The organism is Psychrobacter piechaudii (genome assembly GCF_900162825.1).
Lineage (GTDB): Bacteria > Pseudomonadota > Gammaproteobacteria > Pseudomonadales > Moraxellaceae > Psychrobacter > Psychrobacter piechaudii.
On the sequence record NZ_FUGE01000072.1, the window covers coordinates 1 to 41,521 of the forward strand.

At 43.0% G+C, this 41,521-nt stretch carries 25 protein-coding genes and 1 pseudogene; 14 read left to right on the forward strand and 12 right to left on the reverse strand.

Going from position 1 to position 41,521, the window contains the following annotated elements:
* From A1019T_RS02660 to exaC, 3 genes and pseudogenes are all read right to left on the reverse strand, one after another.
* Positions 1-629, reverse strand: a pseudogene (locus A1019T_RS02660) (transposase); the annotation flags it as partial.
* A gap of 211 nt (positions 630-840) precedes the next feature.
* The gene (locus A1019T_RS02665; RefSeq protein WP_077450302.1) at positions 841-1,167 is read right to left on the reverse strand and encodes a DUF779 domain-containing protein; all 327 of its coding nucleotides are present in this window, start codon (positions 1,165-1,167) and stop codon (positions 841-843) included.
* Positions 1,168-1,269: 102 nt separating this feature from the next.
* Entirely contained in the window at positions 1,270-2,796 is a 1,527-nt protein-coding gene (gene exaC / locus A1019T_RS02670; RefSeq protein WP_077450303.1) for an acetaldehyde dehydrogenase ExaC, read from the reverse strand.
* A gap of 493 nt (positions 2,797-3,289) precedes the next feature.
* Here exaC and A1019T_RS02675 point away from each other — a divergent pair, with 493 nt between their 5' ends.
* The 12 genes from A1019T_RS02675 (at position 3,290) to A1019T_RS02730 (ending at position 20,536) form a co-directional block, all read left to right on the forward strand.
* Positions 3,290-4,543, forward strand: a complete 1,254-nt coding sequence (locus tag A1019T_RS02675; RefSeq protein WP_095532551.1) for an NRAMP family divalent metal transporter — start codon at positions 3,290-3,292, stop codon at positions 4,541-4,543.
* A 170-nt stretch (positions 4,544-4,713) separates the two neighbouring features.
* Positions 4,714-5,973 carry an NRAMP family divalent metal transporter gene (locus A1019T_RS02680; RefSeq protein ID WP_095532552.1) on the forward strand — a complete coding sequence of 420 codons (1,260 nt, stop codon included), beginning with the start codon at positions 4,714-4,716 and terminating at the stop codon, positions 5,971-5,973.
* 207 nt (positions 5,974-6,180) lie between these two features.
* A complete protein-coding gene (locus A1019T_RS02685) occupies positions 6,181-6,933 on the forward strand; it encodes a hypothetical protein (protein ID WP_244156511.1) in 753 nt (250 codons plus the stop codon).
* Positions 6,934-6,952: 19 nt separating this feature from the next.
* Positions 6,953-7,909, forward strand: coding sequence for a LysR family transcriptional regulator (locus A1019T_RS02690; protein WP_077450306.1), 957 nt, complete (start codon positions 6,953-6,955; stop codon positions 7,907-7,909).
* A gap of 286 nt (positions 7,910-8,195) precedes the next feature.
* On the forward strand, positions 8,196-9,089 hold the full coding sequence (gene prpB, locus A1019T_RS02695) for a methylisocitrate lyase (protein ID WP_077450307.1): 894 nt from the start codon (positions 8,196-8,198) through the stop codon (positions 9,087-9,089).
* Between the two features lie 117 nt (positions 9,090-9,206).
* Positions 9,207-10,337, forward strand: a complete 1,131-nt coding sequence (gene prpC / locus A1019T_RS02700; RefSeq protein ID WP_077450308.1) for a bifunctional 2-methylcitrate synthase/citrate synthase — start codon at positions 9,207-9,209, stop codon at positions 10,335-10,337.
* A 185-nt stretch (positions 10,338-10,522) separates the two neighbouring features.
* Positions 10,523-13,162, forward strand: a complete 2,640-nt coding sequence (acnD, locus tag A1019T_RS02705; RefSeq protein ID WP_077450325.1) for a Fe/S-dependent 2-methylisocitrate dehydratase AcnD — start codon at positions 10,523-10,525, stop codon at positions 13,160-13,162.
* A 150-nt stretch (positions 13,163-13,312) separates the two neighbouring features.
* A complete protein-coding gene (gene prpF, locus A1019T_RS02710) occupies positions 13,313-14,545 on the forward strand; it encodes a 2-methylaconitate cis-trans isomerase PrpF (RefSeq protein ID WP_077450309.1) in 1,233 nt (410 codons plus the stop codon).
* A gap of 181 nt (positions 14,546-14,726) precedes the next feature.
* Positions 14,727-16,592: an ABC transporter ATP-binding protein gene (locus A1019T_RS02715; RefSeq protein ID WP_077450310.1), complete on the forward strand. Its 1,866-nt coding sequence runs from the start codon at positions 14,727-14,729 to the stop codon at positions 16,590-16,592.
* 60 nt (positions 16,593-16,652) lie between these two features.
* Complete coding sequence (locus A1019T_RS02720) at positions 16,653-17,237, forward strand: GNAT family N-acetyltransferase (protein ID WP_077450311.1); 585 nt, start codon at positions 16,653-16,655, stop codon at positions 17,235-17,237.
* Positions 17,238-17,484: 247 nt separating this feature from the next.
* Positions 17,485-18,825 carry a DUF2868 domain-containing protein gene (locus A1019T_RS02725; RefSeq protein ID WP_077450312.1) on the forward strand — a complete coding sequence of 447 codons (1,341 nt, stop codon included), beginning with the start codon at positions 17,485-17,487 and terminating at the stop codon, positions 18,823-18,825.
* 265 nt (positions 18,826-19,090) lie between these two features.
* Positions 19,091-20,536, forward strand: a complete 1,446-nt coding sequence (locus A1019T_RS02730; protein WP_167366833.1) for a DUF3482 domain-containing protein — start codon at positions 19,091-19,093, stop codon at positions 20,534-20,536.
* Here A1019T_RS02730 and A1019T_RS02735 read toward each other — a convergent pair.
* The 5 genes from A1019T_RS02735 to A1019T_RS02755 form a co-directional block, all read right to left on the reverse strand.
* Entirely contained in the window at positions 20,533-21,543 is a 1,011-nt protein-coding gene (locus A1019T_RS02735) for an ArsA family ATPase (RefSeq protein WP_208608013.1), read from the reverse strand. The genes A1019T_RS02730 and A1019T_RS02735 overlap by 4 nt on opposite strands.
* 50 nt (positions 21,544-21,593) lie before the next feature.
* Positions 21,594-21,860 carry a cory-CC-star protein gene (locus tag A1019T_RS02740; RefSeq protein ID WP_077450315.1) on the reverse strand — a complete coding sequence of 89 codons (267 nt, stop codon included), beginning with the start codon at positions 21,858-21,860 and terminating at the stop codon, positions 21,594-21,596.
* A 167-nt stretch (positions 21,861-22,027) separates the two neighbouring features.
* Positions 22,028-23,695 (reverse strand): carbon starvation CstA family protein, encoded by a 1,668-nt coding sequence (locus A1019T_RS02745; protein ID WP_077450316.1) that lies wholly within the window; start codon positions 23,693-23,695, stop codon positions 22,028-22,030.
* Positions 23,696-23,951: 256 nt separating this feature from the next.
* Complete coding sequence (locus tag A1019T_RS02750) at positions 23,952-25,817, reverse strand: efflux RND transporter periplasmic adaptor subunit (protein ID WP_077450317.1); 1,866 nt, start codon at positions 25,815-25,817, stop codon at positions 23,952-23,954.
* A 52-nt stretch (positions 25,818-25,869) separates the two neighbouring features.
* Positions 25,870-27,636 carry a TLD domain-containing protein gene (locus A1019T_RS02755; protein ID WP_077450318.1) on the reverse strand — a complete coding sequence of 589 codons (1,767 nt, stop codon included), beginning with the start codon at positions 27,634-27,636 and terminating at the stop codon, positions 25,870-25,872.
* Positions 27,637-27,931: 295 nt separating this feature from the next.
* Here A1019T_RS02755 and A1019T_RS02760 point away from each other — a divergent pair, with 295 nt between their 5' ends.
* Together A1019T_RS02760 and A1019T_RS02765 are read left to right on the forward strand one after the other, a co-directional pair.
* A complete protein-coding gene (locus A1019T_RS02760) occupies positions 27,932-28,594 on the forward strand; it encodes a hypothetical protein (RefSeq protein ID WP_077450319.1) in 663 nt (220 codons plus the stop codon).
* 244 nt (positions 28,595-28,838) lie between these two features.
* Positions 28,839-29,405, forward strand: coding sequence for a hypoxanthine-guanine phosphoribosyltransferase (locus tag A1019T_RS02765; protein ID WP_077450320.1), 567 nt, complete (start codon positions 28,839-28,841; stop codon positions 29,403-29,405).
* Positions 29,406-29,528: 123 nt separating this feature from the next.
* Here the strand turns inward: A1019T_RS02765 and recD are convergent, their stop codons facing one another.
* From recD to A1019T_RS02785, 4 genes are all read right to left on the reverse strand, one after another.
* Positions 29,529-31,874, reverse strand: coding sequence for an exodeoxyribonuclease V subunit alpha (gene recD, locus A1019T_RS02770; protein ID WP_077450321.1), 2,346 nt, complete (start codon positions 31,872-31,874; stop codon positions 29,529-29,531).
* An 84-nt stretch (positions 31,875-31,958) separates the two neighbouring features.
* Entirely contained in the window at positions 31,959-36,458 is a 4,500-nt protein-coding gene (locus A1019T_RS02775; protein ID WP_077450322.1) for a UvrD-helicase domain-containing protein, read from the reverse strand.
* Between the two features lie 99 nt (positions 36,459-36,557).
* A complete protein-coding gene (locus A1019T_RS02780) occupies positions 36,558-41,021 on the reverse strand; it encodes an exodeoxyribonuclease V subunit gamma (RefSeq protein ID WP_077450323.1) in 4,464 nt (1,487 codons plus the stop codon).
* 349 nt (positions 41,022-41,370) lie between these two features.
* Positions 41,371-41,521: zinc ribbon domain-containing protein (locus tag A1019T_RS02785; protein ID WP_143514069.1), on the reverse strand; the 151-nt coding region annotated here is incomplete at its 5' end.

A 41,521-nucleotide genomic window follows, 5' to 3' on the forward strand; every position in this document is an offset into this window, starting at 1 on the left:
TTACCCTCATAACTTAAGTAGGAGCCTGCTTTGACTCGAGTAATAAACTTGTAATCATGCTCATCCCATTGACGCATGTGATAGGCTGAGTCAGCTTCTCTATCGATAATATGAATTAAAGGTTTATCAAATCCTTGCTGCTCTAAATATTCAATGCGTGTGGTTAATTCATTGAGATGGGTTTGTTTAGCAGGAGTGTCCTGATAACTACTATGAACGCCATTGGCGGTTACAAGGTTCTGAGCAGGCGTTGCTATAGGACTGCCATTAATATCACTAACTAAAACGCTTGATTGCAATTCATAACCAACATCTAAGTTATGTGTCATCGCATAGGTGTCTTGTTTGTTGTGATGGGTAAGTGACAGACGCGACCAGTCGTGCATTACTAGCCCATAGCGTTTGCAGTCCTCTCGACATCCTTGTAAGCTGTTTTCAAGTAACGGCTTACTAAGCTCTTGATAGCTGATGTTGTCATTATTCACAAATCGCCATAACGCTTGGGTCTGAGCAAAACTGCTTTTAGTATCCATAGTTGCTTTCATACCAGCATGTAGATAACCGTTTGGGTGAGTGTGATTGTGTACGAGTTGTTGATATCGTTTGATGAGCCTCGTATCTAGCTCCATTTTTCTATGCCTTGTCTATGCCATACTGCGCTATTTTATCAAATTTATGCTCACTGATAAATTGTGTAGATACCTATGCCCTGAAGTGGGTGGTTTTACGGCGACTGGTGATAAAAACGATGCGTTCATTATCATTTTAATCTGATTTTATATCGGCTTAAAACAATACTAAATAACGACAAGCAGCGGTCAATAACGGCAACTAAAACACTTATCGTTCACAAATCTCAGAGCGCACAATGAAGCGCTTGCCCTCTGGTATCTCTAGAGAGAAGCTAGCACCGCGGCCATTAACCACATCGATAGTCAGGTCAGTGTGCTGCCATAATTCATGTTGCGCTTTGCCTATATAAAAAGGACAGCCGCCGATTTCACCGACTAAGACATCCTGCCCGCCCACCTTAAATTCTCCTAGCGGATAGCACATGGGCGAGCTGCCATCACAGCATCCTCCGGATTGATGAAACATTAATTCACCATGCTTAGATTTTAAAAGCTCTATCAGCTCTAGCGCTGCTTGGGTTGCGTTTACTTTCATTGTTTTATTCCTTATTAATAAAAAAGGCAACTCACCTTACGATGAATTGCCCTTAATTATGTATGGTTCAGTTTAATACTAGATTAGCATGAGGCCATTAATTTAGAAAAAGCCCATTGCTTTGGTGCTATACGACACCAGCATGTTTTTGGTTTGCTGATAATGATCTAGCATCATTAAATGGTTTTCACGGCCAATACCGGATTGCTTATAGCCACCAAATGCTGAGTGAGCTGGATACACGTGATAGCAGTTGGTCCATACGCGGCCGGCTTGGATACCACGGCCAAAGCGGTAGGCTTTATGAACGTTACGTGTCCAAATACCAGCACCTAGGCCATAAAGTGTATCGTTAGCGATTTGCATCGCTTCTTCGTCATCTTTGAAGGTTGTTACTGACAATACCGGTCCAAAAATCTCTTCTTGGAAAATACGCATGTCGTTAGTGCCCTCAAAAATGGTCGGCTTCACGTAATAACCACCTTTGGTCTCATCATCACGCTGATCTTGCTCACCACCAACCAGTACTTTAGCGCCTTCTTTTTTACCAATATCTAAGTAAGATAGGATTTTCTCTAGCTGATCTGAGCTGGCTTGTGCCCCAACCATGGTTTCTGTATCTAGTGGATTACCAAGTTTAATGGCATTGACACGCTCAATACAGCGCTTGATAAATTCATCATAGATGCTTTCATGCACTAAAGCACGTGATGGACAAGTACATACCTCACCTTGGTTTAGTGCAAACATCACAAGGCCTTCAACTGCCTTATCTAAGAAATCATCATCTTCATCCATCACATCGGCAAAGAAGATATTCGGGCTCTTACCGCCAAGCTCTAGAGTGACTGGGATAATATTTTCACTGGCGTATTGCATAATCAGACGACCGGTTGTGGTTTCACCTGTGAACGCAACTTTGCTGATACGTGGGTTTGATGCTAGTGGCTTGCCGGCCTCAACACCAAAACCATTAACAATATTTAGCACGCCTTTTGGTAGAAGATCAGCAATACCAATAGTCTCTAGCATATATAGGATAGACGCTGGCGTCTGCTCAGCTGGCTTTAATACGATACAGTTACCGGCAGCTAAGGCAGGCGCGATTTTCCAAATCGCCATTAATAATGGGAAGTTCCATGGAATAATCTGGCCCACTACTCCTAAAGGCTCATGGAAGTGATAAGCAACGGTATCTTCATCGATTTGGCTAATCCCGCCTTCTTGTGCACGAATCGCACCAGCAAAATAACGCAGATGATCAACCGCTAAAGGAATGTCTGCCGCTAAGGTTTCTCGAACGGGCTTACCGTTTTCATAACACTCGGCCACAGCGATTTGCTCAAGATGTTCTTCCATCTTGTCTGCCATTTTAAGCAAAATATTTGAACGTTCTGTGACACTGGTCTTACCCCAAGCATCTTTAGCAGCGTGGGCAGCATCTAGTGCTTTTTCGATATCAGCCGCTTTTGAACGAGCGACTTGGCAAATGACCTTGCCATCTACTGGACTGGTATTTTCGAAATACTCACCATCAATGGGAGCAACCCATTCTCCGCCAATAAAGTTGTCATATTTTTCGCGGAATTTTACCAAGCTGTTCTCGGTATTCGGGGTTTGGTATAGCATGTAACGCTCCTTGTTCTCATTATTTATTATGCTTTAGTTTTTAAAGCCCTTACTAAGGCGCAATTTCCGTTGCGCACTCGCTCCATCGTACTGACTAATCAAGCCAAGTAAAAGTTCCGAATTGTATGCAGTGCTAGTCATATTGATAATTATTGGTTATGGTATTATTTTATAGCAGATGACTGGGTTATATAAGCCTATTGATGCTCATATGCACAGGCAATTTTAAAAGGAAGTTAAGCTTTTCATTTAAATGGATTTTATTTGACTGTACGGTGTCTTAAGACAGCCTTTAGCTTGGCTATTCAAGTGTGTGATTTTTGCTGAACACCCATAACTAAAAGGCAGTCGACACATAGCAAATTGTGATTGGTCTGAATAATATACGTGATAGTATATTCAGCTTTTATGAACTGACAGCACAGCTATCTTTTAATTTTATTGTATATCTGGTCAGCCAAACTCCCATTACAACTACTCATTAGAGGTCTTTATGAGCACAGCATCTCCAAATCACGGGAAGCTAAACTGGCGTATTTTTGGGCCAGGTATCCTATTAGCAACGGGCGCAGTTGGCGGTTCTCACCTTATCTCATCCACCCAAGCGGGTGCGATATATGGTTGGCAGCTGGCCGTTATGATTGTTCTTGCCAACTTCTTTAAATATCCCTTCTTTAGATTTAGTACCGATTATGTGTATGACACGGGCGAATCTCTTATTGCCGGTTATGCTAGAAAATCGCGTGTGTATCTTTGGCTATATACAATCTTGTTATTAGCATCTGCACTAATCAGCGTTGGTGCCGTTGCCCTATTAGCTACAGTCATCTTAGGCTTTATGCTTCCAGAAAGTTTAAGCCTATCTATGACGACGTTGTCGTTTATTGTTATGAGTGTCTCTTGGTTGTTCTTGGTAATGGGGCATTACAAGGTGCTGGACCGTTTTAACAAATGGATCATGGCCGCACTTATTATCAGCACCATTTTGGCAGTATTTATTGCAGCAGGTAACCCCACTGAAATAGCGACAGACTTTGTGGCAATATCACCTTGGAATATGGCCTCACTGGGTTTCATTGTCGCACTAATGGGCTGGATGCCAGCACCGCTTGAGTTCGCGGCTATGACGTCTATGTGGACCAAAGAGAAAGTGAAGACGGACCACACCACGCACAGACAAGGTTTGATCGACTTTAATGCCGGTTATATCTCAAGTGCTATTTTGGCTATTCTATTTTTAGCCCTTGGTGTATTTGTTCAGTATGGCTCAGGTACTGAAATTCAGACCCAAGGTGGTGCATACATTACTCAGCTGATGAACATGTATACCGCAACCATTGGCGATTGGTCTAAGTACTTGGTCTCTTTTGTGGCATTTATGGTGATGTTTGGCACTATCATTGCTTGTGCTGATGGTTATGGTCGTTCGATTGCTGAAGGCATGCGTCTGATTAATAACAACCCTAATGAAGCCTCTCAAAAATCTATCTTTTGGTGGACTACTTTTTCAGCATTGGGCGGGTTTATTCTAATCACCTTCTTCAAAGGTCAGCTGGGCATGATGCTGCAATTTGCCATGATCTCGGCATTTGTCTTAGCCCCAGTATACGGCTGGTTAAACTACTCACTGGTTAAGAGTCACAAAAAGCTCTCTACAGCGATGACGGTTTACAGTATTTCAGGCCTAATATTCCTAGGGGCTGTTGCGCTATTGTTTATGGCACAGCTATTGGGTCTGCTAAGTTAATTTAATTGCAGATATAGCAAATTAATGGCTATTCTATTAACCGAAAATACTGACTTAAATTTTCACTTTATTGCCTTTAGTGATTCATAATAAAAAACTGATGAAAGTTTGAAACGCTAAAGGCTTAAAGACTTATTTGGATTAAAAATATATGTTAAGGACGCATGTTTATGAATAACAGTGGAGTAGCTGAAAAAGCACCCAGTGGTGTTAACTGGAAAGCCTTTGGCCCAGGTATTTTATTAGCGACAGCTGCTATCGGTGGCTCGCATTTGATCTCATCGACTCAGGCTGGGGCAATGTACGGCTGGCAGTTAGCGATTATGATTATTTTGGCTAACTTTTTTAAGTATCCCTTCTTTAAGTTTGGCACTGATTATGTCTATGAAACAGGCGAATCTTTAGTTGCTGGATATGCAAAAAAATCAAAAGTTTATTTGTGGGCCTTTTTTATATTGTCCTTTGCCGCCTCAGTTATTAGTACCGGCGCAGTGGCGTTGTTAGCTGCCGTTATTCTAGGGTTCATGTTACCTGAAAGCCTTGGATTATCCACCACGACCTTATCGTTAATTGTTATGGTTGTCTCTTGGTTATTCCTTATCCTAGGGCATTATAAAATGCTGGATAGGGTTACCAAATGGATCATGGTGGCATTGACTTTGGCAACCTTAGCGGCCGTTATTATTGCTTCTGGCAAGCCTACTGCCATCTCTCCAGACTTTGTTGCCACCTCACCTTGGAATATGGCGACCTTAGGCTTTATCGTGGCATTAATGGGCTGGATGCCAGCACCACTTGAGTTCTCTGCCATTAACTCAATGTGGATTTCTGCGAAGGTTAAAAACGACCAGACCACGCACCGTCAAGGCTTAATTGACTTTAATGTCGGCTTTATTGCCACCTCTGTTTTGGCGTTGTTGTTCTTAGCTTTAGGAGTGTATGTTCAGTATGGCTCTGGTGTAGAAATTCAAACCCAAGGTGGCGCTTATGTCGATCAGCTGATTAACATGTACACAGCCACCATTGGTGAATGGGCAAGATTATTGGTCGCCTTTATTGCCTTCATGGTGATGTTTGGAACCACCATTACCTGTGCTGATGGCTATGGCCGCGTGAACGCTGAAAGCTGGCGTTTGGTAAAAGGCGATCTAGAGGTTTCACAAAAGCAAATTCTAGCTTGGACCACATACTGTGTTTGGGGCGGGTTTATTATTATTACCTTCTTCACAGGTCAGCTGGGTGCTATGCTTAAATTCGCTATGATCACAGCTTTCGTATCTGCTCCTATCTTTGGTTGGTTGAACTACTCTCTTGCCAAAAACCATCAGCAGTTATCTTCAGGCATGAAGCTGTATAGTATTGCCGGTCTAATCTTCTTAGGTGGCATTGCGCTATTATTTATGGCTCAGCTATTAGGAATGATTGATTAATCTGGGGTTAAGGATTATCTTTCATAACCCACTAAACATAAGATGAATTATCTAGAGCTGCTTTGAATTCAAAGCAGCTCTATTTTTTTAACTCACAGAACAAGCGTTATAAAATTGCTGTTGTATCAGTCACTGGTTACGTTATATAGTCTTAATAACCCTTTTTCATTTCGCTCTAGGGAATAATAAAGCAATTTGGAGGCTTACATGAAAGGTTTCGGGTCGTTAAAAACTACAAACATTACCTCATCAGCCAACAGCCACAGAACTTGTCGTCGCTATGGCGTAATGCTAGCGCTCGTGCTAAGTTCGGCTCCCTTAGCGATGACAGGATGTAAGCCTCAGCCACAAAACCCTATGCTACAAACCATTCCTACGGATGCTGAAAAATGGCAGGATAAGTTAGGCGATACCTTAGAGCAGTTATCAGAAGAAGACAGACAGCTGTTAAGCCGTTATATGATACGTATACGTTTGAGTGAGGCCTATGAAAAAGGGGCTATGCCGCGAATAACCATCGGTAAGGCGTTAGATCAACAACGCCGATATGAGGCACTACACCCCAATAATCCAACGGGTCGTAAAAGCCCAGTCACTCAAAATGCACAGCAAAATGAATTCACCTTGACCTTACTACCGGCTCATACTAGCGCTACCGATAGCTTAAACAACGTCGAGCTGTCTTTTGTGTTGGCTAACAGAGGGGATGTGGCCATTAATAGCTTTAAGGCAACGCTACTTTTACGCTATCCGGCTTTCAAAAAACCGAAACCTGTGGTGATTCCGCTGACCAAATTTGAGCCTCCGATTGCGCCCAGAAATGCCAATAAAATAATTACAGATGTGAGTATCTCAGACACCAATGTCATGAAAGCCATCCAAAACCCTCAAAATGTTGAGATTGTGGTGACCAATGGGCAGATGAGGTTAGCTGATGGTCGTGTCATTGAATTTGAGTAAAAGTCCTAACGAGGAATAAATGCAATTAAAAAGACTGACTGCTTTTCATACGGTAGCCGAACTAAAAAGCTTCAGTGAGGCGGCCTTGGTCACCCAATTATCACAGCCTACTTTAAGCCGATTAATTAAGCAGTTAGAAGATGATATTGGGGTCGAGCTTATTGACCGTTACCATCGCCCTTTGCAATTAACCGCAGCTGGGCTGTTTTTTTATGACAAGGTAGACTCAATTTTAAAAGAGCTTGAAAGCAGTATCAGCTTAACTCAAAAAATTGCCCACCCACCCGATACTTTGAATATCGGCTTTGTGCCTTCTGTCTTGTACGGACTATTGCCTACCATTATTTCCCGTACCAAACAGCGCCTTCCTAATTTAGCGGTGCATTTAAAAGACATTAGCTCTTTTAAACAAGTGGGTGCGTTAAAGGCAGGCGAGATTGATGTGGGTTTCGGTCGTTTTTCTCATGATGACGCCAGTATCAAGCAGCTGTTATTGCGCCATGAGCGTTATGTGGCTGCACTGCCGAAAGCTCATCCCTTAACTGAGCAGCAAGAGATTCATCTATCCCAGCTGCAAGATAGCCGGATTATTTTGTATCATCAAACTCACTTACCCGCAGCTCATTTATCCGCCTCACAGCACTCAGACTATGACAGCCCTGCTCTAATTGGTGAGCCATTATTACATCTATTTGCCAAGCAGTCGGCTTTGCCGCATCAAACCACCTCGGTAAGTGATATTCAAATCGCCTTGGGTCTTGTGGCGGCTGGCGAGGGCATAACTTTGGTGCCTGATAGCTTGAAGTCTGTACGCACTGAACAAATCAGTTATCGCAAGCTGGTTCACGAAGATGCGACCTCCCCTATTTATTTGTGTGCCTTACAAAACCCGACCCACCCTGCATTCGATACTTTACTCGAAGTGATTTACGGGATTTATGAAGAACGGGGAATCACCTATCGCCGTGCGCAATAAGGTTTTATTGCACTATTTCACAGATATAATTGTAACAAAATGTGTATTTTAATCTTTGTTTATTCTTCTCAATTTACAGTTTATAAATACCTTAGCTAGCAAGCCATGATCTTTTAAATAGAATCATTCATAAATTGAATACTATAATTAAATATAAATAATCATTTTAATCTAACTTATCTGTTAATCTACTAGCCCCTCTTCCTTATTGGCTAAATAAACGGTACTCTATCGTCAAAGACAAGCCTTATTGTACTCCTCCCCTTCTTATATCTAAGGAAAGATTATGACAACTACTTCTGCCGGTAAACGCTTCCGCGATGCCATCTCTGAACAAAAAGAAAACAACCAACCTCTACAAATCGTCGGGACTATCAACGCCTATACGGCCATGATGGCAACCCAAGTTGGTCATAAAGCCATCTACTTATCAGGCGGCGGTGTGGCGAACGCATCATACGGCCTACCAGACTTAGGCATGACCAGCCTTGATAACGTATTAGAAGATGCCAGCCGCATTACCAATGCGGTAGATACGCCATTGTTGGTCGATATCGATACAGGTTGGGGCGGCGCATTCAACATCTCACAGACCATCAAAAAGATGGAAAAAGCAGGCGTTGCTGCGGTTCATATCGAAGACCAAGTGGCACAAAAGCGTTGTGGTCACCGCCCAAACAAAGAAATCGTTTCAACTTCTGAAATGGTTGACCGCCTAAAAGCGGCTCTAGATGCCAAAGTCGATCCAGACTTTGTGGTTATGGCACGTACCGATGCCCTATCCGTTGAAGGCTTAGAAGCGGCTGTTGAACGTGCTGTGGCTTTCCAAGAAGCGGGTGCGGATATGATTTTCGCTGAAGCACTAACCGATATCGAAATGTATCGTAAATTCACTGATGTGTTAGATATCCCAGTATTAGCGAATATGACTGAATTTGGTCAGACTGACCTATACACCACAGAGCAGTTATTCAACGTTGGTGTGGACGTGGTGTTATACCCACTATCTGCCTTCCGTGCGATGAACAAAGCTGCGTTAAACGTCTATCAGCACCTATTAGATGACGGCACTCAAGAAGCTGTGGTTGATACCATGCAAACCCGTATGGAACTATACGACTTCTTAAACTATCACGATTTTGAGAAGAAGTTAGATCAGTTATTTGCTCAAAAGAAATAGTTCAAAATAAATAGTAATGAAGACTCTACTTGCGTTTCATTGGCTAAAAGCTAATTTTAACAATGAAGCGCAAATTCAATCATTTAATATACCATCACCTAAAAAAGGACTTTTATTATGGCAGCAGGTAAACAATTATCAGGCGCAGGCTTACGTGGTCAAGTAGCAGGTAAAACCGCATTATCAACGGTAGGTAAATCAGGCTCAGGTCTAACTTATCGCGGTTATGATGTAAAAGACTTAGCCGAAAACTGCATCTTTGAAGAAGTCGCCTATTTATTGTTATACGGTGAGCTACCAACCCAAGCCCAGCTTGACGAATACAAAGCAACGCTAAAGCAGCTTCGTGATTTACCACAACCTCTAAAAGACGTCCTAGAGCGTATTCCACAAGATGCGCACCCAATGGACGTGCTACGTACTGGTTGTTCAATGCTAGGTAACTTAGAGCCAGAAGACAGCTTTGAGCAGCAGTTAGATAAGACCAACCGCATGCTATCTGCTTTCCCAGCCATTATTAACTACTGGTACCGCTATAGCCATGAAGGCGTGAAAATTGACTGTGTTACCGATTCAGACACCATCGGTGGTCACTTCTTACACCTGCTAAAAGGTGAGAAGCCAAGCGAGCTACACGAACGTGTGATGAACGTCTCTTTAATCTTATATGCTGAGCATGAGTTTAACGCTTCTACGTTTACTGCCCGTGTTTGTGCGTCTACCCTATCAGACCTATTCTCTTGTATCACTGGTGCTATTGGCTCATTACGTGGCCCACTACATGGCGGTGCTAACGAGGCAGCAATGGAACTAATTGAGAAGTTCCAAACCCCTGACGAGGCAGAAGCTGGCTTAATGGGTATGCTTGAGCGTAAAGAGAAAATCATGGGCTTTGGCCATGCTATCTATAACGAATCAGATCCGCGTAACGTGATTATCAAGCAGTGGGCTGAAAAATTAGCGGCTGATGTTGGTGATGAGGTGTTATACCCAGTATCTGTACGCTGTGAGGAAGTAATGTGGCGTGAGAAAAAACTGTTCTGTAATGCTGACTTCTTCCACGCATCGACTTATAACTTTATGGGCATTCCAACCAAATTATTTACGCCAATCTTCGTATGCTCGCGTCTAACGGGCTGGGCCGCTCACGTATTTGAGCAACGCGCAGATAACCGTATCATTCGCCCAAGTGCTGAGTATATCGGTGAAGAGCCAAGATCAGTACCCGCAATCAGCGAGCGCGGTTAATTTACGTGATTGGTTTAAGCGTGATTAATTTAAAAAATATTTAAGCTTATACAAGGGCGTGTCCAGCAAAAAATAAATGCTAGACACCCCTTTGTTCAATTTAATCATTTAATTATCAAGGATGGCCCGTTATGCCAAATGTTGATAGCAACAAGCAGCCCTTAACACAGGCAAATCCACAAACCATGAATGAGCAGTACAAAAAGCCATTACCTGGTACGGATCTATTTTATTTTGACGTTGAACAAGCGGTTAATGAGATCGAACCAGGTGCTTATGCCAAGCTGCCTTTTAGCTCAAAAGTACTGTGTGAAAACTTAGTGCGTCGCTGCCCTCCAGAAGATTTAACCGAAGCGTTATCGCAGCATATTTACCGCAAGCAAGAGGTTGATTTTCCGTGGTACCCTGCCCGTGTTGTATGCCACGACATCTTGGGTCAAACTGCTTTTGTTGACTTAGCTGGCTTACGTGATGCGATTGCTGCTGAAGGTGGTGACCCTTCAAAAGTAAACCCTATTGTTCCAACACAGCTTATTGTCGACCACTCATTGGCGGTTGAACATGCTGGTTTTGAAAAAAACGCTTTTGAAAAAAACCGCGAAATTGAAGAGCGCCGTAACGCTGACCGTTTCCATTTTATCAACTGGTGTCAGTATGCCTTTGATAACGTCAACGTAGTACCGCCTGGTAACGGTATTATGCACCAAATTAACTTGGAGAAAATGTCTCCTGTGGTGCAGGTAGTTGCCGATCAAAATGGCGATCCTGTCACTTTCCCAGACACTTTAGTGGGTACAGACAGTCACACGCCGATGGTAGATGCTATCGGGGTTATTTCGATTGGTGTGGGCGGTCTAGAAGCTGAAAGTGTGATGCTAGGCAACCCGTCTTACATGCGCCTACCAGATATTATTGGGGTTGAGCTTACTGGTGAATTACAAGAAGGGATTACCGGAACTGACTTAGTGCTAGCAATGACTGAATTCCTACGTGAAGAAGGTGTGGTGTCCTCTTATCTTGAATTCTTCGGAGATGGGGCTCGCAACTTAACTGTGGGTGATAGAGCTTCTATCTCAAACATGACTCCAGAATACGGCGCGACTGCTGCTATGTTCTCTATCGATGAGCAAACCATCGATTATCTGCGTCTAACAGGTCGTAGTGAACAGCAGATCAAAACTGTTGAAGCCTACGCCAAACAAACCGGTCTTTGGGCCGATGGCATGGTCGATGCTGAATATGACCGCGTCTTAAAATTTGACCTATCTAAAGTGGTGCGCAATATCGCTGGTCCATCACGTCCACACGCTCGTGTGTCGACTACTGATTTGGTTGAAGCAGGTATTGCTCACGCTAACAATCAGCCATTATCAGAACAAGATGACAGCCAAATGCCTGATGGCGCGGTTATTATTGCCGCCATTACCAGTTGTACCAACACTTCAAACCCACGTAACATGGTCGCTGCTGGTATCGTAGCCCGTAATGCGGTTGAAAAAGGCTTAGTGCGTAAACCTTGGGTGAAATCTTCATTGGCGCCAGGGTCAAAAACCGTTAAATTATACCTTGAAGAAGCGGGTCTGTTGCCAGAGCTACAAAAACTGGGCTTTGACGTGGTAGCCTTCGCTTGTACGACTTGTAACGGTATGAGTGGCGCCTTAGATCCCAAGATTCAACAAGAGATTATTGATCGCGACTTGTTTAGTACGGCCGTTCTATCGGGTAACCGTAACTTTGATGGTCGTATCCACCCTTATGCGAAGCAAGCTTTCTTAGCCTCTCCCCCATTGGTTGTGGCCTACGCCATTGCCGGTAACATCCGCTTTGATATCGAAAACGATTCTCTGGGTAAAGATAAAGACGGCAATGATGTCTACCTAAAAGATATTTGGTTTGATGATGCCGAAGTGGACGCTATTGTGAAGTCTGCGGTGAAGCCTGAGCAGTTCAATCAGGTGTATATCCCTATGTTTGATGAAGCCAAAGCTGATGCGTCTCGCAATGATTCACTGGTTGTTAATCCTCAGTATGACTGGCGCGAAATGAGTACTTATATCCGCCGTCCTCCTTACTGGGAAGGTACTATGGCAGAAGCTAACAAGCTAAAAGGCATGCGTCCATTAGCAGTACTGGGTGACAACATCACCACCGACCATTTATCTCCCTCTAACGCAATTATGGCCGACAGTGCGGCTGGCGAGTACCTAGATAAAATGGGTCTGCCAGAAGAAGACTACAACTCTTATGCCACTCACCGCGGCGATCACCTAACTGCTCAACGAGCTACTTTTGCTAACCCAAAACTGCTTAACGAGATGGTACGTGATGAAAACGGTGAGGTTGTTCAAGGCTCATTAGCCCGTGTTGAACCTGAAGGCGACGTGATGCGCATGTGGGAAGCGATTGAAACCTATATGAACCGCAAACAGCCGCTGATCATCATCGCTGGTGATGGCTATGGTCAAGGCTCTAGCCGTGACTGGGCAGCAAAAGGAGTTCGTTTGGCGGGAGTAGAAGTGGTCGTTGCCGAAGACTTTGAGCGCATTCACCGTCAAAACCTAGTCGGTATGGGTGCCTTGCCTTTACAGTTTGAGCCAGGTACTACCCGCAAAACTTTGAATATCGATGGTACAGAAATTTTTGATATCGAAGGTGAAGTGTCTGCTGGTGGCACAATGACTTTAGTTATTCATCGCAAAGATGGCAGCGTAGATAGAACGCCTGTTAAGTGCCGCTTAGATACTGCTGATGAAGTTAAGATGTATAACTCTGGTGGTATGTTGCAGCGCTTTGCTAAAGAGTTCTTAGAAGGCAATGTGGCTTAGGTTTTGTAATAAACCATTGATAGATCGCGTTTAAATAAAGCGCACAAGCCACCTGTGTTTGTGCGCTTTTTTGATGGAAAGCTTTGTCTAATAAAACGGATTACTAATCTTATATCTGATAATACAACCCTAATTAAGGAAATAAGCCCTATGTCACAACCAAAACTCGCCCCACAAGTTGCTGTGTCAGCCACCTATATGCGTGGCGGCACCTCAAAAGGGATATTTTTTAATCTAAATGATTTACCTGAGCGCTGCCAACAACCTAGTCAAGCCAGAGATAATTTCTTGCTTCGTGTTATTGGTAGCCCAGACCCTTATGGCAAACAAATCGATGGCTTAGGTAATGGTTCATCGAGCACCTCAAAAACTGTTATCTTATCTAAATCCGATAAGGACGATCATGATGTTAACTACCTGTTTGGCCAAGTCAATATCGCCAAGCCTATGATTGATTGGGCTGGCAACTGCGGTAACTTAACAGCGGCTGTCGGCGCTTGTGCCATCAATATGGGACTGGTTGATGCCGATAAAGTAGACGCCAGTGCTGAAACGGGTATTTGTGAAGTCCATATTTGGCAACAAAATATCAGCAAAACCATTACTGCCCATGTGCCAGTCTACGTTGACGAGCAAGGACAAGTGCAAGTTCAAGAAACGGGTGATTTTGAATTAGATGGCGTTACCTTCTCAGCCGCTGAGGTCAAAATTGAATTTATTGACCCAGTAGATGCCTCAAGTGCCATGTTCCCTACGGGTAATCTGGTTGATGACTTTGATGTCTCTGGCTGCGGGCTTGAAAAAGACAGCGTTAAAGCCACTTTTATCAGCGCTGGCATTCCTACTATCTTTATGCAGGCAGCAGACTTAGGCTTTACAGGCACTGAGCTTCAAACAGATATCAATGGCAATAAAGCGCTACTGGATAAGCTCGAGACCATTCGCGCCAAAGGCGGTGTCGCTATGGGTCTATTTAAAGAGGTGAGCGAGGCTGAAAAGAGCCAGCATATTCCAAAAATTGCTTGGGTCGCCCCAGCTCAAACTTACACTGCTTCAAGTGGTAAACAGGTAAATGAGAATGACATCGACTTAGTGGTGCGTGCCATGAGTATGGGGCAGCTACACCATGCAATGATGGGTACAGCAGCGGTGGCCATTGCCGCTGCCGCGACCACCCAAGGCACACTGGTCAACGAAGCGGCGGGTGATGGTAGCTCAAAAGAATTATCAGAAGTGCGCTTTGGCCACCCCTCGGGTACTTTATTGGTAGGCGGTAAGACTGAGCAGGTGGATGGTCGCTGGCAAGCCAAAAAAGTATCAATGAGCCGCTCTGCTCGCCGTATTATGGTGGGTCAAGTGTTTGTCCCCGGCGATAGTTTTTAGTCTAGATTTATTGAAATAAACTTCGATAGGCGGGTAACGAGATGAGTTGCCTGCCTTTTTATTAATAGAGGAATCATTTATAAGTCAGTTATAAAATAGCCAGATATAATGTAAGCTTAGATGACTGACTGCTTTAATAGGCCTATTTAATTTTATTAATTGTTAATGAAACTGTGAAATTATGAGCACTTCCCCGCGTAGAGTCCCCTTAGATATTAAACCACCTACTAAAAAATCTGAGCGTGGAGCCCTACTGTGGTCGATATTAAAGCGCTTAGGTGAGTTTGCGCGGCCTTATCGGGGTCTGTTTATTTTGACCTTGATATTAACCGTATTGGGGTCGTTTACTGCGCAGGTCAACGCCTTCGTGCTGCAGTACACCATTGATACCTTAACTGGTATTGTCGGCTTGCCCGATCCCTGGGTTGAGGGCCTTAAGCTTTTAACCTTGATTAGCACCATCTTGTTAGTCAAAGAGGTACTTAACGTCGTTATCACTTTCGGTCAGCGTTATTTTGGTGAGCGCATCCGTATTAATTTATCACGGGATTTATCGCAAAAAGTGGTCGACCGCATTTTGTCCTACAAAATGTCGTTTTATACCAGTGAGCAAAACGCCAGTGGTAAACTGCAAACTCGCATTGATTTAGGCGTCAGTAGCCTGACCCAGTTGGTACAAAACTTCTTTATCGACATGTTGCCGCTGTTTGCCAGTGCCATTGTGTCACTGATCATTATGTTTAATGCCAACTTTTGGGTGGGCATGGTCGGCTTAATTATTGTACCGATTTACTTTTTTGTCAGTCAAAGACAGGCCAACCGCTTGCAAGGTTTTCGCAAGCAAATGCGCCAATACCGCGAGACCAAAAGCGGCCTAGTTATCTCAATTATTGACTCGATTACTGTAATTAAGTCCTTTGTGCGTGAGCCTATTGAGTCTGAAAAGCACTGGGAAATCCAAAAAGATATGACCACCAACCAGCTACGTATTCGCAGTATTGCGTTTATGTATAATGCCGGCAAGAGCTTTATCGAGCAAATCGGAGTGGTGGTTATTATCGTCTTAACCTCCTATTTTGTGCTCAATGGCCAGATGACCATTGGTGCCATTATGTTTCATATCTTGCTGTTCCAAAACGTTGCCGCCCCGATTCGTGAATTGCATCGTATTTATGATCAAATTAATAACGCCCTAACTTACGCTGAAGGCTTCTTTGATATCTTAGATGATGATGAGGCCATTGAAAGTGCTGGCAAGGTGGAGTGCACCGATTTAAAAGGTCATATAGAGCTAAAAAACGTTAACTTCTCCTATCCCAATGGCAAGCAAGCACTGCAAGATGTGAGCTTTGAGATTCACCCCAATCGTATTACGGCGCTTGTCGGCTTAAGTGGCGCTGGTAAAAGCACCATTATTAGCCTACTGGTGAAGTTCTATGACCCCAGTAGCGGTACCATCTGTTTAGATGGTCATAATCTCAAGGACTACAACACTCATAATCTACGTGAACAAATTGGCTTGGTGCTACAAAAAAATCATATTTTTTCTGGAACCATTGCCGATAATATTCGTTATGGTAATATGCACGCCACTGATGCAGAGATCATTGAGGCGGCCAAGCAGGCCTCTATTCATGAACAAATTGTCGGAATGCCGGAGGGCTATGAAAGTGAGGCCAAACTACTTTCAGGGGGCCAACAGCAGCGTATTGCGCTGGCCCGTATGTTCCTAAAAGATCCGCCGATTGTGTTCTTGGATGAGCCTACCGCCAGTCTTGATGCTATTGCCACTCAGCAGATCAAGCAAAGCTTAGACTTAATCAAAAAAGACCGCACTGTGATTATTGTTTCCCACAATATCTCGCAAATTATCGATGCCGATGATTTGATTGTGATTGAAAATGGCCGTGTGGTCGAAACCGGTACCCATGATGAGCTGTATACCAAGCATGGCCCGTACTATGATATTTTTAATGCCATGTCAGACAGCTTGAATTTAGACAAAATTAGCCAAACCCTAAACAGTGAGACTAACAGCGAAAGTTAGCAAAAACAAAATTTAAGCCGCTGTACTTTTACTGACAAACAACCGATAAGATGTTTTTAGATGACCGTTAAATATACTATTAAAGGCTTTGATGAGCTAAGCGCCGTTGATATTTACCATATTCTTCGTGCCCGTTCTCAGGTGTTTGTGATTGAACAGCAGTGTCTTTATCAAGATATTGATGAGCTGGATTTTGATTGCATGCATCTGGTCGCTCATATGGATCAAACCCTTGTTGGCTACTGTCGTATCATACCGCCAGCAGTGGGTGGCAATGGTACTAATCCTAACCCGCGTATTGGCCGAGTACTGGTATTGCCAGATAACAGACATCAAGGGGTTGCTCGAGAGATTATGGTTCGAGCCATCAAATATTGTCATTCTAAATATGGCAAAAAGCCGATTCAGATTGCGGCGCAGACTTATTTGATTCACTTCTATCAATCCTTAGGATTTGAGCCTCTAGGTCAGCCTTATGACGAGGATGGGCTTGAACACATTGATATGATCTTAAATGTTGCTAAACGAAAGAAAGTTCCCGTGCCTGCTCTAGCCAAAGAAGTGACCGTTAAGGGCGTTTTGTCTAATTTATTGTTGTTTTTGGTGGCCATTGGCATTATCGGCTTACTCTATTTGCTGATTTAGTTGATTTAATTTAATACGGGCACAGCGCTGCTAGTCGCTAGCCAAGATAAAAAGTCAGGGCGTTATTTTAACGGGCGTTTACGTAAGGGCACAGCTTGGAAAGGCAGTGCCCTTTTTTATTAGGATATTGCGATGACATGGGTTTAGTCTTTCATCCCATTTAGTAGTATCATTACAAAATACAGATAGGCTAAATTTAGAGCTATCTTTTAGCATATGACGGAAAAAATAGCCCAATAGGAATGCCATGCTATCCAAACAAGATCAACTCACCGAATTGGTACGCAAACTTGAGACCAAAAATCATGTGTTTGCCACAGATCCTTTATTAATTACTGAGCGCCTTCAGGACGAGCAAGCCACTCCCCTCCAAAAAATACATCGCCGGGCTGAACGGATTGATAGCAATGGTAATTTAGCGGGTACCTTAAATAAGATTGATGGCCGCATCAAAGGCATTATTCTTATCATGAGTATTGCTTGGTGTGTTTCAGGTTTCTTAGGATTATTTGCACTATTGCAGTCTAATGTGGTGAACTTTTTCTATGTCTTGGTCTGTTTGCTGGGCTTTCATACGCTTATGCTGGCTGGCTGGTTGATTTTTACCATTATTAATAGAGGCAGCCAATCGCCCAGTATCATCACCAGCTTTATTAGTCCAAAAACGCTAATTAGAGGCAAAGACGATGTTACTCAAGCGGCAGTTGAGTTATACGATGAGCAGCTGCAGCACACAGGAATGCGCTGGTATCTGAGCCGTTTTAGTCATCAGCTGTGGCTGGCTACCTTAACTGGGATGCTGTTCGCGATTATTTTCCTATTGATCGTACGTCAATATAGCTTTAGCTGGGAGTCTACTTTACTTTCAGACCAGGCATTAATGACGTTAACCCATTGGCTTGGCTGGTTACCTAGTTTGGTCGGTTTTAATGTTCCTGATGCTGAAGCTGTGGTTCAAAGTCGATTGGTTACCGATGTTATGCCTCTGTCTATCGCTAGACAATGGGCAAGCCTACTGGTAGGCAGTTTGCTGATGTACGGTATTGTGCCTCGCGCTATAGCTTGGGCTTTTTGTGCCGTGATGTTCAAACGTAAAAAAATGAAGTTGGATCTGAACCTACCTTATTACCAAAAGATCATTAGCTTTTGGCAACGTAAAGTGGTTGATAAAGATGATTTTGTGGAAAAAGTACAGCCAGTTGCCCCCAAAGCTAAAGTCACTCAAGGCGACAAATTAGTGGCTCTATTGGAGTACAAGCATCATGATCCCACTTGGTATCATGCAGCTGGAGAACCCTTTATCAGCACGGTGCCTGAAGATTTTGGTATATTAGATGATAGAGAAGATATGGACCGAATGCTGCAGTATTTGGAAAACCATAATGTACAGGTGCTAGTAGGCATTCATGCCAAAGCGCTTCCCGATCGCGGAACGATGCGTAAGTTAGACAAGCTGGCTACTCATGCCAAACAAGGGGTTATCGTCCAGCTATTACAAGATACTGATGATTTAGAGGAAGACAATTCGGCACGTAGACAACAATGGCAAACGGCCTTGGCTGAGCGCAATATCGGCTTGGTTTCTTAAAAACTGTTAGTTTATAGCCAAAAACTTATTACTTTAATAATTATAATTTGAGCAACTTATGAGCACTCAAGACAATAACAATACAACTTCTAACTTGGGCGGTTTATTTAGTGATAAAGCCTTTAATGAGGGCCCTAATGACCGACATGTTACTGCTGTCCCAAAAACTGATATTGAAACGATAAACGATAGCAACTTTTCTCAGCAACAGTCTACAAATTTCCCTGAATCAGAAACCACGCAAAATGATGTGGCTGATAAAACTATGACCGACTACCGGCAAGAGTCCAGAAAAACCACCGTTTCTGAAGGTGAGCCCTTAAAATTGGCCGTTGTGGGTCATACCAATACCGGTAAGACTTCCCTACTGCGTACCTTACTGCGCGATATGTATTTTGGGGAAGTAAAGAATGAGGCAGCTACCACAAGGCACGTAGAACGGGCGTTGATTAAGGACAGTCAGACCGGTGAAAACTTAGTCGCCTTATTTGATACTCCAGGTTTAGAAGATGCCTCAGGATTGATGGACTGGCTAGAGGACAATACTGCAAGCCGCCGAGACGGTATTGAGCGTTTACAGCAGTTTTTAGCCAGTGACATCGCTCAAGGCGGTGAGCTAAGTAGTGATTTGGATGATTACTCTCAAGAAGCGAAAGTCATTCGTCAGCTACTCTCAAGCGACATGGCCATCTATGTAATTGATGCCAGAGAACCGGTCTTAGGTAAATATAAAGATGAGTTGGCCATTTTATCTTGGTCAGCGATTCCAGTCATGCCGGTATTTAACTTCACAGACAGCCAAGATGCCAATATAAGTGACTGGCAGACCATGCTGGCGCGTCGCAATTTGCATATTTCAACTCGCTTTGATTCTGTGGCCTTCGAGTTTGAAGATGAGATGACGCTTTGGCAAAATCTGGCAACGATGCTCACTCATCCTGAAACTTTAAATCAGCTGATTCTACGCCGCCGTGAAGACTGGATTCAATTATATGAGCAAGCCTCTATTATCATTGCTCATTTCTTAATTGATGTTGCCGCCTATGTACGAGAAATCGATGAAGATGATGATCCCATGCCGGTGCTGAAAGAAATGCAAGAAGCGGTTCGTCAAAGCGAGCGCGCCATGCAAGAGAAGTTATTAAACCTATATAAGTTTTACGATAACACGGCAGTCGTTACCCCGCTTGAGCTAAGCGAGTATCAGCAAGATCCTTTTGACCCAGAATTACTCAAGAGCTATGGGATACGCACTACTTCTGGGGCTGCCGCAGGGGCCCTACTGGGTCTAGGTATTGATGCTGCCGCTTTAGGCACTACATTAGGGCTTGGCGCGGCCATTGGCGGTCTTGCAGGGGGCCTTTTATCTAATACTGGTACCATTGCCGATAAGCTGGCAGGTGTTAAACGGTTGTTTATCGATCCGGCTACCTTGACGCTACTTGCTACCCGCTCTTTAGATTTACTGGCTTCCTTACGTCATCGGGGTCATGCCGCCAACGCTGATACCCCTATTGCTGAGTTGCAGGAAACCTCTACCCCACCTTGGAACCCAAACAAATTACCTAGCGAGCTAAAAAAAGCCCGTGGCAAGCCTCAGTGGAGTAGTTTAACCAGCGGTAAAAGTAGCCTAGCCGAAGAGTTGAGGGCCGATGCTGCTTGGTCTTTATCGGATAAATTAAAACGTTCAAGACATGAGGAAAAAGATTAATTCAGTTTAGTGAGCGCCTCTCTTCCCCGCACATCTGAGGGCTGTAAATAAACACCATAGATAGGGTAATCAACAAAATAGTTCTGGATATCTTTTACCAAGCTTTGCTGGCGTATTGCCCTATTTTGCCAAAACTGATCACTTTGCTCAGCCTCAATTAGCTGATTGACCACTAAAGCGGCAGAGGCCAATTTGGCCTCTTTTAGCTGATTCACAGCGCGGCGTGTCTCCTCAATAGGCAAGTTATCTGCGGTTAGCACCAATACCACCGCCGTTTTTTGTCTATCATGTAGCAGCTCACCTGCTTTTTTAAACAAATTCTTTCGAGCATTCAACACATCAACCGCTTGTTGCCATTTATCCACCGGTTTGGCGTCTTCAAACGGGTTGCTTAGTACAGATTTCGTCTTTTTGGTTGCAAGATTGTCTGCTGCGCCTTTTAACTTGGCTTGGCGTCGCTGCTGAGTAAGCAGTCCATCGGTCCATGCCTCCATCATCTCTGGCAGCATCAATAATCTTAAAGTGTGTCCTGTGGGCGCGGTATCAAAAATTATATGCTGATAAATGCCTTGTTCTACGCTGTCTACCAGATAGCGGCAAATGGCCTCTAGCATGGCCGCTTCTTGGGCTCCTGGAGCACTTTTTGACAACTGCAGATGCTCTCTAATTTTCGGCATCATATCGGGATTGGCATAACTACTGATGGTTTTCTCAACCCTAGCAAAGTGCTCATCGATGATAAGGTCAGGGTCAAGCTCCAGTGCATCCAAATACTCAGTTAACGCCTTTGACTTATTCTTAGCAGAACTGCTACTTAGACTCATAGCAAATACATCACCTAAGCTATGCGCCGGATCGGTGGAGACAATTAAGGTCTTTTGCTGTTGCTCAGCAAATTTTGAGGCCAGAGCAGCTGCTGTGGTGGTTTTACCTACCCCGCCTTTACCACCAACAAATATTATGGGTGTGTGTGACAGCTGCTGGACTAAGCTTGATAGTTTTTCCATAATTATTCTTCTTTAATTATTTTTAACTCGTTTGTGTTTGACAGCCTCTGCTAGCAACACCCACCGTGTTGTAGTGGACAGCGCGGCATGCCCATACGTAGATGCCATTCGTGGAATTTTTCTAAAAATATAGGCTGTAATTCTAAAGTATAAAAGCTGGCAGGATTATCAATACCTAGGCTTTCTGAGAAAAGTAACAGCATAAATAAATCTTCTTCATCACGAGCCGCTCTAGCTAAGGTCTGACGGTAAGGCGCATGATAAAACTCATTTAACCCTTCTACAAATCTGCTAAATAGTGACCGCTGCTCACTCATGATCTTCTCCATCTAATATAAATTCCAATGATAGTTAATAAAATACCACATCCTATCGGTAAGTCGTCATAAAAAAACGCCAACCTAAGTCAGCGTTTCTTCAAATCCTAAATACTATACTACTGCTACTGCTACTGCTACTGCTACTGTCTTAATTCTAGATCAGTTTAACCTCTATGTTGCTTCCATTCACGGCGCAATACAGAGAAGCTCTCAAAGGTAACCATAATAGTGGCGATTAAAATGATGATATCCATCACGATCAACAGCCAGTTGCCCTCTAAGTAGAAACTCTTTAACTGAAGAATTAAGGCAAATACTGCCATTAATAATAAGAAAGTCAGTGGCGCTAAGGTATACCATACGGTCTTGCCCTTGCGTAATAAAATCACTGTAACAATCATCAAGGTTAAGGCAGCCATTAACTGGTTCGTTGTACCAAATAACGGCCAGATGATCATACCACCCGAACCATCGATACCACCTGCACCAAAGGCGATTAATAGACAGGTACCCACAGCCAGTAAGGTTGCGACCACACCTTTTTTCAAGGCAGGTAAGTTATACACTTCACCAAACTCTTGGAAGATATAACGCTGTAAACGTACCCCAGTATCCATAGTAGTGCCCGCAAATAAGGCAGCCATTACCGTTAAAATAGTCTGTGATAGGACAATTTCAATTCCCATACCATTATTTAAAATAGTGGCACCACCGTCAATGAAGGCACCAATTGAGCCATCACCGAATTTTTGGTAAATACCTTCCCACTCCGCTAAGGTTGCGAAGCCGGCTGTGGTCGCCAATACCGCACCTAGTGCGAGTAAACCTTCCCCTACTGCACCAAAGTACCCTACAAAACGTACATCTTCTTCTTTATCAATCTGCTTAGAAGTCGTACCAGTAGAGACCAAACCATGGAAGCCAGAGATAGCACCACAAGCAATCGTTACGAATAACAATGGCATAATTGATGGTGTGTCAGCGGGCAAGTTATGGTTAAGGGCAGGCGCAACGATATCTGGCGTCGCTACTAATATGGCACCAAACAATAAGATTAGTCCCACGAATAACTGAAGACCGTTAATGTAGTCTCGAGGCTGTAGAAGCATCCAAACGGGTAATAGTGAGGCAACCGCAGCATATATAAATAAGAAGATAATCCATACGGCATTATCTGGTAACCCAAACATAGTTTCAGGCAATACCACTGGTACTAGAGTGCCTATATAAATTAAAGCGTATAAGGCAATTACTCCAACGGTAGACACCAAGACCAGATTCATCTTAAAGCGATAAATACACTGACCAATAATAAAGGCGACGACTAAAGCACCCCAAACCGGGATAACTGCCGTCGGCGTTTTAATCATCATATTGGCAATGACTACCCCGAATACCGCGTTGACCATTAATAGCAGTAAGAAGATAACCACCATCATTAAGGTGCGTACTCTGCCGCCCATGACTGAACCTGCAATGGAGCCAATAGATTGACCCTTATTGCGCATACTGGCCCATACAGCGGACATGTCATGGATGCCTGCCATAAAGATAGTACCGAGAACGACCCATAATACCGCAGGTACCCAGCCCCAAATTACAGCAATAGCTGGCCCAATAATTGGCGCCGCCCCTGCAACTGAGGTAAAATGATGCCCCCAAAGCACATATTTATTGGTCGGGACGTAATCAACACCATCCTTCATACTATGGGCAGGCGTGGGTATAGAGTTATCCAACCCTAAAATATGTTTAGCGAAAAATTTAGAATAAAAGAAATAGCCGGCGAGCATGGCTAAAATGCCCAACAGCAATACAATTGCACTGTTCATACTTCACTCCTTGAAAAGCCTATATTGTTTATGGCCAGCTAAGGCTAGTAAAACAACTTAGTTTATAAGTATAAAAGCTTACTCACTTAAAGGAATCATGGGTTAAAGAGTCAGTAATGGTATTATTTTAAGTCGCTTATCTAAACGGACTTTATTACTGAACTCTTGCTTCTGTGTAAATTAACGCATCTTATTATAGCTAATAAAAAAGCCAGTTAAATATATATTTTACTGGCTTTTAGCGGCTTTTATTGAATCACCTGATTTGTTGCAAGCTTTCAAACAAGATTTTGCCTTGCTCGCTCCCCTCACCTTTGTCATAACTTGACTTTAAATTTTCAAAATAACTCTGTAAGTCCACACTATTTGAATTAGAGGGCATAGAGGCGCCTGACGGTAATGCTGCAAACATAGGCGCAGAGCTTGATACTCTATCGTATCGAGTTAAGGCTTCTAAGCGCACCCCAGACAAAAGATCATTTGTCCCATAAGGCAGACTTGTACTGTTATCTATTTGGCGCTGTGCTAGTTGCCAAACAATGCGCTGCTTATTGTCCAGACCATAAACATTGCGCCATAACCATTTATTCTCTGCTAATGACTCATCCTTGATTGCATACTCAATAGCCGGCTTTTTATCATTGGCCTTTTCATCTCTATCGCTTTCTATAGTTTTAACAGAGCTTAGGTCGTCTGTCTTAGCCACAAACTTTTCTTGTTTTGCTTTCTCTATGGCATTAAAAATCTTGGTGAAAATATGCTCACTACTGAAGTATTTGTGGTTATTCCCTTGCTCACTGTTATTTTCTGACTGAAGTAGTTGAGGATACTTCTTTGTCATCTGATCATATACAGTAGTCAAATACAACTGCATACCCTCATTGTATTGTTGTTCAGTCAGATTTCGTTCAATCAATAACATGGCCTCATTTAAGTAAGGCTGATACTTTTCATCTGGCTTTGGAGATTGATTTTGTAGCTGCAAAGGAGATATAAAGCGATACTGCTCTACCGAAGCATTGGCATTCACTTTGTCTTTAGCCAATAGATGGGCCTTAAGCAAGTCTGGCAAAAAGCTCTTGGGCAAACTGCCATCATTTAGGTCAATCTTGATCCACTTGTCTTTCATATCCAGACCTAAGTTTGGATCTATAGAAGAGGACAAAATATAGGCAAAGGTCTCGGCCCATAAATATACCGCCCCCTGTCTGGCATCGATATAAATAAAGTGGCTATTTAGCATTTGCAGGTTGCGACTTTGATAAGCGAAAGTCGGCAGAATACTTACTTTACCTGCTGAAGCTCGATATATACCAGAGCCAGTAATACTCGTAGGATTTAACAAATAGGCATTTAATAGTTTGGCCTTGCGAGCATCTAGCTTGGTATGGGAGTCATCATAACCTGGCAAGGCATCAGCGGTAATTTCTCCAAAGGGACTACTAAATGATTGCGAATCATCAATCGACTCATCAAAGCTGTCGAAATCTTCCTCTTCAACTTCTTCAATATCACCCTCAGCTTTAGCTAAACTTGCTTCTACCCTATCAGCCTCGGCTCTACCTGGCTCAATACCTGCCTCGGCATTGGCCAAATCAGCTTTTGCTTGTTGTACCGCTTGTTGTAGCCACTGCTCATAAGACACTTGTGAGTAAGGTTGCTCTAAAGCAGCAACACACTTTTGATAAGCATGTTTGATGGCTTCTCTCTCTTCTGAATATTTGGCATCGTATATTTCAAGGCCAGCTTTCTCTACTTGCTGCAATAACTCAACATAAGCTTCATCATGAACATGTTCACAGTGATTGATGGGCACATCACTCATCGCTAACTGTTGCGGTGTGGCATTGGCAAGGCGCTCTCTTCTTTGCTCATTAGAACCTATGACATTTACTTGGTAGGCATAATCACTACGACTTTGATTTTGCAATGCCTGCAATAAGGTATCTTTTGCCATTTGCGACTGTTGCTCGCTAGGCAATTGACTTATTTTAGAGATAAAAGCATTTTGATCGCTGCTGGGCGCTACCTGACAGGCACTAAGCACTAAAGGGACTGCTAAAGATAACGCAGCCAGTTTGTGGTGTCTTCTATATAAGTAAGGTTTACTTGGAATTTTCATGGAAGTCCTTAAGGCTATCAATTGTAAATTATGAGTTGAGTTATTTCGCGGCTTATTGCTCATATTGCTGCTCATGTTTTTGCTCATAATCGTCTTCCTTCTCATAGTCATTCACATTGCCATAATCAATGATTCTAATAGAAGGTTGATACGCCTCATCCTTAATACTGTCTAGTGACTCATTACCCAACAACACATCCTCACTATCGTAATCAATACGTGCAGCATAGGCTTGATTCAATTTATCTTTTCGGTCTTGGATTTTTTTAATCCACGCATTGCCATCTACGCTGGCAGGCGACTGTTTTGAAAAAGGCTGTCCAAATGACTGCTGATATAGCTCACTTAAAGGGTGAGATTTAAAGCCACGCTCATCGTATCGAGTCTGACTTAATAGCGTGGTTGTCGCCCCCATAAAATCACCTCCAGTCAACAAGCTTGACTGAGAGGCTATTAACTTTCCACGGCTATCAAAGTAATAATAATTACTTTGGTTGAAGGACAAAGGAGCCACTGCTTCGATTAGCTGAAATAAAGACCCTAAGTCACCGCTTTGGAATTTTTTATTGGTTTGTTGCCAATTCTCCAAAGCTACTTTAATAAAGTTTGAGTTTGGATATAAGTCAGGTCGTAAATCGACATAGTCTTGCAGTGTGTCAGACATATGTTTTAGAGTGATGCCTAACAACTTACCGGTCTGTTTAGCGTCTAAGTTGAGCTTTACTGCTGAATGGGCCTCAACTTTCTTCGCATAAGCGTCGTTAGAGATGTCTAAAGCGGTAAAGTTTGCCGTTTCAAGCTCACTCAGGCTATAACCAATGGCTGAAATAAAAGCATCGTATATCACTGAGGGAGGAACTTGATCAATGATGTCCTGTGGCAGTTTAAAGGCCACGGTGGTAGCTTCAAGCTCTTCAGGCAAAGGAGCATGCTCGGGAGATATTATTGCCACTAATGGTAACAAAGCACTAGGGTCTAAAGTCAGCTCAGAGCGGTTGAAGTCCAGCGCTAAAGGCAACTGTATCGAATAGTAAGTTGTGGGCGAAGCAAAGTCATAGCTATAGACCATACTAAGTTTCTTATTAACTGGGTCAAACTCACTAATTTTATTTAAACTCATGTTTTGATTGAAATAATAATTGGTAGCTTCAATCTGTGCTGGCGTGCGGTTGTACCACTCGTATAAGGTGTCTATTAGTTGCTGATAACTCGTATCCTCTTCGTACTCGTCATACGGATTATCACTTTCATAGACATTAGAATCCTCATACTCATCGGCATCATAATTTTTATAGTCATAATTTTCATCATGATCTTCATCATAATCTGACTCAATAAAAACAGCCTTTTCAGAACTACCCTCTTCTTGCCTATAAGCATCAGACTTTTCCCAATTCTCTTCATCAGAGGCTTCTTGTATCGCTATATCCAAAACAGTCTTATAGGCACTTTGTGAGCCCCCATCAATACTGCCCTTTTTAATAAAAGGTGAGTCATGTTTTAGAGTTTGACTAACCGACACGTGAGGCGTTACTAGATGATTGGTTATTGCCGTTAAAAGTCTCGATTTAGCTTCTTCGTCACTGTTAATACCTGAATCGGTGCTAAATTGATTTTGATAAGCTTGCTGGTCACGTTGAGTGTTTTTTTGATAATCAACTGAGGAGATTAATGAGCCAGCTTGTAGGGTAGAATTTGGGGCAAACTGAGTTGATGATGATTGACAGCCCATGAGTGCCAGAAAGCTACTTGAGACCATTATCAAGGCAATCTTAGGAGAGCTCTGCGATACTTCAGAGGAGGCAAACTTTATTTTCATGATACGTAACTGTTCCTGAGGGGTGAGTTTTAGAGTTGCACTAGCAAAGGTCTGGCTACTCAATCTGTTAAATTATAGTATTTAATTACAAGCATTTAACTAAAGATTGAATAAATATTTTCAGGTGCCTATGCTGTCATGACTAGATAGTCTTCAAACGAATTACGTGGCTCTATAACAATTAAGTTATATTAGCACAATTAACTAAATACATTTAGTTGATGAACGTCTTGCTAAGCAATACTTTTTGGAATATATTTAAAAACTGCATTAATTACTCATAAAAGGACTTACGATGACTTGCTACTTTGGATTTGAACCTACAGACAAGCTAGCAGATATGATTGTTGAAGCCGAGCACATTATTGACTCTGGCAAAGATGTATCCTACTACCCTTTACGTAATGATATTGCACAACAAATTGGACGTGAACTGTTAGACAATATGTTGGTTAATTTGATTAGTGTCATTCCAGATCCAGAACGTCAAGAAAAAATGCGCGGTATCGTCAATAAAATTGAAGGCGCCACCGAAACTATGCTGAATATTTTGTTGGGTAAAGATTCTAACAAAGAAGTTATCCCTAACTTTGAATATATGAAAAACGAAACTGTATTTGAGGATAATTCAGGCAATACTCGTGTTGGTTTTAAGATGGATGATGCCTCTGCCAAAACCATTCTAGAGGGTTTCGATGCAGTTACACCAGAATCTGTCGATAAAGAGAAATTGGTTAAAGCATTATTTGCTATGAATCATGCAGTTGTGGATCACTTTATTACTCGCTTTTCAGAAACCCTACCTTTGGGTCTAATTAAACGTAAATCTGTACCCGTGGCCAAAGCAGGAATTAACAAAGCTCTTGAAATGGCAATTAATAAATTGCTTCCTCAGTTACCAACAGAGTCGTTAAACCGTTTGGTAGGTTTTTATCGTCCTTTCATTATTGAAAAATAAACCATTTATTGCGTATTGGTAAAGATTGACAGGGCAAACGCATACTTTTAAAAAACATTAATATTTTCAGTAACTTATAAACTTAGAAAATAAAAATCTAAACTCATAACTATCTGATTTTAAATAGAATTCCTAAAAGTGTGCGTTTGCCCTGTAAAGATTGATAAAAAATGGATAACAGGGTTGGCTGAAATTGGCCAATCCTGTTAAAATAGATACTTTTACCACTGCGTGTACACCGACTATGAGCCAAATTAGCAATAAAGAAATTGAACAAACCCTCCGTAATTCAGAATGTTTGATTAGTAGTATTGAGGTGGCAGCTGCTTATGAACGTTTGGCTGCCCAGCTAAATTTACATTATGCCGGTCTGAACCCTATTGTTATGGTTGTTATGAATGGTGGTTTGATTCCAGCAGGTCAATTATTAACTCATCTTACTTTCTACCATCGTATGCACTATATCCACGCTTCTCGTTATCGTGAAAATGAAGGCACTAACGAACTAGTTTGGAAATTTAAGCCAGATGTCGACATTTCTGGAGAGCATGTGCTTTTGGTTGATGATATCTTTGATGAAGGCATTACTCTAAAAGCTATCGTAGAAGAGCTGAAAAAAGAGAACCCTAAATCTGTTGATTGCTGTGTATTATTAAACAAAGTACATGACCGTAAAGTAGAGGATTTCAAAGTAGACTTCGTCGGTCTAGATGTTGATGATCGTTACGTTTATGGCTGTGGTATGGATTTCCATGGTTACTTACGTCATCTTCCAGGTATCTATGCTATCAAAGAAGACAAACTCCCTTAATTAAAACTGTTAAATTGGAAACCTATTTAATTATACAGATTAATTAAATAGCTTTTTCTAACGAGAAAAGCACCTAATCGCTAGGTGCTTTTTTTGTGTCCAAACTTAGTAGCTCTAGCCAATCTACCCTTTTTGCTGAAACTGTAAGGCGAGCCCTGTGTAGCGTTGCGTTGGAGTTTGCACTGCTTTTTGTAGGGCACGTTTGGTGCTATAAATACTTACCTTTTGTTTAGCACGAGTCACGGCTGTATAAATCAGTTCCTTGCTAAGTAATCGACTGTTACTGTTATCAAAGGTAATAGCGATATGATCAAATTCTGAACCTTGCGACTTGTGAATGGTCATCGCATACGCGGTGGCAATCAGCTCATCATTAAGTAAATTGACTGCAATACCTTGAGTTTTATTTTCAAAGAATACTTCTAAGCGACTACCCTCACCTTTTTGTTGCGTCTGCAAACAAATACCGACGTCTCCATTAAATAAACCCAACTCATAGTTGTTTTGTAGCACCATGACTGGTCTGCCATGAAACCAAGGACTTTTACCCAAAGGCAACTTGAGTTGCGTCATATGCCAGCGGGTCAGATAGTCGTTGATATTATGATCGCCCCACTCGCCATTATGTCCTGCGGTTAAGATACGGAAGCGATTAAACTCACTCATAAGATCTGAGATAGTGAGACTTACTGTTTCTGGTACGGATTTTGCTATTGGATTTTTTATTAGTAGATTAATTTTGTTTAAGTATTGGGTGTAATTTTGGGTGATTTTTGAGAGTATTTTTTTACTACTTAGGCTATTTTTTAATTGAGCATTAGAAACGGATGTGTCTAAATCTTCGGCATAAATATCGCTAGCGTCAGCATTGATACCTTGAATATTAACGCTTTGGAACTGTAATGCCTCGTCATAGTTTAATAATTGCCAGACCTGCTGCATATCTGCTGGGCTCTTGTTAATCTCCGCAGCCAACTTACCAATACCTGAATCGGCATGGAAACGGCGGCTCTCTGTCAGCTGAGCATGGATTGGTTGCAACACATCGATACGGCACAAATCAGCGAGCACTGCCCCAGCGTCTACTGCAGCCAGCTGATTAGCATCTCCTAACAAGATTAGTCGAGCGCCAGGCTTAATAGCACTAACCAGATAGTTGGCCAACTCTACCCCAAGCATTGAGGCTTCATCGACAATAATGATATCTTCACCCAAAGGGTTGCCAGCGTGATAGCGTGGTCTACCATCTCTGCCAATGCCTAACAAGCGGTGAATAGTCTTGGCTTCTTGCAACTGTACTTCGACTTGAGCACTGTCTAGAGCCGCCTGCAATGACTCTTGCATACGCTGAGCTGCCTTACCCGTTGGCGCCGATAGAGCAAGCCCTGCGCTGTCTGTGCTAAATCGAATCGTAGCGCTCTCCCCCAATGCTTGCTGTGCATCACTATCTGCTTGAGCCTGCTGTAACGCAATAACCAACTGTGCCACAGTATAAGTTTTACCCGTGCCTGGTCCGCCAGTGATAATGCTAAAGGCATTCTCATTAGCGACTTTAACCGCCTGAACCTGTTGAGCATTGAGATTATCAGGGATATTGATATCTAACGGCTTAATCGGCTGATTTAGGATGTTTTGTATGGTCTTAGCGAGGTTAAACTCAGCTTGCCAGGTGCGGTGTAGCCAAAAAGTTACTTCGGTATTTCGCTCTGAGTGATTGTTTTGATATATATTATTTTGATAGATAATGGGGCTTTGTTTTGAAATTAGATTTTTTTTTCTTAGGCTATTTTCTTTTGCTAGAGATGCTAATGATAACTGAGCAAATAAAGGCTGCTGCTCAATATGTTGCATAAATTTGCTTAGGCTATTTATTGTGCTTTGTTGATTCAATCCACATGTCTCATTATCATTTTGCATTAAGTCATATAGCTGCTGAACCAATTTAAAACGCTCAACCAACTGCGCTTTGTTGCTATTTGATAGGTTTAACTGTAACCACAGTTGCGTGCCACGGGTAATCAAAATATTAAGCAAGTTAAAGATAGAGTCGCTGTCTTCAGGTTGTGTTAGTTCATCTTGATGATCGCCCTCTACTTGTGTCACAGCCGCCAGAGCCGTATCGCTATCAATCAAATCAAACAAAGGCGCTGCCAGACTTTGTAAAATATCTCGTTGCCAAGCATAAAGCGTAGCAACCTTTCCCTCTACCCTGCCCTGTAAAGCCAGTTCCATATCGTCTTGACGCAGGGTTAGCACGGTATGCCCCTCTTCCAATTGCTTAGCAAGCACCATAAACAGTGATTTAAATAGATAACTATCAGCCTCTACCAAGTTTGTTGAGGCGTTAGTAACATTCGGCTGTACATAGGCTGAATAAGTCTGAGCTCGGCGCTGCAAAATATAGTCACTAATAGTGCTCGCCCAGCTCTCTTGAACGCGCGTATTTGCAGTATTATTATTGGTTTTCATTAAGTTATCAGACCTATAAACAAGTAAAAAGTTAAACAGTAACCGTTTGGATTTAGTGAGTTAGTGAGCTAACAGTCAATCAAGCTACTGCGGCTTACCAAACAGCTTATCCAATGCTTTCACAAATTCTATGGGAATATCCCAAGTGACCAGCCCATAGCGGATATGATTATTCGTGCTTTGAGTTTCTGCTAAATGCTGATAAGTACCTCGTAAAAATACATATTCAACCGGGCCTAAGTATTTGGCTTCGTTGCCTTTATAATCAGCGATACGCATTGATAAGAAGCGGTGTAGTGCGACTTGGTAAATCGCTGCTTGTAGCCAATAGCCTGCCTTACTCATGGCTACTTTAAGAGTAGCTTCATCATAATTGCTTAGGCTATTTCCTAAAAAGTTACTTTTATAATCGACCACATAAAACTTGCCAGCATGCTCATATACCAAGTCAATCTCACCACGCAGATAACGGTATAATTGGCTACTACTTTGGGCAGTTAAACGGATATGTTTGTCAGTCTCATGGGGCAAATGCTTCTCAAACAGGGTGTTAATCTGCTGCGCTTTAAAGGTTTCAGACAATCCCATATTAAAGCCCATCTCTGCAAAACGCTGCTTAGGTGAGATATCTACTAGCTTCTGCCCTGAAGCCAATAATGGTGTGTGTAAAATCTCATTAATCCATGTCATTAATGCCTGATGCTGAAGTCCTCTCTCATCGATATGATAAGTTTTGTTGTTAGCCCCTTGTCTCCCGCCTTCTAAAATACGCTTCTGATGCGCCACACTGGCATACGCTAAGGGTAACTGATAGCCACTGACGGCTCTGTCTATCACCGCAGGCCATTGATTAGGATCGGTAAAATGTATCTTCTCAAATATCTCATGCAAAAACGTACCGGCATTGGCACCTTTGACAAAACTAAAGCGAATGTCATCTACTGCTTTAACGGGTAGTCCTTGATCCTCTATCTGCGCCTTTAAAGCGCCATCTGCCTCGCTAATATCGATATAAGTGGCATCATCGATACGCTCATCGACCACAGCCATTGCTTGTGTGGATTCATCTAATTGACGGGCGAGCGCGGTAAAGCTGGTTTTGGCCCAACCATAAAAGTAATCGACTCGCATCACATTGGAAAAATCATCATATTTGATAGGCTCTAGGTTCGGTTGAGTAAGGGTGGCCTCAGTACTGTCAGTTAAGTTATGCGTTTTGCTGTTAGCATAGCTGTCTTCATAAAACTCATGTACTTTTTGGCCGCGTACCATACCTATCGTATTTTTGAGTCTATCAGGCAATTCAAACTTCGGCTCTGGTGAATCAAACCAATAAAACACTGGCTTTAGATCGAACCCAGTCTTATCTTTAGGGTCTCGCAGCACCACGTAAAGCAGCTCACTGGCACGGGTGAAAGCCACGTACCCTAGACGACGAAACTCCTCAAAATCTTCTTGAGTCTCGATATCTGTGTAATAGCCTGGTGTGGTAGCTGAGTCTTTTACCGGTGAAAAACGGCGCTGATTACCAGAAGACTTTTGAACTAGAGCATTAGGTGCTTGCTGAGCATTATACAAGTACAAGCCATAGTCTTCCTTATTTCCCGACTTGCGACTGGCACTGCCCATACCCAGTACATAGACAATAGGAAACTCAAGTCCCTTTGACTTATGAATGGTCATTAACTGCACACCAGACTCTGTAGGCAGTGGGTATTGCTTGGCCCAATCACTGTTAGGTGCAGCATCAATGTTTTCCCTAAACCACGCCAGCAGCTCATGCTCGCCCATGCCTATACCATACTGCGCCAAGATATCCATCACATGACGCAAATCCATGATATGTCGATCACCTTCAGGGTGTGCTGCCAATGCCTGCCAGACACCTTGTGACTGTACCGGGCTTTTATCTAGCAAATAATGCATGGCTGATAAGATGCCAAAATTCTGCCAGCGCTGAGCCCCTTCTTTAAGATAGCTAATAAAATCTTGATAGCTTTTTTTGCTAGTATCATCTTGAGTACTAAGGTCAGCAGCAATATTCGTGTTAACGGCTACTTTTGTTGGCGTCTCATCGCTTTGTGCAATGCCTGACTCATGGTCGGTCATCATCGCTTTGACTTCTTTGATAGTCAGGCCATACAGATGGCTGGTCAATACCCGGTTAATCATGTCGTGACGGTATGGATAGAGCATAGCACTGAGCAGAGCAGCCACATCTTCGGCCATAATGGTCTCAAAGATACTAACGTCACTGGTAGTCAGAGTGGGTACATTTAACTTAACCAGTTCATCCTCTACCCGTTTTAAGTCTTTTTTGGCACGTGCCAGCACTCCGATGTCACTGGGCTGAATAGGCTTACCTTTTAAGGTCTGACCGCTGTTTAATAAAGCGGCAATATGGCGGGCGGTGACTTCATGCTCATCGTATTCAAGTTCTTTGTCATAAGGCAGATGCAATACGCTGACAGGCTGGGTAGAGAGTATGTCAGTAACTAAATCTGAGGTAGTTTCTAATAGACTGTTTTGGGCAATAGATTGATTATTATCTAAGTCATTAAACCAAGATAGCTGTTTCTCAAGCTTTGCCGCAGTAATGTGTTGATAATAAATTTGACTGCCTAGCTCGGCAAATTTGTTCTCGCCTGTAGTGGGCATCGGCTTACCAAACCAACAGTTTAAGGCGTCAATGACCCCTTTGTTAGAACGGCGGTTAATATCAAGTGTCCATAGATTTTTTTTATCAAACTGAGCTTTCATATAGTTATAGTTAGCAACATCCCCACCTCGGAAGCCATAAATGGCCTGCTTCGGGTCCCCAACTAATAATAAAAACTCTTGATTGGACTTGGTATTAGTCGACTGGTTATCCTCATTACCTACCTGACTACTTAACTGCTGGCGTTTATTCTTTGGCAGATAAATACTTTCAATCATGATGGCTTGCTCGCCATTGATATCTTGTGACTCATCAATAAGGGCTACTGGATAGTGGTGGCGGATATAACGTGCTAGCTTCTCTCCCTGACGGCCGGTCAATGCCTGATTAAGACGTACCATTTGCAAGCTAAAAGTAGTCTCACCTCGCTCTTCTAAAATTACTGGTAATCTTTCGCGGACTGCCAGTACGATATGACGGTTAAGATTGGCCAATAACAATAAAACATGCTGATTCAAACCCTCTATCTTATCCATAATGGCCAATAACTGGCTTATGGTTTCTAAATCAAACAAGGCTTGATGCTGTTTTTCTTTATTCTTATTAAAGTTTTTTATTTTTCCGTCATCATCGGGGAACTGAGCATCTCTCAATGACCCTAGTAGTTTTTTCGCATCTTCACTTAGGTAGCTTTCAAAATTCAAACCTCTTTCAGCGATCACTTGATGAATTTCAGTAATATGCTCAAACCGAGTGAACAAACTTGATCGACCATTAAATCCTTGTGACTTTCTGTAATCAGGATTTAAATACGGCTGAACATCTATCAAATCAAGCTTAGCAAAATCCTCTAGCAGCCGCTCAAAGCTAGCGAAGTCGAAAGCCTCATTCAACTGTATTTCATCAATAGGCGCAGAAATAAAGTTAAGTGAACGGTTCACATACGATTTATGATCACCAACAGCTGTTAGTTTGCCTTGCTGCTCCATTAGTGCGTATAGCTTAGGCTGCTCGTAATACAAACGGCTTTGAAACTGACGCAGCTCATCATGAATAATGCTATCGGTCACCTGCTCAATACTACTGTCTTCAATAATCGCCATGCCTTGCTGATGACCCGTCTCACTGCTATATTCTGCTAGCCATTTTTGTGCCAGACTATCTAGCGTGCCCACAAACAGTTTATCGAGTGTGGTTAATACCAAGGCGGTGCGGCGAATGGCATCTGTCATCGGATAACTATATACATGATCGAGCAAGTAACCCACTAAATGCAGGTTAATCGGGTCCTGCATGATGTCATTTAGACGGGCATACCCTGCCTGCTCTACTAGCCACTTAGCACGATTCTTTTTAGCAGTGGCTTTTTGCTCTGCTTCTCGCTGCTTGTCATGCGCTAAGTCTTGGTTAAGCTCATCGGCACCAACACTGTCAGCACTTTTAGTATCGTCCTTTGAGTCTGCCTTTTTATCCGCCTGTCGATGATCCTTACTGCTCTCAGGGGCTACCTGCAGGATATCTGGATATAAGTGTTCTTTATTGGCCAAATCGGCACTTAGATTATTAACCCATTGCAACAGTTGATAAAAATCGACCAAGCGATCATGAATACGCTGACGCATTTCTGCTGCTGCCGCCCGAGTAAAGGTAGTGGCAATAATTTGCTCAGGGGCACGTCGCGCCTCAATGAGTAGTCGCAATACGATACCGGTTAAAGTCCAAGTCTTACCTGTGCCCGCTGATGCCTCAATAAGATGGCGACCGCTTAATGCCACATCGACAGCCGGTATTACATCTTTGTTATGCTCCTGGTGCGTCTCATTGGGCATATCGCTGTCATCATGCTCATGCAAGGTTAAGTGCCAACTATCCAACACCTCTTCTGCTTGCTGCTCTAAGTTATTGTTATCAGTCATGTCTGTCATAGGAAGATATACTTTTAATTATTATCTATAAAATCAAGGTCTTATATTATCTACGATTTAGCTTAATTGCTGTAACGTGCTGGTCTAACTGGTTAATCCTTAGCCTTCTAGCCCGTCAAGTGCGTCAAACATAGGGGCATACAAAGGCTGCGCCAAAGCTGTCAAAGAAGTAGCTAATGCTTTAAAGGCGTCTTGATCTCGCAAAATATATTGCCAAATAGCATGCTGCGAGCAGGTGTCATAGACCGCATCTGACATATAGTTAGGGAACAACCACTCTGAGAAATCACCTCGTTTTGGCCAATAGTCAGCGCCCTCATCCTCTTGCGCTTTTAAACAGTTATCCAAATAGCCAAGCGCATACTCTGGTAATAAGGTTAGCGGTATTTGACCAGACAGATTGGCAAAAATGGCCCATTTAACCAGTTCAATGACAGCGTCCTCATAGGTGATTGGGTCCAGTTTAAATGCCGCGGCTTTCTCAAGCTTTTTGGCCTTAGTGCCTGACTTATTAAAGCGCCAAATGCTCATGCCATCATTTAATACCACCTGCTTAGCTGTAGTACGTCTGGCAACCTGCCAATACAGATGCGATAACCAAAACTTGAGCAGATGTCTGGGACTGGCAGAATTGGGTAAGATATTAAACCAGTGTTTAGGCGACTGCTCCGCATATGACACCCCTGCCTTTAAATGCGCACTATCGCCATTAACCTGTATCGGTACAACGCCTTTGATCTTAATCGCTTTGGGTAAAAAAGCTAACAAGGATGCTTGGTCTTTTTGTTGAAATACACTGACCAAGTCCACTTGTATTGGATGTTCCGTAGTGGGCGTGATAATCGGCAGACTTGTATCCGCTTCTTGCACCTCAATGCCGTTAGCAATTAACTGCTCTCGAAAGGTTTGACATTGCTGCTGCAGCTTTTGTTGTTGATTGGGCAAAGTGGTATGGCGTGCTACCCCTGCTGGCATAATGTTTTGGTACATTAAAATTGGTGTGCTTTGAGCCGCTGATTCCTCTAGACTCTCTTCTTTGTCTAAACCTGTCGTTGGCACGGGGTTGGCCAACTCATGAATCAAATAGTCTTTGATCTGGTAAGTAGTCAAGCTATCCAAAAACAGGGGCTCTTGGTGTGCCATCGCCTCCTCACCCTGTACGATATGCACTTCTTGAGCCCGCAAAAAGGCCTTGGCGGGATGACGCACTTGATAGGCAAGCACCCCTTCAACGTCAATTTCACCGATATCAAACAGCACTTGAGCCAAGGCTTTATTCTGTTCATTACAATTCAGCTTAGCATCTATCGACAACAAATCATTTAAAACAGGTAAGTTTTGACTGTCGATATGCCCCAATTGACCCAAGCCAGCACCCAATAACTGAGCGATTGCCTCATAGTGTGCTTTGCTGGGTAAGCTGACCAGCTGAGGATGTTCACTAGAGTCACGAGACTTCAACGTATTAAATACCGCTTGCCATAACGGCGCTGGCGGGAACTGACGTTGCTGCGCCAGTTTGGTTTTTTGCATCGCTCTATCTAGCATGCCCTCTAAAGCATCAAACTCAGAAGACTTATTGTTAGGATCATTCAAAGCATTTGAATCAATTTCACTAGGCCCAGATTCATCATTTTCAGCCTCAAAATAAGACTCATGTATTTCCTGTTCTACCGCTTGCTCAAATAAGCTTTTATCAAACGGCAATGCTGGGTGCTCGGTTACTAGCCACTGTTTGACTAGCTTTGGTAAATGACGTTTTAGGCTTTCGGTAGTCGGGTCTACCGTCTCTGGCAAGCTGTCTAGTGAATTGACCTGCCACTGCACCTCACCTTGTAAGAATTGCAACAGTTCGCTGACAGGGTTCGCCGGCAAATGCTCATGGGTATCGGTTAGACTTTGACCGTTATAAAATATCCAGCAGGCATTGCGCGCACACAACAAAGCATCTAAAAACGCCCCATTGTCATCGTCTTCACTGACTCTATCACCGCGACGTGATAAGGTCGCCTTCATTAAATCATAACGATTGTCACGGTCTCGTGCGGGGAACTCAGATAAGTTCATATTGAGCATAACCACTAAATCAAAGGGCACGTTTCTTAATGCGCCGAAACGGCCGAAGGTAATTACCCCTGTCGGCTCCGCACTCACCTGCTGACTCTCAAGCTCCGCCTCGATACTATCAAGCATAAAGCTCAGCTTTAACGGTAACTGCTCAACTCTTGATAGCCTTTGTTCAACCTCTCGGTTGTCCGTATTATCATTACTGGCATATTGCCGATAATGACGATTAGCGCGCAGGCTCGATTTAAAGCCGTTCATTGCATTATAAATGGCACGCATACTGCGGGTTTGATCCACATCACCAAAATAACGGTGAATCACTTGGCGCTCAATTTGATCGAGCCAATCTTCTGCTTTCAGCTTTTGTTTGTGATCATCGCGTCTCGCCAACAGCCCGCTATAAATGCGGCACAAGGCTTCAATAATCGGCGCATCATTGAGACTAACCTCAGGCAGTGGCAAGCTCATTTCAGCAATCGCAGTACTTGGCCATTGATGCGCTTCAAGCGGATATAAGCAGTCGCTCATTTCAGCTTCTGGCATTATCAGTCCCAAAGTTAATCTATCTAACGCTTGGGCAAAGCTAAAGCGGTAATCAAAATCATTGCCATCTAAGGTTTGCTTAAGATGTAATTCATCAAAACCACGGATGAAACCTGCCTCAACCAATAAGTCACAGCCACAGCTCATCTGATCATGGGTCAAGCCAAAGCTTTCATATAGCGGCGGCAGCATTAGCCAATCTAGCACCTCAGCGGCTTCAAAGCGGGCACTGTCACTGCCTAGCAGTTTATAAAACCCAATAATCGCCTCCCATAACTGACGAATGGAGGCATCGACCACACCGGTGACTTTAGCCGGCAGAGTTAGTCCATCTTGACCTTTTCCATTGACAAAAATTGAGCTAATTAAGGCATGATGTCGATCCACATCGGGCAGCAACACCACTATGTCAGAGATATGACGCTTTTTTGTGCCAGGCGGTAGCGGCTCATTCAGCCAGCGTCCAATCATAATGCGGAGCACCTCAAGTTGACGCTGCAAACTGTGGCATGAATGAATACTTAGGCTATTATCTTGTGAGGACATCGACCACAGGCGATCTTTCTCAAAGCGTTTGTTCTCAAGTACCTCATCTTCATACCAATCAGCTTCTTTAGCCTCATCAGCTTCATCAAAGCTTGGCTCAATTTGCTCGCTAATGGCCTGCGATACCTTAACTGCCGTAGCTTGTTGGGTTGAACGCTCATCAAGCATCAATACATCATTTTGCAGGCGTCTTAATAAGCTGGGGCTATTGTGGGTGCGATAAGAAGCGATATCTTGTTGGTTATAGTCGCTATCAATATCTGCCTCAAAACCAAATTCGTCATCCAACTCCTCAGACAAATCATCTTCGAAATTATCCTGCCAATCCACAACGGCATCTTCATACAACTCGTTACCAGATAGATTGGCAAGCATGGCGAAAGTATCACGAGACTGCTTACCCAGACGTGACAATAGACTATGCCCATAATCACGCAAAAATACACTTTCAGAATTGATAATCTGTTGACGCTGTAGCCACGACTTATCCACGATATCCGCCCAGAATAGCTTAGAGGGGTTATAGTGCAGCAAAGTGATGTCCATGTAACGCGACAAACGTTGTAAGAAATCTAGCTCGGTCTGCGGTAGCTGCTGAATGGTAAAAATACGCAGTACTTTGGGCAACTGGTCTTGCTCGCCCGCATTGTTACTCTCTAATGCTTTCCAAAAGGTTTTTTCTAATTGAGCACGGTATTGATGCACATCAGCGAACAGATGCGACCACAGATAACGCTGAGCGGCTTCCAATTCCACATAGTGCTCTACCAACCATTCTGGTGTACCACGCGCATACTCATCAAAGCGCAAAGACAGCGCATCTTTTTCTGCAATTAACGCATTCACATCAAGCGGTTTATTATCCGACCATAGACTTAACCAATCCTCACGGTGAGTTAAATAGCGGTTAAATACTCGCGCCAAATCACTTACCAGCTGCCAAATACGCGCATCTTGCTGTGCCTTGTCTGGCTCAACGCCTTGTTGAGGCTCATCAATCAATGACGACAGCAGCGGATATACCGGATGCTTATCGTCCTCGACAATAGTCTGCTGATAATAGGTCAGATAGCCAAACAGACGCCACTGCATCACAGTCGGCGACAGCACTGCCACCTCCGGCACGTTAAGGACCGTCGCATCAGGATTATTTTTCAATAGATAAGCATTATGCTGACTGAGTACATCTTGCATCAGTGTCCACTGATATTGACCCCAGAACTTAGTCATTACAAGCGTACTGATACCCGCACGACTGGCAATGGTTTTATCAAGCCAATCGCCTAAGACCATTGACGGTACGATAACCACAAAGGGATCAAAAATAGACTGCTGCACTGATTGATATTCGGCCAGCAGTTCATCGACTAAGTTTTCGGTGCGATGCGATTGGATAATCTTGAACATAGAGAGGCAATCTTTTGTTAAATGAAATTCAAATAAATAAGGTCATAGCAAAGACACGACGGTTATATAAGCATAACTCATTATGGTAAAAATAAAACCATCAAACACCACCATAACGTCAACTACTGTCGCAAAGAGTTGATGCCATTGTGGTTATGACTTTCGTTTTGAATCTCGTCAGAGTTAGAAATCATTGAAACCTATCAAAACAGCGTAGATGAGCGGTTTGCTATAAATATAATGCTAATTCTGACGATGTGTCGGTAAAAGAGAGGTTTGAGTAACTGAATTCTCAAATGATATTGTTGTTTTAAATACAGGCTAAATCTCCTTTGACCTCCTCCCCTCGCTAAACCGAGGGGATTCCTACAGCTAGACGGTCAAGCCCGACCGCAAGGATATTCTTAGCAGCATTGGTATCTCTATCATGCCATGTGCCACACTCAGCACACCTCCATCCTCTTATTCGCAAGCCTGCTCTACCCTTTGGACTACTGTCA

Coding starts and splice junctions, on each gene's coding strand:
- A1019T_RS02665 (WP_077450302.1), bottom strand. CDS start 1,167: ATGAAAGTAAACGCAACCCAAGCAGCGCTAGAGCTGATAGAGCTTTTA.
- exaC (WP_077450303.1), bottom strand. CDS start 2,796: ATGCTATACCAAACCCCGAATACCGAGAACAGCTTGGTAAAATTCCGC.
- A1019T_RS02675 (WP_095532551.1), top strand. CDS start 3,290: ATGAGCACAGCATCTCCAAATCACGGGAAGCTAAACTGGCGTATTTTT.
- A1019T_RS02680 (WP_095532552.1), top strand. CDS start 4,714: ATGAATAACAGTGGAGTAGCTGAAAAAGCACCCAGTGGTGTTAACTGG.
- A1019T_RS02685 (WP_244156511.1), top strand. CDS start 6,181: ATGAAAGGTTTCGGGTCGTTAAAAACTACAAACATTACCTCATCAGCC.
- A1019T_RS02690 (WP_077450306.1), top strand. CDS start 6,953: ATGCAATTAAAAAGACTGACTGCTTTTCATACGGTAGCCGAACTAAAA.
- prpB (WP_077450307.1), top strand. CDS start 8,196: ATGACAACTACTTCTGCCGGTAAACGCTTCCGCGATGCCATCTCTGAA.
- prpC (WP_077450308.1), top strand. CDS start 9,207: ATGGCAGCAGGTAAACAATTATCAGGCGCAGGCTTACGTGGTCAAGTA.
- acnD (WP_077450325.1), top strand. CDS start 10,523: ATGAATGAGCAGTACAAAAAGCCATTACCTGGTACGGATCTATTTTAT.
- prpF (WP_077450309.1), top strand. CDS start 13,313: ATGTCACAACCAAAACTCGCCCCACAAGTTGCTGTGTCAGCCACCTAT.
- A1019T_RS02715 (WP_077450310.1), top strand. CDS start 14,727: ATGAGCACTTCCCCGCGTAGAGTCCCCTTAGATATTAAACCACCTACT.
- A1019T_RS02720 (WP_077450311.1), top strand. CDS start 16,653: ATGACCGTTAAATATACTATTAAAGGCTTTGATGAGCTAAGCGCCGTT.
- A1019T_RS02725 (WP_077450312.1), top strand. CDS start 17,485: ATGCTATCCAAACAAGATCAACTCACCGAATTGGTACGCAAACTTGAG.
- A1019T_RS02730 (WP_167366833.1), top strand. CDS start 19,091: ATGACCGACTACCGGCAAGAGTCCAGAAAAACCACCGTTTCTGAAGGT.
- A1019T_RS02735 (WP_208608013.1), bottom strand. CDS start 21,543: ATGGAAAAACTATCAAGCTTAGTCCAGCAGCTGTCACACACACCCATA.
- A1019T_RS02740 (WP_077450315.1), bottom strand. CDS start 21,860: ATGAGTGAGCAGCGGTCACTATTTAGCAGATTTGTAGAAGGGTTAAAT.
- A1019T_RS02745 (WP_077450316.1), bottom strand. CDS start 23,695: ATGAACAGTGCAATTGTATTGCTGTTGGGCATTTTAGCCATGCTCGCC.
- A1019T_RS02750 (WP_077450317.1), bottom strand. CDS start 25,817: ATGAAAATTCCAAGTAAACCTTACTTATATAGAAGACACCACAAACTG.
- A1019T_RS02755 (WP_077450318.1), bottom strand. CDS start 27,636: ATGAAAATAAAGTTTGCCTCCTCTGAAGTATCGCAGAGCTCTCCTAAG.
- A1019T_RS02760 (WP_077450319.1), top strand. CDS start 27,932: ATGACTTGCTACTTTGGATTTGAACCTACAGACAAGCTAGCAGATATG.
- A1019T_RS02765 (WP_077450320.1), top strand. CDS start 28,839: ATGAGCCAAATTAGCAATAAAGAAATTGAACAAACCCTCCGTAATTCA.
- recD (WP_077450321.1), bottom strand. CDS start 31,874: ATGAAAACCAATAATAATACTGCAAATACGCGCGTTCAAGAGAGCTGG.
- A1019T_RS02775 (WP_077450322.1), bottom strand. CDS start 36,458: ATGACAGACATGACTGATAACAATAACTTAGAGCAGCAAGCAGAAGAG.
- A1019T_RS02780 (WP_077450323.1), bottom strand. CDS start 41,021: ATGTTCAAGATTATCCAATCGCATCGCACCGAAAACTTAGTCGATGAA.